Source organism: Paenibacillus sp. FSL R7-0210, assembly GCF_038009085.1.
In the GTDB taxonomy this organism is placed as follows: Bacteria; Bacillota; Bacilli; order Paenibacillales; family Paenibacillaceae; genus Paenibacillus_AQ; species Paenibacillus_AQ silagei.
On sequence record NZ_JBBPAR010000001.1, the window covers coordinates 2,537,305 to 2,594,975 of the forward strand.

Sequence of the window (57,671 nt, forward strand, 5' to 3'; positions counted from 1 at the left end):
TCAAGCGATATAATCATGTTCCAGTGCTCCCCCTTGCTTCGTAATAATCTTCTAATGAAACATTATAGCAGCTCAATGTATTCTGCGCTTGTTAGACCTGCCCGGACTTACATCCTGGAAATGATGCCCATTCCGGGCAAACTGCAAATGAAAGAACCCGGGCGAATGTCCGGGCCTTTCATTAAGTGGATAGTATAGTTGTGCGGTGATCAATTTGGCCAGCCTAGTTATTTCGCCCATAGTAAAGCTTCAGGTTCGTTACATCTACCAAGTACAAGATGTCAATGCCCTTCGGGCAGCGGTCTACCGCCAGCCTTTCCACCGGGATACCCGGTGCAAGCGAGCTCTCTGTCCAGCCTCCGCCGGTATTCACTGCCATGAATGCACGGTCAGTACCGCTGCTTTTGACATAATAGATTCTGGATGTTGTACCCGTCCAGGTCACATCAATGGCCGCGTTGGTGTGAGCAGCGTTATATACGGTCTGCAGGTTCCAGCCCCCTGCACCGTAAGTGGCCTGCTTCACAGCAAAGCTAGTGCTGCCCTCCTCACGGTAACGGTAAGCGATCACCGGACGTCCCGCTGCATCAAGCGTCATCTTGGCACTCTGTACGCCCGGACCGCCGGGATCACTGCCGCTCTGCACATAGGCTTCGCTTGGAGCCATAGGCTGCACGATATCCGCCGTAGTCAGGGAGACAGGCGCTGTGACCGGAGTTCCATCCGCTTTGCTGAATACGCCCGTGGACGGGCTGTACTTCAGATAGGACAACTGATGGCGCAGCGGGCTGGCGGCGAAATACGCCCACTCGAACAAGATATGCAAGTCGCCGTTTGCATCAAAAACCAGGTCATCCGGATAGACAGACCGGTTCAGGTGCGCTGCAATGATTTTGACCTGAGTCCATACGGAATCGGCATTGTTCCAGCGGAACAGAACAGCCTCTCTTTTGCCGGTCGGGTCTTTGTCAACGCGCACCAGCAAATAGAGGTCTCCATTCGGAGCGGTCGTGATTACGGGATAGGTTACTGTCATGCCTGCGGGCAGCTCGTCCGAGTGATTCTGCGGAATCCCGCCCACGGTATCTGAGCGGTAGTAGTGCCAGGGATTGCTGTGCATGGAAGCAAAAACGTGGAACCGTCCGCTTCCGTCTCTCGCCATAGAAGGCTGGTTGTGCCCGAGATCATCCAGATATTCCGCCGGGGTTGTCCCATCCATGAGCGGAAGCTTGCTCCATATCCCGTCGTTGTCTCTTCTTGCAATAGCTACCGTATGCTTGCCGGGGATCGATCCCGGGGCGTTATAAGCCATATAAGCATACTCATAACCAAGCCCGTAAGTGGCAAGAGGAGACCACCATCCCGCCTGATTGCTGGAATCCATCGGAAAAGGCACCTCCTCCAGCACAGCCGCCGCGCTCCCCGCCCCCGCTGGCACTACAGTCAGCAGCAACGTCATCACAAGAGTAAGCATCCATTGTTTGATCTGCTTCAACGATTACGCCTCCCTTAATTCTTGGTCTTACATACATAAATAGATACCGGGTAGCCATGTGAACGCATTACCCGTTCCAGCAACTATCCTGGTGTTCGTATGCCTGGTCCTAGTGTGTGACATGGCAAGTTGCTAGTGTTACTGATACTGTTGCTGGCCCAAGAATAGCATGCTGCTGAAAGGATTGTTACTGTACTATTGCAAGATTGCTGTAACTGGCGGTTTTTATTGTAATAGCTCCACCAAATTGCATGAATGCCCACTCTCTTTTACTCTTCGCCTACTTTTAGCGGCATCCAGTGTAGGGAGGTGCACTAGTGCTCCTTATTTGCTCGTTTTGCTCGTATCCGGTACATTCGGGGGCACTAGTGCACTATATTTGCCCCGTCCGGCCCGCATTCGCTGGATTCAGGTGCACTTTTGCTCTTCATTTACGATTGCCGCCTACCTTCGCTTAACTCAGGGGCACTAATGCTCCTCCTGCCTCTCCTCCATCCCCATTCAGACCAAGCCTTGAGATGTATCTCTCGAAGCACAAAAAAGCCCGGTTCCCCGGGCTTTCCCACTAAATTTCACACGATCAAGCGCATCATCCAATCTTCAGCCAGTTGCTCACTTCCCTACAGTCACTGTCATCTTCGCAGATCTGGTCTCGCCTGCTGCGTTGCGCAAGACGGCTTCGTATTCATAGGTTCCGGGGGTTTTGCCGGAGATTGCAGTGACTGCGGATTGGGCATCCGGGGTATGCACCTGTAGAGTCTGTGTATCAACCAATACTCCATTCTCGTACAGCCGGTATTCCGTTGCATTCGTCCCCCACCACAGATTCATCATCACCGCATAGCTGCCGTCCCCGTCCCAGTTATCGTTGGATAATACCGCTTGCCCAGGAGAGGCATTGGTGACCGTCACCGTCAAGGGTGCGCTCGTCACCGATCCATGCAGATTGCTGAGCTCCAGCGTATAGACGTATGTCCCGTTCGGTCTGCCGGCAATTTTGATCTGCACGGACTGGGCGGACGGTGACTGGTCTGTCAGAGCGCCTTCTTCAATCTTTTCGCCATTCTCATAGAGCTTGAAGCCGGTGCCATTATTGCCCCACCAGAGATTCATCGTAATCGCATAATCGCCGTCCCGCAGCCCCGTATCATGCCCGTTATTATCCGACAATACAGGCATACCTGGAGCACTTTCTGCTAGCGGTATGCCCTGACTGATCCATGCGGCCCATCTCGTCAGCACATTCCCTTGTTCCATCGTAAAAGCCGCAGCGGCCCCAGAGCTGACCTTCTGGCTGTATGCTGCAAGCAACGTTCTGGCCTTCGCCCCTTCACGCGCCCCCGCCGCTTGCTCCGCCAGCATTAACTTACTGGCGAGCTGTTCTGCAAGCGCCGCTGCACCCGGGTCTGCCGATTCACCCGCGAAGGCACGGGTCAATTCAGCCAGACTCGCAAACGTAGCGTAAATACTATAGCTGAAATCCACACTTGTCTCACGGCCAGCAAGGTCGCTGACGGTGGCCGTTATTTTATGCAGACCGGGTTCAAGTATATATGCAGGTGTATTCAGCAACTCGCCGCTTGGTTCTGCAACACCGGACACCGAATCGGAAGCCGTATAGCTAATCTCGACCTGCTGGTCAATCGTATACTGTGCCTCTCCCTGAATGACGACCGCCGGAGGCGAGAGGTCAACCGCTACATCCAGCGTCTGCTCAGCCTCTTTGTTTCCAGCTTTATCCACACTCCAATAGGTCAGGGTGTGCTTGCCCTCCTCACTTATCGTCAGCTTGCTGCCGGCCTGAAGCTCCCCGCCGTTCACCTTGAAATACGTCTGGTCAACCCCGGACTGCTCATCGCTCGCGGTGAACGTCACTTCTGCCGCCGATGTGTACCAGCCGTTCTGCTCTGCTCCCTTCACTGCCGCAGCCGTATGCGGCGGGGTCTGGTCCGCTTGTTCTCCTCCCAGAGTAACTAAGGCGGACAACGGAATATTCAGCTCCTTCACCAGCCCCGCTACCAGCTCCGAGACCTTAATCGCACCGTTCATCTGCAGATGGGTGTTGTCCTCCGTGGTTCCCGTCCACATGAAGATCGACTTGGTGCCCTCTGTGCCCAGCTCCTGAAAATACTCCCAGCTCGCTTGATTCAAATCAACCAGCAGCGTCCCCGTCTCCTGCGCCGTTTCCTTCATCGCCTGCACGTATGCCGGGAAGCTTTTGTTCAGCACTTCACCACTGAAATCCCTCCGGTTCACTGGTGTAACCAGGACTGGAATCGCACCTCTCTGCACAGCACCGTTAATGTAATCCTCCAGATACAACTTGAACTGTTCCGGGGTAAGATAACGTTCCGGCCGGGAAGGCGTGGAGTCGTTATGTGACCACTGCATGAACAGATAGTCTCCTTCATGTATACCGAGCAGAATATTATTGAGATATCCGCCGTTCAGGAAGGTTTTGCTGCTTAGTCCGCCGACTGCCCGGTTATCAATGCCGATCTTCTCTGTGTCAAAATAACGGCCCAGCGTCTCGCCCCAACCCGCCTGCGGACGGTAGCTCTCCGCATAATTGGCCACTGTAGAATCGCTCGCCAGATAGAGAGTTGGCTTATCGGCCGCCCCCTGCTCCGGCAGGCGCTCGATCTTCAGCGCGTTGATCTTCGGCGTACTGCCGGAGAAGCTGAAGTTAAATACGCCATCGATCAGGGCGACATCATATGTCACTTCCTTGAATTGGCCTGAGGGGATGGTGGTGGCCGGCAGTTTGTTCATTTGCTCCACCGTAACATCGGTCTGGGTCACTTCTTGCGCATCCCCAATGGTCATCGTCACACGGTAATTCGCCGGCTTCATCTCCACTACGAAAGAGGTCCCGTTCACACGGGTGAAGTCCTCTGTCAGCAGATTGCCGGTTCCCCGGTTCTCGTCCTGGACCAGCGCGGTGTCGGCGAACCCGTAGCCGTTCCCTTCCACGTAGGCCCGTTTGGCATCCACCTTCGTATAGCCGTCTGCTGCGCTGCCGGAGCCAAAATCAAAGGAATACGCGCTAATATCCCCAGCAGGCTCACGGGTCAGTGAGTCGAGTGCAACGGTCAGCATATTCACCGTATGATTGATCTGCGCCTGCGAGGCTGTTGTTCCGATCAGCGCCTCGGCAGCGCTCAAGGCTCTATGCACCACAGCTACAGAGGCTTCCGTGTAGGATGTGAGGTCGATAGCCTTCACTTCCTGATGCAGCGCAATCAACGCCGCCATATCGCCTGCTGCCACCGGCAGCTTGGTGCCCTCCATTTTCACGTTGTCGATCCGGGTGGTCCAGTTCAGCGTGCCTCCTCCTCCTTTGCGCGTACCCAGGAACCGCAAGCCCCTAACGTTATTCGCATAGACGCCAGGACTCAGCGGAATATCACGGATCGTCTGGGTGACACTTGGGTTAGCGAGACTTGTTAAGGTGAGATCAAGGGTTTTTCCGGCAAAATCAATCTTCAGCTTAACATTTACCCACTGATTCTTGGGAATAGTCGTAGCGGTCCCGCCCCCTGGAATGGCAGTGGTGCCGGTACCATAGTCTGGTGTGTACGGGCCAGTAAAATAATGAATGTTCGTATTCGGACTTGCCGCTCCAGTCTTGGTGAACAGGGTGAACATCAGATTCTCATTCGCATCCTGCAGACTCAGATGCCCCTCCGACGGGACAGCGCCCACATTGCCGGAATGCCAGTTGAAATCGACATTCACAATGTCACCGTTCACCGCATCGAACAGGCGGAATACCTTGGCGCGGTTGCCGGAGCCGGAACCCGTCACAGATAATACCTTGTTCCCGTTCTCTTCTGTAACCGTCCCCGCCATCGTTCCGGCAGTGCCCGTAGCATTCACCATCGAGTATTGTGCAGCGGCCGGATCGCCCTCGAAGTTCTCCTCGTAACGTTGTACCTCCGGCTCTGGCTCCGGTTCCGTGATCCCGGGATCGATCACAAAGGGGGATATACTAAGGTCCATCTCCTTCACTGCGCCCGCTACCAGACCGGATATGACCTGCGCGCCGTAGGTGCTGAAATGGGTATTATCGCCGACCCCGTTCGGGTACTTCGGATATTCTCCCGGATTGGCATAGAGGAAAATCTTCTCCGTAGCGGCCAGGCCGATCCGGTTATAATCTGCAATACTCAACTGGCTCAGATCGATCAGCGGCACGTTCAGTCCGGCTGCTGTTTCCTTCGCCGCCTTCACATATTCAGGGAAGCTTACGTTGAATTCCTGAGTGATCGTATTGAAGTCCCTGCGTCCTACTGGCGTTAACAGAACCGGAGTCGCTCCGCGCTGCTTGGCTCCGTTCACATAGCGGGTCAAGTACGCTGCATAATCTGCCGGAGAGGCATAACGGTCAGGAATGCCTGCGCTGGCATCGTTATGACCGAAGGAGATGAAGAAGTAATCACCCGGCCTGATCCGCTGCAGAATACTATCCAGACGGCCATCCACCATGAACGACTTGCTGCTTCTGCCGCCGATGGCATCATTCTGGATCGTTACTCCGCTGCTGAAGTATTTACTGAATTGCTGGCCCCAGCCTTCCTGCGGAGCCTGCATTCCGCTGTAGGACTGCATCGTCGAGTCACCAGCCATATAGATGGTTGTTCCGCTTCCCGGGACCTTCTGCGGGTATTTCTCGATCTTAATCTCCTGCACATCGGCAGCCGTGCCGGAGAAAATAAACTCTAACTGGCCATCCACCACTGCAATGTCATAGGAATAGAGCAGTGGTGTGCCGGCACGGACCTGGGTGAGCGCCAGCTTTTGCACAAATTCAGATTTGACCCCTACGTTCGAGTCTCTGTCTCCGCTGCCCAGCTTGAGCGTCACCTTGTAATTGGCATCCGGCAGGTCAACCGCAAACTTGGTGTTCTCCGGCAGGGAAGCGTGGCTTGCGCCTAAGGTGATTCCGCTTATGCTCTCGAAACCATATCCCGTTCCCTCCGTGTACGGCGTAGCCTGCACAGAAGTTGTTCCGGCTGGCGGCTGCGTACCGAACCCGAAGTGGTGGACCTGCTCCAGCGGTTGCGGTGCGCCGGTCAGTGTCAGATTTGCTTTGGGAAATGCCGTTGCCTCCGTCCCGAGATAGAAGCCGGTATGCGGCGGCTGGTTGTACGCTACATTCTGCCAGGCAATCCCCAGCCGGTACACCGGATCTTGCATTAGTGTTGGAATTCTGTAGGTTGTAGGAATCGTAGTGGTATAGAGTCTGTACTCCTTACTGTCTTCGCTGCGCAGCAGCAGCTCTTCGCGCCAATCGCCCAGGATGTCCGCCTGAAGTGCCGGATTGCCTTTGGTATGATTATTGGTTAGCGCACCCGCCGCCCGAAAAATCTCCTTCAGCTGCTTCTTCCGGTAATCCCACTTGTAAATGAGCGGAATGCCTTCCGCCGTCGTGTTATTCCAGTCGTGGTCGAACAGCTCCCGCTGAAGATCCCCATCCCACCAGATTGCAAAATTCGCGCTTCGCGGGACTTCGTTCTGCTCATAGATCACCTCACCGTCCGCTGCGTAGCCGCGGGATAACGGGTCCATCTGCCCGTTCACAATCGTGGATGCCCAGGACTCATAACCGGGATGCTCCGGATCGATATCCGCCGACATGCCCCGCCCGGTATCTTTTCCGGTAAATTGGCCCCAGAGGATCTCTCCTGTAGCGGCATCGCGCATCTCCAGTCCGTAAGCAGCATCCTTATGCTCATGCACACTGACGACCTGATACCCTTCCCGGTTCGGATCTAGCTTCCCGGCGTGCATCGCATCTCCATGTCCAAGTCCGGTGCTGTAGAGCAGCGTGCCGTCATCGTCTATCGCCAGCGCACCGTACATGATCTCATCCCGGCCGTCACCGTCTGCATCCAGCACACTCAGGTTGTGATTACCCTGTGCTTCATATTGTGCGCCAGCTTCATTCGTGTCGAAGTTCCAACGCTTCACCAACGCGCCATTCGTGTAGTCATATGCGGTAAGCGTTGTCCTTGTATAATAGCCACGGGCCATTACAACGCTTGGCTTCACACCGTCCAGGTAAGCAATCCCGGCCAGGAACCGGTCGACGCGGTTGCCATATCCGTCTCCCCAATCGCTTACATTGCCTCTTGGCGGATCATAGTCCACCGTAGATACAGCAGCACCCGTCTGGCCGTTGAACAGCGTCAGATATTCCGGCCCGCTGAGGATGTAGCCTCCGTCATTACGGTAATCCTTGGTGCCGTCACCGATGACCATACCTTGGCCGTCTTTGGTGCCGTCCGCTGTCTTGACCACGACCTCAGCTTTGCCGTTGCCGTCCAGGTCATACACCATCAGCTGCGAATAGTGCGCCCCGGCCCGGATGTTCACGCCAAGGTCAATGCGCCAAAGCTTGGTGCCGTCCATTTTGACCGCATCGATGTAGACGTTCCCGGTATAGCCGGCTTGTGAGTTATCCTTCGAATTGCTGGGACTCCACAAGAAAACGATCTCATATTCCCCGTCCCCGTCCAGATCTCCAACAGAGGCATCTCCGGCATAATAGGAATACGTCCCCCCGTCTTTGGTCCGGCCATCGGCAGGCTTATCCAGCGGAATCGGCAGATAGTCGTTATGCCACACCGCTGCCCGCCCGGGCTGCATTTCCTCCTTCCCCGCAACAATCGCAGAAATCTGGTATTGCGAGCTGTCCGCCCCCGTCGTATCCACATAGCTGGTAGAGTCTACGATCGGAGCCGGGTTCACCTTGATCCCGTTTTTATAAACATTGTAAGCGATTTCATCTGAATCCGTATTCAAGTACCTCCAGCTCAAAAAGACGCCGCCATCCGTTAGAACCGCCACCAATCCACGGTCCAGATATTCTGCCTGCCTGGCGGGAAGATTTCCGGTAGAAGCTGCATGTGCCGGAGCGGGCGGGAGAGCAAGCGGTAAGACCAGCAGACAGGATAATAAGAATGTGAGCAATGATTTCTGAACAGACCTCTTTTTTCTACCCATGGGCTTAACTCCTCCTATTATTCTAAAATCAATTTAGAAATCAGGGGAAACTTGTGCAGATGCTCTCCTAGTTGTCTTCCAGCTTGAGCTTGAGCGCTCCCGCCTCCTTTCCTGGTAACATTCATATGGAGCGTAACAAATAATAGGGATCCGTTCTGCTCAAAAAAAAGCACTTTCAGCCTAGAATCGACTTTTATGAGGGGCAAGCAAGATTCCAATATGTGCATGTGTAGTGCATTTCGTACAACTAAATCGTATAATTTACCGCCTAATATTCGCTTAACTGCATTCCGTACAATTAAATTTCCTATTTTCCCTGAGTTCCCTCTATTCGGGCAGTTTTAGTTGTATAGACTACAGTTAGAAGAGAAACTCCTTCCTTTTTACTGTTTTTAATTGCACCGAATACACTTATCACCCAATTTCTGCTCCTAACTATCTACTAACTCCTTTTGTGCGGATGCTCTTGTAGTATGATTACCTAATTCACAGGTTCTGTACAGTCACGAAAATGGTCAAAAAACAGCGCAGCGGCCCTCCTTACGAGAGAATCGCTGCGCTCTTTGATTACTTCATATACAACTCCACCAGCTTATAACAACGTTCCTTCGTCTCGGATGCCAAGGTCGCCGCGTACTCCAGCCCCTCCATCGTTCCGCCTTTATATTTGGCAGCCGCTTCCTCTGCGGCCTTATCGCGTTCCTTGATCCAGTTTAGTTGTTCCTCTTTCAGTTTCGCCATATCGGCTTCGGGAAGCTGCACTTTTAGCGCCTGGTAGATTTCATTCAACGCCTTGTCCCAGCGCTCATGCTCCTTGGAAGCGGCTTCCTTCATATCAGTCATGACCCCGCTGTCTGACATTGCCTTCAGATCGCTAAGGCCCTCTTCAATCTTATCCAGCTTGTCAAAATAAGTCTGCCGCTGCGAATCCCCCGCCGCCGCACTGGCCTTCGGCGTGGCTTCCGGTGCGGTTGTCTGCGCTGGTGCCTGTGCCGTAGCTTCCGGTGCAGGCTCTGCGGTAGCCTCAGCTGCCGGTTCCGGCGTGACCTCGGGTGTAACCTCCGGGCTTGCAGTTGCTGCCTGTCCTGTCTCTGGAGTAGCCGCTGTACCGCCATTTGCCGCCCCGTTATTGCCGCAGCCAGCCATTAACAGACTGGAGATGAGCATGGTAGTCAGAATTGCTTTTCGCATAAGTCCTCATCCTGTCATTGGTTTATAGTCGAGACTCTCTTGCATATCGGCTTTTAAAGCCGTCTTGAGAGTTATTACCTGATTTCACCCGACTGTAATCATTTTTATGAGACGCTCGGTGCTGCGGACGGCGGGGAATTGCTGCTTGACAGCACTTTAGGATCAGAGTAGTATTTTGAAATACTTCTACATACAACGAAGCATTACTTACTCTCACAGAAAGGCGGTTCACCCATGATTGAAGCATTACGCAAGCTCGGCTTATCCGATCTGGAAGCCCGCTGTTATCTGGCGCTGCACGGACAGCCGCCCTCCTCGGGCTACGAGGTCGCGAAGCAGGTGTCCGTGTCCCGGTCCAATGTATACGCCGCGCTCCGCAGTCTTGTAGATAAAGGAGTCTGCCGGACAGTCGAAGGCGAGCCGGTGACCTTCGCTGCAATTCCGGTCCGGCAGGTCGTTAAGCTGCTTCAGGCAGAATTTGAGCGCACCGCCCACCTACTGGAGAACGAATTGGGCCACCTGCCTGCTGTACCGCCCTTCTTCAGCAACTGGAAGGGAGATGCTCAGGTGGATCTGGCGGTAAAGCGGCTTGCTGCCAATGCCAGCGCAGAGATTCTGGCAGATATCTGGGCGGAGGATCTGCACCGGATAGAAGACACACTGCTTGCCGCCGAAGAACGGGGCATTGCCGTCCACCTGATGGTGATAGGTGACATACCTACAGCGCTGTCGCGTGTCATTGTGCATAGCGTACCGGCAGGCGGACCGAAGACCGCCCGGAACTTCTCGCTCCTGCTGGATAAGGAGACCTCGCTTCTGGGCAGCTTCACCCGCCATTCGCAGGCTTCGGCGCTGGAGAGCAACCATCCGGCTGTGCTGGATGTGCTTCAGACGTCTTATTATCACGATGTCGTGATGATGCGCATAGAGCAAGATTTCGCCGCGGAGCTGGAGGCGCGTTACGGCAAGAATTACGACTTAATATTCCAGGAACACCCTGAGATGCGCGGGCGGAAGCCGGCCCCCGAATCTGAACCCGATTCTAATCGCTTGGAGGATGACACCCATTGAATACACTGAATACATCGAATGCGAATACTCCACGCTCGTCTGTACTGCATAACCGCTCATTCCTGCGCCTATGGATCGCGCGGATCTTCTCCACCAGTGCCTTCCAGATGCTGTCGGTGGCGATTGGCTGGCAGATGTATGCGCTGACCGGCAGCGCCTACCAGCTTGGACTGGTCGGGCTGGCCCAATTCCTGCCCATGCTGCTGCTGACATTGCCTGCCGGACAGACGGCAGACCGCTATGACCGCCGAACCATTGTGTTCCTGTGCCAGCTTACAGAGTGCCTCATCGTGCTGCTGCTTGTCCTCGGCAGCATTGAAGGCTGGCTCAGCGCTGTCCACCTGCTGGCAGCCGCAGCAGTCCTTGGCGCGTGCCGTACCTTCGAGAGTCCGGCCTCGGCTGCGCTGGTGCCGGACATTGTGGATCGGGAGCAGCTCCCGAAAGCAGCGGCCTGGTCCGCGTCTGCTATGCAGACGGCGATGATCGTCGGCCCGTCCCTCGGGGGTGTCCTCGTGGTCTGGGGTACGGCTGCCGCCTATATCGCCTCGCTTGCCGCGCTGCTGGTATCTACGGTGCTGATCTTCTTCGTCAAGACTGTTCATTTCGTCAAGAAGCTGGACGCGGTCAGCATGGACACCTTCCTCAGCGGCCTGCGGTTTGTCTTCGCCCGCAAGATTATCCTGGGTACAATCTCGCTGGACTTGTTCGCTGTACTTCTTGGCGGGGCTACGGCACTGCTACCGATCTTCGCCGAGGATATTCTGAAGACCGGCTCGCTCGGTCTTGGCCTGCTGCGCTCCGCCCCGGCGGTAGGTGCGATCATCGTCTCACTCATCCTGACCCGCTATTCGGTGGAACGGGCCATCGGCCGGATGCTATTCGCCTCGCTGGTCGTCTTCGCCTTGGCCACGATGCTGTTCGGAATCTCCCACAGCTTCTGGCTGTCATTGTTCGCGCTCGTTCTGATCGGCGGCTCGGATGTCGTGAGTGTCGTTATCCGCTCGACACTGGTACAGGTCAACACGCCGCAGGAGATGCAGGGCCGGGTGAACGCAGTGAATTCGTTATTCATCGGCACCTCGAACCAGCTTGGCGAATTCGAGTCCGGCACGATGGCCGGGCTGGTCGGGGCCGTACCTGCAACCGTGATTGGCGGAGTTGGCACCCTGATCATTACCGTGCTCTGGATGTACCGGTTCTTCCCGGTCCTCCGCACCCAGAAGACGTATACAGCGGAGGAGATTTGAACGATACAAGGGGCTGCCAGATTGGCAGCCCCTCTTTAAGTACTTATATGTTTTGCGGCCCCCGCAAAGGATCTGAATAGACTCCGAAGCTTAACTTCACTTTGTGGGGATTTTTATTAATACTCTCCCTTAATCACAAAAAACGATCCCCGTATTATTCCGGCCAGCTTCGACTTCTGCCGCGCGAACTTGAACTTGTCCGCCAGCTCCTTCGGAATCTCCATCCCCTCCGAGAGTTTGAACCCAACCGCCCGCTTCTTGGGATCATCCACCGTGTACATTACGTTAAGCGCAAGACCATCCTCATAGAAAACGTAGGCGAACCGAATGTTCTCCACCTGAAATTGCGAGGTTTGGAGTGGCTTGGCAGCAAACTCAAGACCCCGCTCCTTGCTCAGAATCCCGTTCACGTAATCCAACGTCTCCTGGCTTTCACTGGCCGGAACGACTGTGAATTCATGCTTATACTTGTTCATGAAATAACGCGCCTCATTCGCACGTAATCCCGCCAGCGCCTCAGCAACCGGAGACGACTCCAGGCCTTGCAAAGACACCTCTTTGAAATCAACTGTGTATGCCATAGTTAGTTATCCTCCATTACGTTACTTAATTTCTTATGACAGGAATCCACATTTCGCCATACAGCGAGCCGTCCCGGCTGCCCATCTCCACAGCGGTATTCGGCCCGCCCACGTAGGCGTATCCTTCTGCTTGCGGCAAAGCTTGTCCGAAGGCCAAGCCCGTCAAAGTATTGCTTAATTCCTCCGTTGTCGCTCCTTCGCCTGCCACTACGAGGTATTCCCCCTTCGGGAATTGAATCACCCGGGCTTCCTGCGGAATCTGTGCGGCTGCACCTGCCATTACCCCGGCATAATGCATCATCTTGCCGTTCACCGCTTCGTTCACCACAAACACATAGTCATTCGCCGCAATCCCTTTTAACAAGTCGAGCCTGCCATCTTCACTGACCGCCTGCCAAAAATCCATCTTCTCCTTATAAATCCCGGCATAATCCGTGTAATCACTCTTAAGATCAACGCCCAGACCAATCACCGTAAAGCTGTCTTTCTCTGCAATAGTATACCCTGCCATTGTCATATCCCGCCTTTATTCATATTTGTGTTCCTCACCTGCTATGTATATGATAACCTTGAACCATGTCAAAAAATGAACCTGTTTAGGAGCCGCCATGAAAAAAGTGGAACGGATCAACATCATCATGCGGTACATTAACAATCGTGCCCATTTTACCCTGACGGAAATCATGCGGGAATTCAATATTTCGCGATCGACCGTCCAGCGGGATATCCGGGAGATCGAGGCGCTCGGGATGCCGCTGGTTGCAGAGGTGGGCCGGGATGGCGGGTATTCCGTTATGCGTAACTCTCTTCTTCCCGTGGTCCGGTTCACGGATAATGAGGTCAAAGCGCTGTTCATTGCCTTCATGGCGACAAGAAACGGCCAGCTTCCTTATCTCAAGAGCCGCCAGTCGCTGACGGAGAAATTGCTGGCGCTCATCTCGGAGAATCAGCAGGAGGAGCTTGTTCTTCTCAATCAGATCCTGCTGTTCGAGGGCACCCACCCGGGCAATCCTGATCTGCTGGACCTGTCCGATCTCCCCCACCCTATGCTGGACAAGCTGATCCGGCTCCTGTTGGCGGACCGTTATCTGTTCATCACCTGCCGGGAAAACCAGAAGGATATCTCTTATGCTGTGTATCTTTTACGTCTCTATCAGCAGAAAAGCCTGTGGCTCATCGAGGGCTTCGACCTGGACGCCTCCAGGAAACGGATCATCCCGGTTGATCAGCTAACTGATGTCATCCCCTACCCGGGCTCCAACAGGCCAAGCTCGAAAAAAATTAAAGAGAAGCTGAGCAAGCAGCAAGTGAAGAACAACCTTGTCCTGGAGCTCGGTCCCCGGGCCATTGCCCAATACCGGAAATATCACCCGTTCAGGGTGACGCTGTCCTATACTAACCCATACCAAACTACCGCAATCCTGAAAATGGAAGTCGAGGTGAACCGCACGGAGGAGCTGAAGGAAGTCACGAATTGGCTGTTATTCCTGGGCGATGACCTTAAGGTGAAGGAAATGCCGGATGAAGTAAGAGCGGAGCTGCAAACGAGGGTATACCTGTATCATCATTAGGAAACGCGCGCCAATGTAATCGGTTTTTCGACTACATTTCGCTCACTCGCCTTTCCGCAACCCAATGTGATCGGTTTTCCGACTACATTTGGCTCGTTCGCCGTCCTGCTGTCCAATGTGATCGGTTTTCCGACTACATTCGCCCGTTCGCCTTCCTGCTGTCCAATGTGATCGGTTTTTCGACTACATTTCGCCCCTTCGCCTTCCTGCCGTCCAATGTGATCGGTTTTTCGACTACATTTCGTCCGTTCGCCTTCCCGCGCTTCAATGTGTTCGGTTTTTCGCATACATTTGGCCCGTTCGCCGTCCCTCGCTTCAATGTGTTCGGTTTAATACGAAAATAAAAGTCGGGATGCGACTGATGCACCCGACTTATTTTCATTCTTGGGGGTGACAAGGCCTCTGTCTTGTCATGCCTGTTTTTCGCATACATTCCGCTCCCCCTTTCGCAACCGCATTTTCCTATACCGTAAAAAAGAGCAGCGCCCCCTTTACAGGAGAATCGCTGCTCTACTTCTACTTATTCTCTTGCTTACAGATTAAGCAGCAAACTCAATACCTTCGCACACTCTGCGCGCGTCGCATTGGCCTGGGGCTTGAAGAATCCGTCCGGAGTCCCCGTGATGAAGCCCAGTGAACCGGCGGCACTCACGGCGTCCTTAGCCCAGCTGTCAATCTTGGCGGCATCGGCAAAAGCAGGCAAGGAACCTGCCGGAGCCTTGCTTCCAGAGCGCAGCTCGTAGGCTCTCACAAGCAGCGTTGCCATCTCTTGCCGCGAAATACGCGACTCGGGGGCGAACTTGCCGGTAGAGTCCCCTTTGACGATTCCGGCTGCAAAAGCGGCGGCCACATCGCCCGAATACCACTTGCTGCTGTCTACGTCAGCGAACGAACGCAGGCCTTCCGCCTTCAGCCCAAGGGCACGGACAAGCATCGTAACGAATTCGGCCCGGGTCACTTCTCTCTTCGGAGCGAAGTGTCCTTCCCGGTCGCCCTCGATAATATGCTTGGCAGCCATCTCTTTTATCACTGAGTAGGCCCAATCCGCCGGAGTCACATCTGCAAAGCTCTTGTCATACTCCAGTACAGCATAATTGCCGGATTGCCGTACCTGTGAAGTCAATACGGACTGTTCTGTGGTTCCGCCTGCATATTCGAGCGTTCCATCATCTGCCGTGGCATACACACCTGCGAGCTTCGGATTGCCGTTCGCTTGAAGCTTCAGGCGAAGACTGACTGGTTCCGTGAACGAGACCAGCGGAGTCTTAACTCCCTGCTGATTCAGCACAGACAGCCTGAGATTGAACATTTCTCCGGCTGTTCTCAGTTCAGCTTCACTCTTCTTATTAGCCTGAAGTATCCAGGCTGTCTTCTGCTCTGTGGAGCTTGGCTCAAGCAGGATAGACATCATCGAGCCCTTCTGCTGCTGTCCTGCCAACGCTTGAAGCTGCTCAAGAACCTTGCCTGGAATCTCTACAGCCACTGTCTTGCCTTCCACCTTCAGAGCGGCTATTCCCTTAAGAGCCGCAGCGTCAGCGGGAATTCTTACTTCGCTCTGCCCTTCAGCCATTGGAATCACAATCTGGTTCTGGGCATTCACCTTCGGCTCAGTTACAGTCAGAATCTCCGGCTGTGGCGTAGCTTGTGGTGCAGCTGAAGCTTGTGCTGTTGCCAGCGTAGCTGTCCAGCCTGAACCGGAGCCCGTTCCTGGTGCCGTAGTCGGGCTTGGTACCGGGCTGGCTTCCGGACTTGTCACCGGCTCCGTTGCCGGAGGCGTTACTGGCTCTGTTACCGGAGGTGTCACCGGCTCTGTTACCGGAGGTGTTACAGGTTCACTTGGTTCATTGGGTTCGCTGGGTTCGCTTGGTTCACTTGGAACCTCAGGTGTAGTTGTGCTATTGCGCACGAAGGTCACCTCTTGCAGATAGCCGTAATGATTATCCGAGTCTGTGAGGACTTTGAAGCCTAGCGATGCGTTGCCGTCTTCCCCAATGTGCACATGCTTTAGCGTCAGAGTCCGGGGCTTCAGCCAGGCGCTGCCTGAATAGGTAACCGGCACCGAATACGTCTGCCCCTCGGAGATCACATACATTACCGAACCGGGAGAAGGTTCACCCTTGTCCCCAAAGATTTTGGCCTGGAGGGTATAGGTTCCGGGCTCCAGTCCGGTCATTTCATGAGTAAGGTTGAAGTTAATCGGCTTGTCATCCCCGTAATCGAAGCCGCCTGAAGCATTGCTGTCTCCGAAGGTAGCGGGCTTGGTGCCGCTCAGATACCAGTCGGACTTAGCGCCGTTCACCGTGAGATTATTGGTGCTGACGGCTCCGGCTTTTTTGACCAGCTTGAAATCATCAATATTCCCCCATTTGTCTCCAGCGTATTTCAGATTAACGCCTAGTGTCAGCGTTCCATCTGTAACTTCAATGGTATCGATGGTTGGATTACTCCATTGCTGCCAGCCTGTGTTGATGAACTGCTGCTTCTGATCGCCCGCAAAAATCTCAGCCGTCTCTTCCCCGCCCCCGCCCGAAACCCAAGCGGATAGCTGATAGGTACCATTTTCAAGTCCGGTGACCGTCTGGGAGATTTGGAATTCCGCAGCCCCTGAGCTCCAGTAGTGCAGTGCAGCCGAACCGGAATGGGCATCTGACTCCACATTGACCGCCGCGCTATCGCCGCTTACGGTCCAGCCGTTCAGCCCGTCCTCGAAGCCTGGATTCTGAATGAAGCTTGTGCTTGGCGAGACTGTGATCTCCGTTGAATCTGTAAATCCGCCGTCATACGTAACCGCAGTTACTGTAGAGGTCCCGGTAGCAAGCCCGGAGATGGTTCCTTTATACTTGTCTACCTTGACGATGGCTTCATCCGAGCTGGTGAAGGTTAGCCCCTTAAAGGTTGCATTCGCCGGGCTGATCGTTGCCTTAACGCTGCCGGTTCCGCCTACTTCCAGGATAGCGGTCTGCTTCTCTACTTTTACCGACTGAACGGGTACCCGGTTGATTGCCGAAGCACCGTCGATAAAAGCATCCATCGCGAAGGAAGGCTTCCCGTCCGGGTTCCAGGCAGACAGCCCATAGCCGAAATAGACGCCCTCGGGTGCCCAATAGAACACACCTGTTCCCTGGCCTCCAGGTACAGCCTTCACGCCATCCTGCACAGCAACTAGCATGTTGTATACATTATCCACATTCTTGCTCACATCGCCGCCAACCTCGACGACCATGACCTCCTTGCCATATTTTGCAGCCAGAAGATTCATGTTGGAGGATAGTTCATTAATAGAAGAAGTGTAGATAGAATCCGGGTAATAAGATAACCCGATAATGTCATAATCACTGTCCTTAAGACCCGCCTCGATCAGACCTGCATAGAACGGATCTACACCGGTGTTTGCCCCGTTGGCTCTATGAATAATGATTTTGGTCTCAGGAAAAACAGCCTTGGCCGCATGTGATCCCGCCTGGATCAATTCCACCAGATTCGCAGTATTGCTATAGCTGCCCAGCGGATGCATCATCCCGTTATTAATCTCATTACCAATCTGCACCCACTCGGGGGTTACCCCCGCAGTCTTCAGCGCTTGCATCACCTCTGTGGTATACTCCGAGACATGTGCTTTGAGCTGCTCCAGATTATCACTGGCCCAAGCGGCCGGAGTAACCTGCTTCCCGGGATCGGCCCAGGAATCACTGTAGTGCAGATCGACCATCACCCTGAAGCCGAGAGCGCTTACACGGGAGGCCAGCATAACCATCTCTTCAGTGCTGTTATGGCCGTTGATCGGATCATCGGATGGATTGACGAAAGCCCGGAGGCGTATCGAATCGATTCCGTGATCTTTTAGAATCTGGAGCAGGTCCTCCTCGTCTCCCTGATCGTTATAGAATTTGTAGCCCTCAGCTTCCATTTGCGGCAGCCAGCTGACATCTGCGCCCTTAGCGAAGGATTGCGGAATCGGAACCGCTCCAGCTTGTGCCGGTAATCCAAGTGCAGTCAGCGACATGATTAGCATTGTAAAAGTAAGAACCGCCGCAAGCCATCTTGTTCTCTTTTTCAAAATATTCCCTCCCTGTATTAGTCTCTCCGTTAGTATAGATGACCAGGAAGGTAACATTAAATTAAGCGAAGCAACGAAAAACTATACTTATTCAATTTTTTCACTGAAATGCGCTTACATTTCACTCTGAAAGACGTATAATATTCTCTATGTGAAATGCTATTCACCCTGGAATATAGATAACGGATCATACCAAAGGAGACCTAGAGATGCTGGATTCAAACACTACCCGTCTAATCACCAAAGCGCTGAGCGCAAGCATTGCCAATAAGGAAATCGCCGGTGCGAACTTCATGGTGATTCAGGACGGACAAGAAAGCTGGTATCACGAAGACGGCTATGCCGATATTGAAGCTGGACGCAAAATGTCCAGAGATTCGATCTTCCGCCTCTACTCGATGACGAAGCCGGTTACTGCCGCAGCCGTTATGCTGCTCCTGGAGCGCGGGGAGATCGACCTGTTCGATCCGGTCAGCCAGTACATACCTGGATTTAAAAATCAGAAGGTGGGAAAGAACGGCGAGCTTGTGCCCGTAACTCGTGAGGTTGATATTAACGACCTGCTGAACATGACCTCCGGTCTGGTCTACGGAGGAGCCGACGACCTGGCGGGTCAGTATGCGGAGGCGTTGTACCAGGAACTGAACAACCGCCTGCTTGGAACGAACCCGATGAGCACCCTGGAATTCGCTAACCGGCTGGGTGAAGGCCCGCTGGCCTTCGAGCCGGGAACCTCCTGGCAGTATGGAACCTCTGCGGATGTTCTCGGTGCATTAGTTGAAGTCGTCAGCGGCATGCGGTACGGCGAATTCCTGCAGCAGGAGATCTTCGGTCCGCTGCGAATGAACGATACCGGCTTTTGGCTGCCCGAAGACAAGAGAGAGCGGCTGGCCTCTGTCTACCAGGGTGATGGTGAAGGCGGATTGATACCCTTTTCGGAGAGTCCTCTGGGCGTTAATCATCATATGGACCGGAAGGCGGCTTACGAGGCAGGCGGAGCCGGGCTGGTCTCGACGATTGAGGATGCTGCCAAATTCACCACCATGCTGATGAATCAGGGCAGCTTGAACGGGGTGCAGTTGCTGAAGCCCCGCACCGTTCAGTTTATGACCTCGGCCAGCTTGACCAGCCCGCAGCAGCAAGGCTTCAATCCCTGGCATTCGCTGCAAGGCTACAGCTACGGCAATCAGATGCGCATCCTGACCGATCCGGGTCAAGCCGGAGGGCTCGGCAGCCTGGGAGAATACGGCTGGGACGGCTGGCTGGGAGCTTATTTTGCCAATTGTCCGCTGGAACGTCTGACCATCCTGTTCATGATCCAGAGAAAGGACTCCGGTACCCTGCCCATTACACGCAAGCTGCGGAACATCGTGTTGAGTGCATTTTAAGCACAACAAGTGGAAACGGCATTGCCGTCCTTTTAAAGGACGGTACCGTTTCAGCGAGAAATAGAAGGATAATTTATCGTGTGCAACCTATAAATTCTTATATTTCGTTAAGGGTCCAGTCTTTATCCGGTATCGGACAAGAACTGGACCCTTTTTCTGGCCTTTTATAGTAAATAAACGGGCTGTTCTCCCATCCTCCACTCCTACCATTTGGCATTTGCCCTGTTGGCGGCAATCACTTCAAGGAAGCGGTCTGGATAATTCGTATGCACTCCGTCTACTCCCCAGGAGTAGGCTTTATCCATGTTGAGCTGGTAGTTCACCGTATAAGGGATGATCTTGAGCCCCGCCCTCTTCACCTGAGCTACATAAGCCGCGCTAATTCCCTGGAAATTCGGGCTGATGCCTACGGCATAGGTCTTCACGGTATCCAGATAGGACTGAGTCACCCTCGTAGCCGCATAATCATTCCATACCAGCTGGTATAGCGGAATATCCGGGTTAATCGCATGAAGCTGCCGCAGACTGGCTGCGCTGAAGGAGTGAACGGACACCCTTTTGGCGAGATCATATTTCAATATCGTATCATTCAGGATCGCTTCGATCCCGAACTTCGATGCAGGCTCCTTGATTTCGATCATATAGTTGATGTCCTTGCCGAATGTCTCGAATACTTCTTCAAGCGTTGGGACGGTAAGCCCTGTGTATAGATCTCTGGCGAACATCGGGTAGTCCTGATTGAACCAAGAGCCTGCATCGAGCTGCCTGATCTGCTCCAGGGTCATATTTTTCACAAAACCTTTGCCGCTCGTGGTACGGTTAACCGTCTCGTCATGAATCACAACAGGAATCAGGTCCTTGGTCAAATGAATATCGAGCTCAATCGAGTCGGCACCCATCTCACGTGCCAGCTCAAAGGCCGGTATCGTGTTCTCGGGAGCATAACCGGATGCGCCGCGATGGGCAATCGTATAGACTTTGTCCGCCGGCTCGATCATCTCCTTCACCTTCACCCGGATGACCGGAGAATACGCGTACAGTGTGGAGAACAAGGAAATACACAATACAATGTGCAATCCGATAAAATAACCCTTATGTCTGAATATCTTCGTCATGCTGTTGTCCCCATTTGTGTGTAATAATAAGATACTCTATTCAAAATGGGCTAGCCGTGACTCCTCAGAGTGTTTGGGCTTCCATCATGAAGCTTATCTATCGTATCAGACATTTATCGCCTAAACAATCCACTGCCCCCATATCTCCATGTAACACAAAGAAACCAGCCCCCTTGAGGTCCGGTTTCTTTGTGTTGGGGGAACAGGCTCTGCCAGCTCCCGAGTCACTGCGCTGAGTTTCGCCTCATTAGATTTCCAGAGTTGCTGTAACAGGATAATGATCCGAAGGGTATTTCCGGTCGAAGCTGTCGGTTACCGTCCGGGTCTTCAGTACCTTCACCTGCTTGTCCGTAAAAATATAATCGATCTCCTCAAGCTCATCCCACGGAATATCGTAGCGGAAACCTGTGAATGTTCCCCAGGGGCCATAATGGGCATCATTCGCTCTGCGGGTATCGGTCAGCTGCGCTGTAATCTCCCGGTAGCATCGTTCGTCCGGTATAGCATTGAAATCCCCTGTCAACACAACCGGCAGATTCCCGCCCTGATTACGAATCCAGTCCAGAATCATCAGCGCACCGTGGTATCTGGCTTCCTCGCTGATATGGTCCAAATGGGTATTCACAAAGTGAATCCGGTTTCCGTTTCTTGTGTCCTGCAGCCTCACCCAGGTGCAGATCCGGTTGTAATCAGAGCCCCAGGACTTGGACGGAACCTCCGGCGTCTCCGACAGCCAGAAGGTGCCTCCGGCTTCCTTGGTGAATACCGACTTGTTATAAAAAACCGGGCAGTGCTCGCTCTCAGGATCATGATCACGGCTGATGCCTTCCACCTCATAGTCCTCAAGTGCCGCCAGATCCCTCAGCTGATTGCCCCGCGCCTCCTGCAGTCCGAACACGTCCCAGCGGTAATGCCTGATCAGTCGCAGCATATGCTCCTTGCGGAATGCCCAGCCGTTCTCTCCGTCTGACGGAATATCCAGGCGGATATTAAAGGAAGCCATTTCGTAAGTACTCATCGCTGTTCTCTCCTCCATAAAATGTAGTCGTTTTAATTTCTCACACTGTTACATATTGAAGTCTATAATTCTTCTGGACGATGCGCAACCGCGTATTCCGGGCAAAAGGCACCGCACCCTTAATAAGCCTTGGGGCTTACTCTACGGATGGCAAGTGCCTCCGCCGAGTAAGCCCCAAAGCTGGTTCGGATCATTGTAAGAGCTAAGCCAACATACTTGCCAGTTCAGCGGAAATCCGGTTTCTGGCCGTATCCACCACGCTAAAATCCATTGCTTCGATATAAATTTCCTTTAATTCATCCCGGTGCACCTTGGCCTCTGCCAGAGCGGCTATTGCCGTTTTCATTGTGGCCTTATATTGTGCGCTTATTTCCTCCAGCGGTCCGGCGAGGCGCTCATCCGTTCCCGGTGCAATAACAGCTTCATACGTATCGATGATTACGTCTCCTTCCCGCTCCGGATAATATTCATGCGGGCTGGTGCTGTCAAAGACCGCAAAATCAAGCTCACGCACAATAACCATATCCAGACTGTGGGGATCGAATCCGCAATGATAGATTTCCGTATCAAAGCCCCTCTTCTCCGCCTCGGCGGCGATTTTGCGGAGTATGGTTGATTTGCCTGTTCCGGCCCGGCCTTTGAGGAAGAAGCGTCTGGATAGCCCTTCGGTCAAATTAGGTACAAAGTCAACCGATCCTGCCGGCGTTGCTGCGCCCAGAAACCGGTGCTTCACATCAGCATGCCTCTGAAGCTGCGCTTCGCCAAACAACTGTTCCAGCATCCGGGCCGTTAATTGATTCGCCTGGCCGAAGTCCATATGCTCGAAGTACATCTTTTCCCATTTGTCATGAATGTTCAGAGCCACCGCAAATCTGCTGTACGCCGCCGCATAGGCACCAGCAACCTTCTGATTGATCTCCTCAATGCTCTCCCTTTGGCTGGTAAGTGCTGCCGAGTCCCACGCTTCCCCCAGGTTCACGTATTCCCGGGCCGCTCCGGGAGCCTTGGGCTCGATCACATGGGGCGCCGTCCCGTCAACAATGCCCACGCCAAGCGCCGGAATAATGACCCCGTCAATGGAATCCTTATCGGATGAACAATGAATCAGCTCAATAGGATATCCCCGCTCCGCCCATTCCGCGCCGATTGCTTTCATCAGCGAGGATTTGCCGGTACCGGGACCGCCTTTCAAGATGAATATCCTCCGGAGCCCTTGAAGATTCGATTCGAACAAACTGAAGTAGCCAAGAGCCGTATTCCCGTCTGCAAAATATCTTAATATCCCCGCAGCCATACACCCACTTCCTTTCCCTTTGTCGCTTGGTAGGCTTATAACCATACAATATGCGTCAGGTATTTGTAAGGTTCCAGCAGCGGGGGAATTAACATCCACTCAAAATGAAAACGGCATCCCCATCATATTATGACAGGAATGCCGCTCTTCTATATCGCCTAAATACCCATATATTTCTCCACACCAGCCAGGTCCATGACGACCATCTGCTTGTTGCCGATCAGCTTGATCAGGCCGGAGTCCTCGAATCGGGAGAACTTCCTGCTGATGGTCTCGCGGGTCACTCCGACATAACTGGCCAGCCCTTCGCGGGACAGCGGCAGGTCGATATGTACGCGTCCGCCGCGCGGCTTGCCGTATTTCTCACTCAGCTCCATGATCATATAAGCGATCCGGATTTCCGGGTCCTTGGTCGCCAGGCTCTGTGCCAGATTCTCGGTGTGGGCAAGGCGTTTGGTTAAGCTTTTGAGCAGACGCAGGGAGATGTCGGGGTTCTCGGTCATTAGCTGCTCCATATCGCTGCGGGTCAGCAGGCAGATATGGGTGTCTTTCAGCGCATACGCACTGAAGTTGCTAAGCTCATCGCTGTTGAAGATACTAAGTTCCCCGAAGAAATCCCCGTTCGTCAGGATGTGTAAAATCTGTTCCTTCCCTTCGGGCGTGAGCTTGGATAATTTCACATGTCCCTGCTGAATAATGTACAGCGTATCGGACGGCGCGCCTTCGAGAATGAGCGGCTGTCCCTTAGTGAATTTGCGGTGCTTAATCATCGCGCTGATCCGGGTAAGATCCTCATCGGTCAGCGCGGCAAAAATCGGTACCTTGCGTGTACAAGGTTCTGCGGCGTGCTGGCAGGAATGCTCTTTCATACCGATTCCCCCTGTAATGTGAAATGTGAAGCCTTAGCCTTAATCCTCTAATGAGCCATTGTATTCTTCTCTTCGACAGGTACGAAATGGCTGGTGTCCTCACCGCAGACCGGACAGACCCAATCCTCCGGCAGATCCTCGAACGCTGTTCCAGCCGCTACATCCTCATCAGGATCGCCTACCGCCGGGTTGTAGATGTAGCCACAAGGGGTACAGATATATTTTTTCATCGTAATCAGCTCCTGTTATTGTGGTTAGTGAATTAATTCAATACAGCCTGCGCTTCCGCTATAATGTCTTCGATGCTCTTGCCGTCAGCACTTCCGCTCAGCCGGACGCCTTGCTCAACAGCCGCCTTGTAAGCCAGCGAAGCCGCAGCACCCTGCCAGGACAACGCCCCTTCAATGACATGATCCTTCACAAAAATCCGTGTATACGCCCCATTCTCTTCACCGCATACCGACTCATCGCAATTCCGCTCATCGGTGTTGCCGATGGAGAACAAGGACACCCCGAACGCATTGAACAGGGTCACCGGAACCGCTCTGCGGTATACACTCCGGGCTTCAGCCATATTGCTCCCTGCGATCTTGCCCTGTTCCATCGCTCCGCCCCACAGGCCTTCCACCAGCCCACCGAACTCGGCAACGTCACCCGCTGCATAGATATTCGGAGCACTTGTCTGCAGATGTTCGTCCACAATAATGCCGCTGCGGACCTCAATCTCCGATCCGTCTACCAGAGCAGTATTCGGAACAATCCCAATGGAGTAGACCACGTGGTCACAAGGGAAGTTCGTGCCGTCACTAAGCGTAACCCCGGTGACATACTCTATCCCCTCTATGGAAGCCACACCCGCTTGAAGAATCACCTTCACCCCGGATTGTTCAAGGGTTTCTTGCAGATGCTTGGAAGAGTAGCTGTCGAGCTGTCTGCCCATCAGAGCAGGTGCGTATTCAACCACAGTCACCGTATACCCTGCATCGTGAAGCGCCCAGGCGGTCTCAATTCCCTGCACCCCTCCGCCGATGACGGTTACGCGGCTGTCTTCCTTAAGGCTGTCCTTCAGCCGGTCTGCGTCAGCCAGATCCCGGATGCTGTGTACGTTGGCCAGGGCCGCACCCTGGATGGTTAATGCGCGGTTCTTCGCCCCCATGCAGAGCAGCAGCTTATGGTATTCCACACACTGGCCGCTCTCTGTCTCTACCGTCTGGCGCTCCGGGTGGATGGACACGATGCGGGTGGATGACTGCACGGTGATGCGGTTATCGTGGTACCATTTCTCCTTCTTGATCAGAACCTTCTCGCTGTGCAGGTCGGTGAACAGGCCCTTGGTCAGCTTGATCCGGTTATACGGCAGGCCGCTCTCTTCCCCGATGATTGAGATTTCCGAATCCGCGTCCTGATCGCGGATGGCTTTGGCGGCATGAACGGCGGTTACACCGCCCCCAACGATTACGTAATGCTTCGTCATGTTCGCTTCCTCCTCCCTAGATTGAACTGAGCAGCAGATCCGAGACAAATTCGGTTGCATGCTTAATCTTCTGGACCTTCTCAGGCTCTCTTGGGGAGAATCTCACCCGGACGGGGAACTCCACATGGGTCATGCCGGTGGTTTTGATAACCTCAGAGGTGCTCTGTACAGCCATGTTCGTTCCGTTCAGGTAATCCTGAATGACTTCGATCGCTTCTCCGCTCCAGCCGTAGGAGCCGAACGCCGTAGCCAGCTTACCTTCCAGATTCATCTCCTGCATGCCCTTCAGTACTTCTTCCAGGTTGCCGATCATATCCGCATACTTCGTGGAGCTGCCGATGAAGACGGCGTCTGCTGATTCGATGCTGCGCAGGATGTCTGCGGTGCTGCTTTTATCTGCGTTCCAGACTTCTGTCTCAATATTGTTCTCCTTCAGGCAATTCTCAATGATCGCAGCCATCTTCTTTGTGCTGTTCTTGATGGTGGTATAGACAATGACAGCCTTCTTGCCCTGGGTGGTCTCCCGGCTCATTGTGGCATACAGCCCGATGAACTTAGGAATGTCCTCGCGGATCAGGAACCCGTGGGAGGGTGCAATCATACGGATCTCCAGATCCTTCACGGCTTCCAGCAGCGTTCTTACATATCTTCTGTGCGGGTGGATAATCGCTGCATAATAGCCTTTGTAATCTTCAGTGATATCGAAGCCAGCTTCATCGCTGAACAGATGCTCAGCTGCCACATGCGTACTGAAAATATCGCAGGGGAACAGGATCTTGTCTTCCACACAGTACGTAATCATCGTCTCTGCGGTGTGGAGGTACGGCGTTTCTTTGAACAGCAGGGTTTTGCCGCCGATATCCAGGGTGTCTCCGTCCTTCACCACCAGGAAGTTGCGGCTGTGCAGCTTATACATCTCCTGCAGCTCCGGTACAGCGATCTCGGTGCAGACAATCGTAGCATTCAGTGCCTGTGCGGCCAGTGCCGCCAGTCCGCCGGAGTGGTCAGGCTCGGTATGGTTAATGACGATGTAGTGAATATCCATAAGATCAATCATTCCGGCGAGACACTCGGCATATTCGCGGCCGAATTCCATATCCACCGTATCGATTACGGTCGGCTTGCCGGTTTTGAGGAGATAAGAATTATAGGTGGTGCCTTTGGCGAGAATCAGGCGGTGGAACGGGACTTCACGGTTGTCTATTTTGCCTACCCAGTGGATGCCTTCGGCGATTTGTCTGGTTTGTGTACTCATTTGTATTAGCCTCCAATATTTGATTGATAATCCTTATCAGCAACCTCATTCTATTACGCCAGCTGCTTAAAAAGGAGGATTCAAATCAAATTTCGGAAGTTTGTGAAAGCTTTCGTTTGGCCTACTCTAAATGTAGCCGATTCCACAGAAGAAGGGGTGCGTGTGGTCACAGGCGGGGAGGAAAAATCTAATTTAAGTGGATTTGAGCAACTGCTTGCTTCAAATTAAAACTCAAAGCTTGGTCGTCGCTGCGGTGAACATTTGGCCCTCCGGCCGCTGTTGTATTAGGATTTCCTGATTGAAACCGCTCCTCGCGGTAGAAATCCAAATACAAAGGCGGACGCTACCGCTCCTCCAGTTCCAAATTTCCCCTCCGCTTCTTTTTGCTTTTTGCTATCATAACTTATCAAAAAAAGCCGATCTCTATAAGATCAGCTTTTCTTGGCAACAAAGGTTATGCAATCAGAGGTCAGCTTGACGGGCTGCCCGTCTCTGTTAATCTCAAATGCTAAGGGTTTTACGATCAGCTGCTCTATCTTCCATCCGGCAAACTGCTGTTTCAAAAGGTCAATCATTCTTTCAGTAGACAGATTTACTTCAAACATGGGGTCCAGCTCTTGCTTATTCTCTAGAAGCATTTCCCGAATATTGGACGCGATAATAATGCAATTCGCCCCGCCCGCTCTTGTCCCGGCATTCATTTCACTCAGTTTCTGCTCCAGTACCTGTGCCGAGCTCACATGTTCTAATGAAGATACTGCTACGATAATATCATACTCATCTGGCTCAATAGAAAAGTGTTCAATATCAGATAGAATGGGTACAATGTAAGACTCGACACCGAACTGCTGACTGTAACTCATCAGCTTCGCTGTGGCTGATTCCAGCAGGTCTACACATACCACTTTTCCATTCCTAGGCTTAATCGATTCAGCAATCGGAATGCTGTTCCGGCCAACCCCAGCTCCCAGATCCAGTATGCTTATGTATTCTTGATCCTTATACTGATTAATAAGATTAATAACTGTAGTAACGGGTTTGTGCAGCCAGGAGCCTGGCTCGAATAGCTTGCTGCTCTCGTAACATTGATCATGATATTTCTTCTCTTCCACTCTTATATTGGTTATTCTATCCATTCCCTCACCTCGTAATCTTTGATTCCGTCCACAAAGTAATTCTCCAGTGAAGAGTATTTCCCCTCCGCCAGTTTTAATATTTTTGGATATTCAAACTATAGAGGAGGTATATTTCGGATTCGTTTCATTCCTATGTAACACAACTTCAGGTGGTATAATTGAAGTATCGATGGTACTGAAGTTATTCCACTTAAGGAGCGATTGTAATGACAGTTGAACGTTATCAAATTCATGTTGCCGATGAAGTCCTGGAGGATCTGAAATACAGACTTGGGCATGTCCGCTGGCCCGGCTTGTTCGAGGAATCTGAATGGGACCGGGGTACAGATCAGACATATTTGAAGTCTCTTATTGCCTATTGGCGGGATCAGTTCGATTGGCGGGCCCGGGAAGCGGAGCTGAACAAGCTGGCGCATTACCGCTGCAAGGTGGAAGGGCTAGATATTCATTTTGTGCATGAACGCGGCAAAGGTCCTAATCCCCACCCGCTGATCCTCACCCATGGCTGGCCGGACAGCTTCTTGCGTTACGAGAAGATTATTCCCATGCTTACAGATCCGGCGAGCTACGGCGGGAATCCCGAAGATTCCTTCGATGTCATTATCCCTTCTGTCCCCGGGTTCGGCTTCTCAAATGGACTGCAGCGTAAAGGAATTAACAATTCCAACATAGCCGGGCTATGGGCCACATTAATGACCGAGCATCTCGGCTACAGCAAGTTTGCTGCGGCAGGCGGTGATGTCGGCTCCGGTGTAACCCGGTATCTGGCTTTTAATCGCCCGGAGCTGCTAAGCGGAATTCACCTTACCGACATCGGTCTGATCAAGAATCTGCTGGCGGTGCAGGATAAGTCGGGGCTGACGGAAGAGGAACAATTGTATATCCGAAACACCTCACAATGGATCTCCGAGGAAGGCGGATATATGCAGATTCAGTCGACGAAGCCGCAAACGATTGCTTACGGGCTTACCGACTCCCCTGTGGGTCTGGCGGCTTGGATCATCGAGAAATTCCGGGCATGGAGTGATTGCAAGGGCGATCTGCGGCAGAGCTTCAGCGAGGATGAGTTACTTACGAATATTATGATTTATTGGATTACAAATACGGCAGGCTCGTCCGCGAATTTGTATTATGAGAATACACATACTTTGCCGCCTTTGGGGGCGATTAAGGTGCCTACAGCGGTAGCGCTATACCCTGGGGATGTCTGTCTGCCGCCCAGAGCCTGGGCTGAACGCAATCTGAATATTACACGGTGGACCACGATGCCCCGCGGCGGACATTTCACAGCTATGGAAGATCCGGGACCGCTGGCGAATGACATCCGTGAATTCTTTAGACCTTTAAGGGATTAGAACGTGTTTGTGAAAAAAACAGGGGCAGCCTCCGCTTGGGAAGATGCCCCTGGCTGTGAAGATATACCGGCAGGTTGAATGCAGGATGTTTACTTTGCCGGTGCTGGAACGCTCTCTGCAGGAGCCGGCACCAGCTCGGGAAGTGCCTCTACAATGGCCTCTTCTTGGTCAGGGACTGGTGCAGGGACAAGCCCGGAACCAGATTTGGCAGTGCTTGCTTTCGGCATCGTTACGGGAGCACTTTCATCTGGGGCTGCTACAAGCTCAGGCAGCGGCTGGGCAATTATCTCTGCTTGAGCAGATCCTGGAGACTGCTCAGCGGGAACTGTTGCAGAATCAGCAGATTCAGCTGGCCCGGCAACAAGTTGTCCTACTTTATATTCTTGGGCGGGGATGGTGCTGCTCTCGGCAGGCTGGGTACCAGATACTTTGGCAGGTTCGGTTATTTTACCTTCGGGCACTGTAGAAGCCGCAATCTCGGAAGCGGCATTATCAGAAGAAGTATACTCCGAGTCGGCGACTACTTGCGGTGTCATCTTGGAGGCCAATGCCGCCGTAGAGGTGCCGATCCCTGCAATTAACAGGGCTGCGGTAACCGATAGGAAGAGGGTCTGTCTGTTTAGTTTTTTGACGTTAAGCATATGGGTTAATCTCCTTTGTAATTGTTTGCCGTCACCGGATAATGAGGCGTAGAAAGCTCCGGGTTGACTGGTGGGCCCTGCCATGACATTCAGAATCGTCCCGCCGTAACGTTTGCGGTCGGCATGAGACATCTCTTGCACCACTTCCTGATCACAGGTCAGCTCGCTCCAGGTATGAAGCTCATGACGGACCGTATGAACCAGCGGATTGTACCAGTGCAAGGTACGGACGAATAGCAATGCAGCCTTGATCCACAGATCCTTCCGCTTCAGATGAACCAATTCATGGCGCAGGACCATCTCCATATCCAGATTGGCATGACTCTGTATAGGCAAATAGATCGACGGTCTCCATAGACCGGCCAGAAAAGGACTGCGTGCGACAGAACTGTACGCGAGCTTCACGCTACATGTGAGGCCAAGCTCCTCCTTGATGCTCCTTAGCATCTTGGCTGGCTCACTATTCTCCGGTACCATGGTACGGTTACGCTTAAGTACTCTCGTAAACCTGCGGTACGCATACCCTTGCCAGGCGGCAAAAATGATGGCACCTGCTGCCCAGATCCCTAACAGGATATATGCGGTACTTGCGGTAAGGGCTAGAGCAGGCTGCAGAGATTCCGCTACATCCCCAGTTAGCCCCCCACTCTGGAGATTCTGTACACTTGTGGCTACACGCGGCGCGCTTAGGTGTTGGGATAACCACGGCAGGATCAGAGCTATAGGGAATAAATAAAAGACTAAGGCCAGCTTAATGAGTCCGTAACGCCATGGGGCCGGGAAATGTCCGGTCGATAACCTCCCCAGTGCGTAGATGCTGATGGTTACTACACTTCCGGCAACGGTTAGTGAAATCAGAAGATTCAGCAGAGTGTTCATCGTCATCACCTACTTTTCCGAGAACCATTGCTTCAGCTCGTCAATATCCTGGTCCGACAGCTTGTCGCCGTCATACATGGCGGAGATCAGGTTCTTGACCGAACCCTGATACAGCCCGTCCAGGACATGCTGAGTCTCCACCAGCTTATAGTCCTCAGGCGAAATGCCGGGCACATATTTGTTCAGCCGCCCATGCCGGGTAGCCGTCAGAAACCCCTTATCCACTAACCGTGACAAAAAGGTAGATATCGTCTGCGCCTTCCAGTCCCTTCCCTTATGCGCGAACAGGTTCAGCAGCTCCGTTGAAGTAACTGGCGGCGTACTCGCCCAAATGGCTTCCATTAACTCTAACTCTGTATCCGATAGCTTCTGAATCTTGTTCACCGTGAACACCTCATATGTCTGTTATGCGTCCATAACATTATTACTACACTACGTAGTAGTTATAATCTACTACATAATGTAGTGGTTAGTCAAATGTATAGCTGCAATCCGTCTAGAGATTATCAAATTGAACTGAAGCAGTAAAAGACCGCCGGGAAATCCCGGCAGCCTCCACTAGAATGAAATCACAATCCCATGATTCTGTAAATTACCGCTGCAGCCTCTTCACGCGTGGTCAAACCCTGCGGTTTGTAAGTACCGTCACCATAGCCCTTGATGATACCGGTCTGCCGCAGATAGTTAACTGCTTCCAGAGCGTACGCTCCGATTTGCTTGTGATCCGTAAAGGCCGCGGCAGTGCTGGAAGCCTCCGGCTGCGGTCCGTTCAGACGCATAGCGCGGAACAGCATAACAGCGATCTCCTGGCGGGTAACCGGCTCCATTGCACCGAAGAAGTCCTCGCTCCGCCCGTTAACAACACCTAAAGCCTGAGCCGTAGTAACGGCTTGGTAGTACCAGGCACCTGGAGTGACATCCTTGAACTTCCCTTGGTTATTCCCTCCTTGAAGCTCCAGTGCGGATACCAGCAGTTGAATGAATTCTGCCCTGGTGATCTGCCGGTCAGGTTCATATTTGCCCTCCCCTGTACCGCGAACCAGGCCACGGGCAGCCAATGCCTCCAGGATGATGGAGTTACTAGAGTCCGTATCGGAGAAGTGAACCCCTGCATTGGCAGTGCCATAGAGGCCAAAATTCGGTGTTGTAAGTGTAATGCCGCCTGCCCCTGCTACATATTTAGAATTCTTAATTACTTCGGTTTGCCCTCCACCAGTGACGGAATAGGCGATAGCTTGATGCGACGCTTCTCCCGGCTTCAAGTTGTGTGCAACGGATACCTTCATGGATGCAGACCCGCGTATTCTTTCTATTTGCTGTCCGTCCACGGTCAGAGAGACCCGGTGTAAGGAATACGTTGTCCATTGCTTATTCATGTCCGCTGGCTGCTGTGAAGCATCTGCAACATGAACGGAAAGCTCCAGCTTTTGGGAACCCTCAGGAATACTATCTACCAGAGAAGCCACGGGAATCGTTAAGGTCACTCCGCCAGCTTGTATGGTCAGCGAGGTTACATGATCCTTCAGCTCTTTAACCGGTAGTTGAAAAGCACTTCCTTTGGTCATAGCATTCTCTGCTGCCAGCTTAAGCACCAGTGCTCCGCTCTGCACACCATCCATGGCTTGCCGGATCTCTCCGTCCCGAAGCTGCGCGTGAATGATTCCATCGGCTCCCGGTTCAGCTTGTACCTGAAGGAGTCCCGGTGAATGAGTAATGATCTCACCACCTACTGTGCCGGGAGTACCTTCACTGCTTCCACCGCTGTTATTATTATTGTTGCCGTTATTGCTGCCGGGCGTAGGTTCAGGCGTATCCGTCCCCGCGTTGTCCCCGCTCCGAACCGCATTTACGGTGTAAGTCTTGGAAGTAGTTCCGTCGGCAGCAGTCACTTTGACATCAATCCTGTTGTCTCCTACCTGAAGCCCGCTCCCGCCTGTTACTGTCACTGTGGCCCCGGCATGAGCAGGAGTCCCCGTTACATTCACCTCAGTCTTGGAAAAGGGAAGGTTGATGGTGTAATTCAGCTTATCCTGCCCGAACCCTGAGATATCTGTACCGTCAATACTCAACCGGCTCAAATCGGCATTGCTGCTCAGCTCTGGCTCTTCTTCCCCGCCGGTATTCATCAACTGAAAGGTGCGGAAGAGAGTCGGGTCCTTCACACCGCCAATGCCTGAGCCCCATTCGATATAACCCTTGCGGCCTGCTCCGTCATTATCATTGACCAGCATCGAGAAGCTCAACACTTCACCCGCCGCTGGCCGGACCGGGCTGACTTCGCTCCAGGGCAGTGCCAGGGCATAGGAGGTTACCTTATTCTGCTCATCTCTGGTCACCTTGAGCGTTCCGGTGGTCAATATTCCCGTTGCTGCCCCTTTCATGGACAACCAGCGGTAAATCTGCGGACCCTCCGGCGTCTGAGAGATCCCGTATTCATACCAGGACTGGCTGTCTCCCGGTACACCGGGAGCAAGGCTGAACTGGATGCTGTCATTCTGCCAGATATTAATCCCGGAAGCCTTATGAGTGAATACATCATCACGGATATCGGCTGTCAAATACAACTGATCTTTATCCCAGCGCAGCTGCGTGGTTCCACTGAGATCATCAACACCGTTGTAATCCGTCATTAGGGGCGTTCCGTCCGCAAGATCAATCAGCGCCGGTCTGCCTGTGTCCGACTGATTCGGCATCCGGTTAATATCTATATTCCGCTTCACGTGGACATCCTCGTAACCCTCCAGATCAACGGTCAACTCCAAAGGATACTTCACGCCTTCAGAGAATCCCGGCAGTGGAATGGAATAAGGGGATTTGCTGCCCGGTGCGATCTCAGGCAACTTCGATTCGCTGCCGGTAATCTGCTCTTTGCCTTCACCGATAGACCAGGTAATCTTCTTAATGACCAGAGGGTCTGCGGCCGAGCTGTTCGTGAATTGAAGCTGAAGCGATATCCCGCCGCCGCTTCCGTCCTTAATATGCGGGACAATCTTCAGGCCTTCATAATACAGCCGCAGATCATCTATGGGTGCTTCAGGCAGCGTTGCCGGATCAAGTCCGGGACCGTTATACGCTCCGATATTCGGCGGAGCATCCGCTGACACGGCATTGCCCCAGTAATCCAGTCCACCATTGTCGGCAATAACAGCTCCGGCCCCGAGTGCAGGCGAGTTGTCTCTCAGCTTATAGCCGTCCACCGTGTTCCAGCCGGTACCGCCGCTGCCTTGGGCGACAAGCAGAGGATTCGCTGTGATGGAATTAGCATTCTCCGGCTCACTTGCAGGATGGTTGCCATACAGCAGATTATGATCGAAGGTGCCGTTCACTCCCGGCAGATTATATCCTCCCTGTCCAAGGTTGTAGACCAGATTATTCTTGAAGGAATAGGGAGCGTTGATATTGCCGCCGTCATCCCATTCATGGTCGATAATTCTGGTGTTCTGCCCTGCTCCGATATAGATTGTATTATTATAGATTTGTGTATCCGGCGTAACCCCGCCCGCGAAGTTGAAGGTGTGCGTCAGATCATTTTGGCTGATATTGTAGCGCACCACATTGTTAGAGGAGCCTGTCAGCACCCCCGGAGTCAAACGCGCATCGACGAAAAGCATAAATCCGCCTTTGTTGCCATGGCTGTAATTATATTGAACCACACTGTCTATGGTATCAATATCCAGATTGAAGCCCTGGCCGTCGCCTTCCGGCTTGTTCGTGTTGAAGGACTCATTGAACTGTACAACGTTATTCCTGCCCCGGGTCGGCCAGATCGCGGCGGAGCCGTTAAATTCACCTTCCTCGGAATAGTTCCCCCCTTCCTCTGCAATGTTATGTTCAATCAATCCCCCATTCACACCAAAGGTGAGAATACCGTCACTGTCCGCCTGCTTGACATAGTTCCCGCGGATGGTTACATTGACCGTAGCATAATCCGTTCCGTTGAACCGCTGATCCCATACCACAATCCCGGTACGCCCGATCCGTTCCACCGTGTTGCCTTCGATCCATACCCCGTCGAACTTGTCTGTACCCGTTGTTCCTCCGACATATACAGAGATGCCGCCGAACGCATGTGGACCTCCTTCAGCCCCGGATACGGTAGGATAGCGGAAGCTGCTGGATACATCATGCACATAGTTATCCTTAATGTGTATATTTCTTAAGATTCCTCCATTGGCGTTCTCTACCATAATACCTTCGCGGTAGACCGTCCCTCTCTCGGAGGCGTAGTTGGTAACCTCCAGATCCTGGATCATCCAATTCGAGGCATTGCGTAAATATACGGCCCCGCCGGCCATACCACCGCCATTAATAACCGGCTTGCTTCCGGTGCCGTATGCACCGATAGTGATCAGTTTCTCGTCCGTTCCACTGCCTTTGGGATATAATTGTTCATTCCAGATGCCGCCCTTCTTCAGCAAAATCCGGTCCCCAGCCTCAAAGGTAGTCTGATTGACTACAGTAAAGGTCTTCCACGCCGTCTCCGGTGTTCGCCCGTCATTACTGTCGCTGCCAGTCAGTGCATCGACATAATAATCTCCGTCTCCGCCACTGCTTCCGCCGCCTCCCTGCACTCTATTGGATAAGGAGACAGAGCCTAGCTGCATCTGCCAGGGAGCGGAATCGCCTGTTAGTTCGATTTTCAGATAATGAATCCCTGGTGGAATAACCGCTGCAGGCGTATAATTGCTTCCTGTCCAAGCTCCGTCACCCGTGGACTGGGGAGCATCTTGAACAGCGGGCAGCTCCGCCCAGGCTGAGGCATCCGCCGAACCGTAGAACTTGATGCTCCCGCTGGAGCCGGCAAAGGAATGCAGGCGGGCTTTGAAGGACTGCAGGTTATGCAGATGGTATACGATAAATTCAGCAGATTCGGCCGTTCTTACCGCCCGGGAAGCATCTCCGCCAAAATAATCGGGATTGCTTGTATCCATGGTCCAGTTATCGCTGTATGCGGAGAGCTGTGAGACATCGTCCAGCTCATCGTTCAACGTTAGCGGAGCTAAGGATACATTGGAGAGATTAAGGCTTCCGAGTTGCGTCATCCAGGTATCGAGATCGCCGCTGACTTCAATTTTGAGGTAATTTACATTATCCGGAAGTGCTCCTGACGGTGTATACAGGGTTCCGTACCAGCCCGAACCGGTCGCCGCCGGGCTGTCATTGACGGCCGGAAGCTCCGTCCAGTCTGCCGCATCCGCTGAACCGTAGAACTTCACTAAGGCGGTTGAGCCGGAGAAATAATACGTTTGAAGCGAGAACGACTGGATCCCTGTCATTGGATAGACTGCATATCCGGCATCCATTGAGGTCCTGACCATTCTTTCAGCATCTCCGCTGAAGAACTGAGGGTTGCTGCTGTCAATCACCCAATTCTCCGAGCGTAACTCCGCTGCCGGAAGGGCCGTGAATTCATTGGTCACCGTCTCTTCAGTATGGGCTGAGACGCCCATTGCGGGGAGCAGCGCTGTGCAGATCATCACCAGCGCAAGTATGGTTATTGTCAGTTTTTTCAACATTATTGCGTAATTCCTCCTTAGATTGTTATTGAATCGCCTGCCGTGCCAGATCCTCAGCCATCTGGTTATTCCATTCCACGACGACTTCGGACCGCTTATGATCCACAAGAGCTCTGAACTTCTGCTGTGCCAGATCCTGTGCAATCTTATCCTTTACCTGATCGAACGGCAGAGCTTCCGGCTCAGCTTCGGACAGGCAGTACAGGAGGTGGACAGCCCCGTTCTCCGCAAACAAGCTACTCATCTGTCCCTGTGCAAGCTGCTCCGCAGCAAGTAACACCATTGGACTCTCCAGCGCTGCTGTCCGCCGTGAGGTGCTGGTAACGGTTAGCTCGCGGGCATAGACTCCAAGCTTGTCCGCCTGTTCACGGAGCGTTGTTCCGGTAAGTTCGGTTCCGGTCGATTCTGTTCCGGCTAGTACTGCTGCCTGGAGGTCTTTCATTCTGTCCATGGCCCGGCTCTGATCTTTGTATTCGGATTCCGGTCCGTAGGGCAGCGTAACCCATTCCAGACGGATAGTTCCCTTCCTGGAATATTTCGCAGCCAGATTGGCTTCATATTCCAGTCTCTCCTGTTCAGCAGTGATGACGATAGAGCCATTACGGCGCATCGCATCAATCGTTGCATCCTCAAGATTGCTCATGTAATAGCTGTAGTAAGCCTGTCCATCCAGATGCTTAGGACCATACACCACCTCCTTGTTCACTGCCGCCTGACTCCGCCGTATATTTTCGCGCTCCATTCCAATCAGGAATGCCTCAAAGCTGATGTCTGATATCACTCCAGCTTCCTCTGCAAGCTGCAGCTCTGCTTGCTTGGTCAATAGCTGAGTCTGAGCGTCCCTGATCCATCGTTGCAGCGGAATCTCGCCGGAATAATCGGTCAACCAGAAGTCCTCCGAATAACCGGCATTATAAGTCTGCATGAAGTAATCGGCAGTAAGCGCCCGGTTCAGCTGAAGATGCCAGTTGAACTCAGCGGTGGTGGCCTCCTGACCATTGACGATCAGAAGCGGAGCTGCTTTATCGGGCGTTGCCGTGCTCATTGCTCCAATCATTATCAGGCTTCCGGCGATCAATGCAGCCAGAACAGTGGCGAGCACTTTCCTTTTGGAATGAAACCTTTGAGCCATGGGTTGATCTCTCCTCCCCGCTTTTCTGTTAAGCGCTTTCAACACCTTCGATATTAGACAGATTGCTCATGAAAAGACAGGTGTGAAACCTGCGAAATGGTTTGCCATTTCACGATTTGACAGCAGTGTCTGGTTCTTCCTTCCTTAGCTGGAAGGGTCTATAAGGTAGAACAAAGGCAGCCTGGAAGATCCGGACTGCCTTGACTGGTTCTTATAGCGGGGCAGGCCCCGGAACCATATTGAAGCTTAAGACTCCGCCTCTCATAATCTCGTCATGCGGCAAGGAGTGATGCTCCCATGGCTTACCGTTCCAGTGAACCGATGCACTATAAACATTGGCGGGACTATTGTTCTCCGCTTCAATGACCCATTGCCGCCCGTTGTCAAGCTGGATGGTAACCTTGTCAAACAGGGGGCTGCCGAGTACGTACTCAGGAATTCCGGGACTGAGCGGATACAGGCCGAGGGCACTCCAAATATACCAAGCCCCCATGCTGCCGTTATCCTCATCGCCGGGCAACCCGTCCATCCTGCTGCTGAACTGTCCGGCCATCGTTTTGCGGACCCAGTACTGTGTTGTGGGCAACGACCCGAGTCTGGAGAATAGATAAGGGATGTGGAAGCTGGGCTGATTGCTGATGGCAAATTGCCCGAGTCCGGCCGAAGCCATCTCCGACATTTCATGAATTTCCTGTCCATAGGAGCCTACTTTGAATACCGGTTCTTCAGCCATTAGCTGGTCCAGCTTGCGGACGAATGCCTGCTCTCCGCCCATCAGTCCGGCCAGCCCCGGGAAGTCATGGGGGACCGCCCAGCTCCCCTGCCAGGCACCGCCCTCACAGAAGGGATCGCCCCATTGCAGAGGATCAAAGGCCTCTTGCCAGGTCCCGTCCTCGTTACGGCCTCTCATGAATCCGACTTCCGGATCAAATAACCGCTTGTAATTCTGCGCACGGCTCATGAAGCGCTCATAGTCATCCATCTTGCCAAGTGTTCTGGCAATCTGGGCAATACAGAAATCCCCGTACACATAATCGAGTGTATTGCTTACACTTTCTTGGAACCGGTCATGAGGCAGATAGCCGTACTGTAAATATAATTCAATTCCGCGTCTGCCCAGTCTCTCATCCGCAGCCGGATGGTCTGCGTGCTTCAGCAGGCCTTCATACAGCAGCTCCGCATCGAAGCCCCCGATTCCCTTGACAATGACATCCGCAGCCGCCGCATCAATCAGTGTCCCGGGCATCGCACTGCGTTCACCCGGAGACAGCCACTTCGGCAGCCAGCCGTTCTCTTCATAAGCCAGCGTCCACGCCTGCATAATCTCGCCCAACAAAGCTGGGAACAGAACGCTGTACAGCGGGAGGCTCGTACGGTATACATCCCACAGACCGATATCTGAATACATTGGACCTTGGCAAATGCTGCCGTTAAATGGACTGTAATGAATCTGTTCGCTATGCTCGTTATATTCATGCCATGTTCTGGGGAACAGGCAGACCCTGTACATGCAGCTGTAAAAGGTGCGGAGATTCTCTTCATCTGCGCTTTCTACCGTAATCCGGCTGAGCCGTTCCTCCCAGCTTGCCTCTGCTGTACTTAAGATCTCCCCGAAGCTGCATTCACCAATCTCCCGTTCCAGATTCAACAGAGCCTGCTCCCCGCTGATGAAGGAGGTGCCGCACTTGACCCCTGCTACGCCGGATTCCGGCAGGGCTAATCCTGCATAGGCACCCAGCCGTTCTCCGGTTCCCTCATACGTCCCTAACGGCTGATACTCTCCATCGAAGATTCCCGACTCCTCCATGATCAGGTCTGTATCGAACTGGAAGACGAAATACATGGCGAAGTTATCGGGTACCCCGGCGGTATGGCCTCTGGTATAGCCGGTAATTCTGCGCATCTCCGGCTGAAAGACAAAATGTGACTCCCCCTTCAGCGGCGCTATAATCAGCCTGTTCTGGTGCGGCTCATCATAAGTTATTCTCAGCGCTGCACAGCGTTCGGTGGGCGTCAGCTCCAGCCGGGTCCGGTAACGCTGCAAGTGTACACTGAAATAGTGGGGGGAGACCTGCATCTCCCCCGGTTTGAAGGAGGAGGAGCGTGCGCTAGGGCTGAGCAGCAGCGGCCCGCTCTGCGGCAATAGCGTCAGATGTCCATAGTCCCCAATCCAGGGACTGGGCTGATGGGTCAGGCGGATGCCCTCCAGGTGGCGGTGACGGGGATGGAAGAACCAGGTGCCGCCCGCTTCATGAGTTTGCGGGCACCAGGCTGCCATACCGAACGGCATCGCTGTAAGCGGCAATGTGTTGCCGTTGGAATACCGGAAATCCGATTCTGTTCCCTGCAGGGGATTCACATAATCTAATAACTTCATACCAATACACTCCTTAAGCCGGATCGCACCGGCCGGCTCTATAATATCTGGCAGTACCTCTGCCGCCCTAAGTTAAGCGGAATACCTGAATATCCCCGGCTTGCATCTGTACAGTCAGGCGGGTTGTTGCAGGCTCCTTCCTGTCCGTCGGCCGAATTTCCGCGTGGCCGACGGTGAACCAGGGTTCGGCTGAGGTATACACAGCACGCAGCTTAATTTCAGTCGTGGTCTCTTCTTGCCCTTCATTGTGCACATATAGAAATGCGCCCCGGTCCGGTCCTTCGCCCCATTCGGACAGATCCGCACGGACTTTACCGCTTGCCTGCACATAAGTCTCCAGCTTCAGCTCCTGCTGCAGCAGATCCCGTACCAGCTGAAGCGTACCGGGATGCTCATCCTTCCAATAGGCAGCCGCAAGCAAAGTGCCTAACCATACAGCGCGTCCTGTGCCGTAATCGGCGCAGGTTAAGGCAGGCATGATGTCTTCGGTAAATTGGGCCAGCACCTTCACATGTTCTTCCAGCCCGATATCCGATTTGTAATAGGAGCCATGAGCCAGATCGCTAGCGGTAGGCTCTTCTTCCCCGCTATGCCCCATCACATTCTGCAGCGGAATCGCCGTCCGGGATTCGAAGGCAACCTGATGATAGCTGTGATCCAGATTCTCGGCAGAGTGAATCCAGGTCTCGCGGACGCCGAACACTTGATCGAATCCGTATCCCGGAACGTTATAGCTGTGACAGCCATTCTCTGCCTGAAGAGCACCGAAGGAGCATTCCGAGATCAGAATTCCGCCGTTCTCCACCCACACACGCAGGATGGCGCACAATTTGCGGCTCAGGTAGAGCGGATAAGGCATCCACAGGCAGCGGTATGGCTTCAGTGACTCCTCTGTAACATCAGACTCATGCAGGAACTCTACTTTATAATTAAGCTCATGCAGCAGCTTATGGGCGCCTTGTATGGAGTCGTTGTAGGTATCCAGATGATCATGCGCTGCGAAGTTGGCAATCTGATTCTCCGGGCTGAACAGAATGGCAATCCCGTCCCCGCGGCGTTTGGCCAGCATCAGCTCCCGCTTGTTGTCCTGTACCAGCTTGTTAAGCTGTGCCATGTCCTTGTACCAGGGCGTAGTGCTGCCGTCCAGATAGACACTGCCCCAGGCCGGAGCTTCCTGACCCAATATCTCTGGCCTGTATTGCCAGAACAGATATCCGGTGATGCCGCGGGCAAGCGGGGTCAGAATATGCCGTTTCATCTCCAGAAGATCCGGCTGGCGCGGCTTCATCGCTGTATTGCCCGGCAGCGCGTGAATTTCCGAGTTAATAATCGGTTTGCCCTTGGCAGCCGAGATCAGCAGATCAGCCGACCACGCCGAAGACCCCAGGCTGTTGCCTGTCAGATCACAGGGCTCTGCCAGCTTGAAGTCATCCGAACCGGCCGTAATCATATTGAAGATTGGCGCAGGTACCGTATGAGCCATAACCGGATGCTGCACATCCAGCGACTTCACCACTTGTACCCGGCTCCGCAGCTCCTCCGTCAGGGTGTCCGACATGAACAGCCGCCAATCTATCAGATCGTTGAAGACGCCTTGGCCCCGCGGTGCCTCCACTTCCTCCCAGTTCCCGTAAGTCCGCTGCCACGATTCGTTGAGTGCTTCCAGAGAACCATATTTATGGATCAGCCAGTCATGAAATGCCGGAATCGAATGCTTGCAATAACAGACCTGGTTGTCAAAAGACAGCTCACGCTTAATCCCCGTGGTCAGCTCCGGCTCATTCCACAAATCCCATACCCAGAGCGCCGGATGATCTTTGAAGGCCTTGACGGTCTCCTCCAGAAAGCGTGCTTTCTCCGCAGCGGCTGGCGCATGATGATAGCAAGGTCCGGGTGCTCCGCCAATCTGGCGGCAGTTAATCGCTCTTGGCTCCAGAATGGAACCGTCAGCTGTGACCATTTTGGAATCAGGATATTTTCTATAAAACCAGGCCGGAGCCACATCGAAAATCACATTCAAAATGACCTTCAATCCATTCCGGTGAGCTATATCCATCAACTCCTGAATATCATCGAACACGAATGTCCCTTCCCTGGAGACGCTGGACCGCCACTGCACCCAATACTTCACACAATTGAACCCCTGCCCGGCTATATTGCCGAGGTCTTGTTCCCATTGGTCCTTGAAGGGGGTTGGGGAACGGTAATATTGAAACCCGAATGGAATAAATGGATCTTGCATGAAGTAACTCCTCCTACAGCGTTCAATTTCGATAGTCTTTCATCTATAAAAGCGCTTACTGCTTATTCACGCTTAAAGTCTATCACAGTGTATTTTACGAAAGTTAGGATAGAATCCTATGAAACGGTTTGCGATCCTGACCACCTGATTATTTACGGCTACTCTAAAAGACAATTCATGTTTATACTGACTGTAAGACACAGAAAACTACTACGGGGTGAAAGCTAATGTTGAAAGCGCTTGTAGTCGATGACGAATACCTGGTACGTATGGGCATCACACAAACTATAGATTGGGCAGAATACGGCGTTGAGATCATTGGAGAAGCCAGCAATGGCGAAGAAGGCCTGGAGCTCGCCCTCCAGCACCGCCCGGATGTGATTATTACGGATATCCGCATGCCGTTCATGAATGGTCTGGAGCTTATAGAGCAAATCCGCGAACAGGACATGCTGGTGGGAATTGTCGTCCTTAGCGGTTATGATGAATTTCAATATGCGCAAGCAGCTCTCCGTTATGGAGCTTCCACTTATTTGCTGAAGCCCATTAATATAGAAGAACTCGCAGATACGGTACGCTGTGTCGGCACAGAAATTCTGGAGAAGAAGCTGCATTCCAAGCGGTATTCCCAGCTGAACGGGGAAATCGCTTCGATCTCCAAGCAATTCTGGCAGGATCTGCTGCACGGCCAATTGCAGGATGAGGCATTTGTTGCCGGTAAGCTGAAGCTGTTGAACCTGGAGCTCGCACCTGGAGAGGCTGTCATGCCTCTATCTCTCGCCTTCCCTCCCGACAATGGCATGGAGCGGACGGCCGAGGCAACGGGAGCACTGGAGGATGCCGCAGCGGACTTCGTGGAAGCGCATTCTCTGGAGCAGCTCTGCCTCTTCAGGGACAGCCATCTGGAGTGGGTTATGGTACTCAGAACCAGAGATATCCTGACTGCCGGTGATGCTGCCCGCAGCTTGGGCAAACAGCTGTCCGAATGGAGCCAGCAGCACTTCGGGCAGCCGCTAAGTATTGGTATTGGCAAGCCTGAAGGAGATTGGCACAGAATCGCAGACTCGTACCGGCAGGCTGTACTTGCCGCACAGCGTGCCTTAACTGGTGTTGAACGCGTGCTCTATGCCGAGGAAGAGGCCGGGATGCGCTGCCGGCGTGAAATCAGGGAAGCGCTCGCTTTTATCCGGGAGCATTATGCCGGGAATATTACCGTTGAGCGGGTCGCTTCGGCGGTATTCGTGAGTCCGACCCATCTGATGCATCTGTTCCGCAAGGATCTGAATAAGACCTTCTACGAGTGTCTGACGGAATACCGCATCGAGGAAGCCAAGCGTATGCTGCGTAATCCGATGTACCGGGTCTATGAGGTGGGCAATCAGGTCGGCTTTACCGATTCCAAGTATTTCAGCCAGATCTTCAAAAAAATGACCGGTATCCCGCCAAGTGAATATGCGAAAACCTATGGTTAAGCCGAATTTGGAGAAATGGATGAACTCCCGGCTGCGGCGGTTCAAGATCAAGGGCCGGATTGTGATTGTTCTGTTAGCGGGCTTGTCTCTGCATCTGGTGCTGATGCTGGTTATTTTCAATTTCTACTCCTATACCTATCTGCAAAAAGACTTGTACCGCCATGTCGTTCAGACGCAGCGCCAGATTGGACTGAGCGTGGAGCTGATGGCCGATGACATCCAGATGCTGTTCCTGCGGTTTCTGGTGAACAGTGATATCTATCAGATCATCAATAATGACCACCTCCCGGCGGCAGACAAGGAATTGCGGATTGGAACCATTATTGACGATATGCTGGCCGATAATGACCTGGCGGGCAATGTTATCATCCATACCAATGACAATGTGCTCTATTCTTACCAGACCAAGCAGCAGATGCTGGAGGTACCCGAGGCCCTGTTCATCAAGCGTATTCAGGAGAGCAGTATGCCTGTGGTCGGTGAGATCAAACGCGATGGCGAAGGCAATGCCTACATTCCCTTCGGACAGCAGTTCCGCAACTTCAATACGGGGCAGAATATCGGTGTCGTGATTATTTATGTCAGAGAGTCGGCCTTGGCGGCGCTGTATTCCTCCAGCTTCACAGGCATCGGCTACTCCTTCCTGACGTCCGGCAACCGGATTGTTTCCCATCCGGACAAACGGCTGCTGGGCAATTATCTGGAGGAGAGCGCCCCGCTTCGTCCGGGTAAGGAAGAAGGCTACCGCACCTGGTCGGAGAATGGCAACACTTATATCATTGCGACCTATCCGCTGAATCCCCGGCTGGCGAGCCTTGGGGTCAGCTGGGAATTCACCAGCGTGATCTCCAGCCACAAGCTGTTTGCGGGAATCGTCAAGGGCAACCGCAATGCGCTCCTGTTCGCCAGTGTAACCTTCATTGTACTGCTACTGCTGTCCTTCTATCTGGCAGCACAGATTACCCGCCCGCTGCTGAATTTGAAGAAGAAGCTGGGGCTCTTTGGCAAAAAAGATCTGGCTGCTGTCTATGACCCGCGGGGACAAGTCGATGAGATTAGCCAACTGGAGAACAGCTATTACCAAATGGTGGAGCGGATCAGCCAATTGATGCTGGAGAAGGATGAGGAGAAGGAAAAGCAGCGCAAGGCCGAACTAACTGCGCTTCAATCGCAGATTAATCCTCATTTTCTATACAACACCTTGGATGCGATTGCCTGGATTGCCCGGCTGAAGAAGCAGCCGGACATTGAACGGCTGATTTCCTCCCTGGCTACCTTTTTTCGGATCAGCCTGCATAAAGGGGACAAGTTCGTCACGGTCGAAGAGGAAATCCGTCTGGTGCAGAGCTTCGTGACGGTCGAACAAATGCGGTTCCCGGATAAGTTCGGAGTTGAATATGAGATGGATGAATCTCTGCAAGGCGTCCGCATATTGAAGCTGATTCTCCAGCCTATTGCCGAGAATGCGATCAAACATGGCATCAGCGAGAAGCGCGGCGCAGGCCGGATCTGGATTAAGGGCGAGCTCCTGGGGGAAGAGATCCGGTTCACGGTGACCGATGACGGCGTCGGATTCGCAAATGGGGCCACACTCAGCCAGGCCAAAGAGGATGTGCTGTTCCAGAGCGGATACGGTCTGCGTAATGTGGACGAACGGATTAAGCTGGAATATGGTCCCCAATACGGACTCAGCATCTCCAGCACTCCCGGGCAAGGCACCACCGTGACCATCCGCTTGAAGAAGGAGTTGTCTAAATGATATCAGGGCAGTGCGGCAATTTCCTGGCATTGCCGTACCTTGACGGGAAATTTGATTTTATTGTTTCGAGTTTTGCCCTGCATCATCTGACGAGTGACCAAATGCTGCTCGCTATTCAGGAGAATTATATCCAATTCCCCAAGCTCATTGATTTATTAGAGGATAGCGGCTGCATCACGAAACACCTTAAAGTGAATCAATTGTTGCATGTTGTTTTAGCAGTACCTATTCGGTAGGGGGGAACCTTGCCCAGCGTTAAGGTTCACCACGATAGCTGAAGGGGCAAGGTTTAAGAGCCATCCCGCAAAGGATGGCTCTTTTTTTAAAGATATTTTCCAACTATCTTTGTAGATCGTCATGATTCTCAAAATTTAAATGCCTCTGGTTTTAGGTGAATATAGCTTCTTGAAACTTAATTTCTAGCTCTGCTAAATGACTTAAAGCTTCACCTATCATAAGCCAATCACTGTTTACCGCCAGCGAGTGGCACCTGCCATACACTTCTGACTGCAACAGCTTAATTTCGGCTAAACCACCATACTCACCTCGGAAGAATTCGCTAAAGTTCAATGCACGTCTTGCCCCTACCTGAAACGCAAAATGTGTCAAATGACCCAGCAAACTAGGGTTAATATCGCCACCCAGAATATATCTCTTTAACTCTGCTATGGCATCACTTCCTATTAACCAGTTACGTTCCGAGTATTGTTTTTCTATATCGTTATAAACTTGTCTGAAATACCGGATAGCCTCAACGCATATTTCCTGATGACTCGGGTGCTTAACTCGTTTGGGGGCACACCAGTAATGATAGGTCATATCATGTGGATACAATCGGTATTGAAGATGACTTGTTTTACTTGCTTTTATCAAGTCTTCCATTGGAAGCATTGCATAAGGATATCCTGCAGGGTCATGGAGTCTAACCACTCCATTCTCTATCCCAAAAGCCAGCACATAATGATCGCAGCCATGTAGATAACTATGATTAGGCATATATCTTAAATAACCCATATCCAACGGTCCTAGCAATACTGGATGTTGTTTGATTGCAGTTGTAAGTATTCCTTCAATATTTGAACTATCTATGCTTGAATGTTCGGTAATGGTGAATCCCAGTATATCCAGTGCCTTGCTTACTCCGATATGTGGAACTCCGTTCGAAAAGAATACCATGTTGTCCTCTTTGAACCAGAGCGCTCCAAGTCCAACGCCAGACAAGACTTCAATAGATTCCGCGGGTATTCTTTCCCCGACAGTGTCAAGAAGCATGGAAGTGGAATTGGAATAACAATACGCACCATTTCCTATATAGGTAAACATGAATTTATCCTCCTTCCTCAAATGGCAGACAATAATTACATTTCATTTACCGCGTGAAAACATGGAGGAAGATGGAAAAACGCAATAAGCTTATTCGCCAGAGCAAGTAAGCAAATTCACGTTTCGAAAAATGGAAGTTTTGATATCACTATCATCAAATGAAATAGCGTCCACTAGATTTGTTTCGATATATTCCATGGCACTATTCATCCTAGTCCAACCAATCCATCGTATTCCCTCCCTTCAAGGTTATTTTATCGGAAATGAAAAATGAATACCTTGCAATTTCTGCACGAAAAAGTCAGCAAAAAACTCACCCCTACTTGCGATACGGTTCGCCGTACTGCATGTGCTTGGATCGAAGCTAGATTTCTTTTGTGTCGCCTACTCCTTCATCGTTGAATTGATCTTCAGGTACAGCTGGTTCAACGGATTCACAATACTGTTGCTCAGCATAGAGATCAGCAGCCAGAACAATATGAATACTGCGATGTTCAATGCCAGCATTATATATTTGAACGCCTGGAGCTCTGCCTTCATGCCGTCCGCAGAGATATAGGTGACAATCTGATCAGCCGAATCGGGCAGCGGGTAGAGCAGAATTAGGCCACCGGCTGTTTCGCGCACCATGAAGTCCGTTTCGTTCAGGCTGCTCTTTCCCGGTGTAGCCAGCGCTGCTCCGATTTCCTGAAGGCGCACCGGAGGCATGTCCGCTGCCATCAGCAGCTTCCCGTCCTCCTTCAGCAGGTAGACCTCATTTTCCCCGTAGATCGAATTCTTGTCTGACAGGTAGAAGCTGTACAGCTTGCCAATCTCCACTTCAAGGGAGAGCAGACCGAGGACCCGTCCTCCCGCTTCCTGAATTTTCACTTCAAGCAGCAGACGGTCACGTAGATCCGTAGGCGCATTCATCAGTTGTTCCCGGTTCAGGACTGTCCAGCGTAAGGTCTGCTCATGAGCTCCCAGGAATTGCTGCATTCCCGGGTCCTTCTTAATCTCGGTGAACGGGAGCAGTCCCGACACATTGCTGGAAGAATAAGCCACGCCTGCTTCACCCCAAATGTAAATGCCGAGTATATCACTGCTGGAAGAACGTATACCTTCCAGTATCGGGGAAATGGCCCCGTCATACGCTGGTTTCTTCAGCGCTTGCTGCACCACCTGATTATTGGAAATCAGCTTGGAGGTCTCTTCCAGCCAGTTCATGAACAGCAGTGTATTCTTATGCTGCTGGCCGGTGTACTGGACAGACAGCTGCCTGAGCATATCCATGCTCCTGTGCTCCATATTGCGGTACAGAATGAAGCTTGAAGCAGAGATATAGACCGTAATGAACAACACCAGGACCAGGCGGATGTTGCGGCCGAACGATCTGAACATAGGGCTTCCCATCCCCTTCCGGTGTTAGAGTAAATCAAGCTGAAATAAGACCCAATTCAACGATAGCTGTAGAATGTACAATTAAAACCAGCCATAAGGCATAAGAGCAGCGTATACCTGTAGTCTGTGCAACTAAATCAGCCCGAAGGTGTGAGAATCAAGGTACAGTGATAATTTAAATGTACGAAATACATCTAAACGAATAATTGGTTTGAAATCAGGCGTTCTAGTTGTACGAAGTACAATTAAGCCTGCCACTAGTTTAAATCTGACCATATACTAATGCAGAGTCAGATTTAAAAAGGTAGAGTGGGCGCGATGAGGCCTGAAGGACTATAAGAGTGAAGTCATTGAGCCAGATGTATGCGAAAAATCGTGCTCATTATGCTGGAGCGAAGAAAAACCGATCACAATTGGACTGGGTGCACCGCGTAAGCCGAATGTAATCGAAAAACCGATCACAATTGGACTGGGTGCACCGCGTAAGCCGAATGTAATCGAAAAACCGATCACAATTGGACTGGGAGCGCTGCGTAGGCCAAATGTAATCGAAAAACCGATCACAATTGGACTGGGAGCGCTGCGTAAGCCGAATGTAATCGAAAAACCGATCACAATTGGACTGGGAGCGCCGCGTAGGCCAAATGTAATCGAAAAACCGAACATAATAGTAGGTGGTTCGAGCTTACTGATTCAATTTACCGTATAAAGTCTGATGCTATACTAGCAGTTAAAGCCCCTAATGTCGATCTCTATCCGGCCGATGTCACTCTTCTGAACCTCTCCATTGGGCAGAATAACAGTAATGGCTGAGCCGGGTGTCCAGACGGCTTCCATGTGGAACACTTCGATTCCTTCCTCGGTAGTAATCTCCCAGCTCACGGTTATAAGCCCCTGTTCTGTGCTTACGGCTCCGCTGGCGTACTGTAGATCGCCGCAATGAGGCTGCAAAATGATGCCATCTATGTCCTGACGGACCCCCAATATCCCTCTGGTGAATTCAGTAATCGGCAGTGCGCTCCAGGCATGGCAGTCGCTTCTGGTATCCGCAGAGTCGATCTCGGGAAGTGTGGTCAGCCCCAGCTCCAGCTGCTTCATCCAGCGTGTCCATAGCCCGTAAGACCGGTCATACATTCCGCTAAGCTCCAGCGCGCGGAACAGATAATAACTCATCGGCAGCGAGAGCTTAGCCATTGACGTATCGGTCAATACCGTTTGCAGCAGAGCCTCTCCCTCCGCAGCAGACACAGTACCGGTAAGCACTGCCCAGACCTGCGTGTGCTGGCTGAGCTGTACCTCTGGTCCTGCCTCCGGGCTGTCGCGGAAGAGCGGACCGTCCGCTTGGCGGCAGTTATCCAATACCGCAGCGTTGACTGCGGCCTTGCGCTGGCGCAGTTCTGCGGCAATCTGTGTCCAGCCGCTCGCTTCCAGCAGCTCGGCCGCTTGTCCCAGTGCAAAAGCATACATTAGACTCATCAGAGTGGCAGGTGCCTCATTCGTGCAATCCGGAGCGCCAAGCGGCCATTCTTCTACCCAGTCGTAATAATTCCAGTACTGGCGCGGAGTCCGGTCAACCAGTCCTTCCGGCGTCAAGCGCTGATCGAACCAGTCCAGCACGGACAGCATGGCCGTCCGGTAATGCTTCACCAGCGTCAGATCCCTGAAGACCCTGTAGTGGTCATGAATCATTCCGATCCAGTACAGGGAGAAGGACGGAATGACCTGCGGCAGCACTGAGGGATAGCGGCTTTGCAGCATCCCGTTTGGCAGCTGCGAAGCTCTGTAGTCCTCCATGGCCCTGCGGGCCAGCCTGTCGTCTCCTGACAGCAGGTACGTAAATTCCATCATCAGCCTGGTATCCATTGTGTATTGCAGCTGTTCATAATAGGGAGTGTCCTCATAGGTCTCGTGCATACAGCGGCTGAGCGTCCGTACACTCAGCTCCCAGAGACGGTTATACCGTTCATCCGAGCAGTGAAAGCTCCCTTGCAGCTGGAGCGGATATCCGGTCTCCCTGTAGTTGATTCCGGTTATCCTCAGCGGTTCATGTCCGGCATGAACCTCCAGCCGCACGTAACGGAAGGTACGGAACCAGAACGGCTCATAAACTTCGGGCTGGTCTTCTGTGCCGTAACCGGCTGGCCGGTAGCTGTCGTAACCGCCCCGTAATACCTGCTCCCTCATCTCATCGCGGACGGCTTTGCGGCGGACTTCCTCATCCCCTGTCTCTTCTTCATAGCATTCTGCGTATTGGAGTGTAATGAGACTGCCTCCTCCGCCCTGGAGCTTAAGCTGCAGATAACCTGTGGTCAGCTCGCCTACATCCAGCTCCAGCCAGAGCTGCTGTCCCGCCTGGACAAGTACACCTTCAGCAGCAGGCCCTGCAATAGAAGGGACAGTGCTGCTGGCTCCATCGCGCAGCTCCAGACGATGCCCGGCCGTGAAAAGGGCCTCTCCCTCCCCGCAGCTGCTGCGCATCAGCTTCCAGAAGAATTGTTCCTGCTCATACAGCAGCGGAACCGGACGCCGGGCCAGCTGCCAGGGGGTCAGTTGACCGTAGTCATCCCTTACCGGCTGTACTATCCGGGCAGCACTCCAGGCACTGTCATCATATTCCGGCAGCGTCCAGTCCCGGAGTGCCGTGTCCCCGGCGGCCTCTTCCAATCCGCCCATCCAGCGCATCATCGGGAACGGGCGGAGCCGGTAGCTGAGATCCCGTATGCCTTTCCAGGAAGTATCCGTAGGCAGTTCCTGCACAAGCTGCCCGTCCGCTGTAATCTCCGCTTCTACAAGCAGACCGCCTTGCTCTGAACGCCATACAGATATAGGACCATCTTCCCCCATTTCAAAGGGAGCGGTCCCGGCATAATGAACCACTGTAACAGCAATTACATTGATCCCCGGCTGCAGGATGCCCTCCAGGCTGAATTCCTCATAATATTGTACATGTTCATGCCCCTTGCAAGGCCCCGCCCATTGGCGCTGGCCATTGACGAACAGCCTGTAGCGGCTGTCTCCGGTAATCGCCATATTCAAACTGTACGCCTTGCCTGTACCGGCTGGCAGCTCAAACACTCTGCGGAAATATACCCGCTCATGCCGCGCATCCTTGTCCGCATTGCCTTGCTCTTCCTGCAACCAGATCCAGCGGGCGCTCCAGTCTCCCCATTCTTTTGCCGCCATGTTATCCGCATCTCCCTTCACCTTCATATAAACGGCATCGCCGCCCTTCAGAAGGACGGCGGTGTTTGACTGCATTTTATTTGACTTTATCGAGATAATCCCGCTGGAATTCTTCCGCCGCCTTATCCAGGATCTTCTGCGGATCTGCATTCTTGTCGGTTAGCACGGATTGCAGCACGACATCCAGCTTCTGATACAATTCCTGGGCATTGATGGGCTCCTCCGCCCGCATCCCCTTACTGCCGTTGTCCATATAATCACGGAACATGTCCAGATTCACGTTGTTGTATTTGTCGAGAATTTTCTGTTCCTCCCCAATACGCTTCTCATCGGTCCAGATCCGCAGCCCGTAAGGGCCGATGATCAGCCCCTGATCGCTGAGTGTCTTCTTCTCGATATCCCAGCCGGTCAGAGCCTCCTCTGAGGATTCGGGTGTGAACCCATAGGTCTTCAGCCATTTGAAGCCGGCATCAATCTGCTCCGGGGTTACATTCGGCGAGAACATATACAGGCCGCCCCCCAGCAGGGTAACAGGTTCTCCGATCGGACCTACAGGAAGTGCTGACATGGCAATATTGTCCTTGGACATCTTGGTCTGCTGCTGGATGACCGGAGGCCAGTCGTTGGTGCCGAAGCTCATGGCAACCTGATCAGTTCCCAGCATACGGAACATGTCATTGGTGACATCCACCAGATTGTTATCTGGCAGCACATTGTATTTCCACTTCAGATCCTTCACATATTGCAGCGCCGCGGCAGCCTCAGGAGAATTGAATACCGCCTGCCATTTGCCGTCAACCTGCTTCTCGAATTCCGCACCGTAGGCCCAGGCAATGTTCATGAACATCCAGCCGCCCTGGCCGCTCTTCGTCGGCAGGAACATTCCGGCTTTGCCGGTCTTTTGCTTGATGATCTGCGCCGTTTCCGCCAGCTCCTCATACGTCTTAGGGAACTTCGGAATCCCCTTGTCATCCAGAAGGCCCGCTTCCTTGAAGAGATTCACATTATAGAGCATGCCGATGACATAACCGTCCTTCGGAATCCCGTAATACTTGCCGTCCTTGGTCACCATTTTTAGAAGATCCGGGTTAATGGCCTTGTCATATCCATACTTCTTCATCGTGTCCGTGATATCCGCTGCGTAATTAGCTTTAATGATTTTGCTGGTTTCGGTGAAAAAGGTCTCATATACCGTTGGGAGCTGGCCGCTCGCCGCTTTGGGCAGGAATGAGCTGACGTCATAGCCCCATTCATCCTTGTCCACCGTAATGTTCGGATAATTGGTTTTCATCTTCGCCATGAGCTGTTCATACTGGGCGATCTTGGCTTCCTCATTCGGCTTCGGCCAGTTGCTGACCTTAATCGTTACCTGTTTGCCGGCTGCTGCATTTCCGCTTCCGCCTGTTTTTCCTTCATTGGAGCCGCCGCAGCCAGCCAGTCCGGCCGAAAGCAGCAGGGTGAGCGTCAGGGTTGCGGTTAGTTTCTTCTGGTGTGCCATTCTCAATGTAATTCCCCCTATAATTATTCTTATAGCAATTCCGCATTTTGTAAAGCGCTTTCTTTAATGCTGAGATCATCTTACCATGCGTCCTTTAGAGCGCCCTACGGGGCAAAACTGTGAAATGGTTTGTGATCGGGTGACATTACCCTTTAATGCTCCCGCCGAAGGCTTGCCCGTTCATGATGTACTTTTGGAAAAAAATAAACAGCACAATCGGCGGCAGGATGGCGAACGTCAGGGCAATAAACTGAATGTCCTGCGGTAATGTTGCTTTCAAATTATAGATAGCCACAATGACCGACCAGGTCGATTTATCCTTCAATACCATGAAAGGCCAGAAGAAATCCTGCCATACACTATTCATCGTAAGAATCGTAATCGTGGCCATAACCGGGCCGCTGAGCGGAAGAATCACCCGGATGAAGATGCCGATAGTGCTCGCCCCGTCGATCTTGGCCGCTTCCAGCAGTGCCTGGGGAATGGAGTCGAAGAAGTTCTTGAAGATCAGTATCACCACCGGATTCACGGCCGCCATGAACCACATCGGCCAGAAGGTATTGGTCAGATTCACATGCAGCAGCGGGAAATCAATCAAGTTCTTGAACAGCGGCACCATGCCCACCGTATTCGGAACCATCATCGTCCATACAATCAGAACGAACAAGAGCGCGCTCCCGCGCGGCTTCAGCTTGGAGAAGAAATACCCGGCCAGCCCGTTAAAGGTAAGACAGAACAGTACAGAACCGGCAGCCAGGTAAGCGGTATTCAGATAGTAACTGAGAAAATTGAACTCCTGCCAGGTCTCCCACAGCTTGCTGAGATCAAAGGTGCGGGGAATCAAGGTAGGCGGAATCGCATAGAACTCCTTAATGTCCTTCAGGCTTGAGACCATAATCCAGACGGGAGGCAGGATACAGACGGCGGCGAGCGCAATCATCAGAAGGAACAGGCTCCAGTACAGCAGGCGCACCCAGGGTGATCTGTATTCAATATTGCCGATAATGCCGTAAGCTTCATTGGTTTTCATGGCTTCTACTCCCTGTTCAATTTCTTATCCAGCCTGAAATAAATAACGGTAAGCACCATCAGGACAAGAAAAGTAATAACCCCCAGCGCCATGGAATGGCCTGCCTCGAAACTGCGGAATGCATAATAATAGCTTTGCAGCATCAGCGTCATGGAAGCATTATTCGGTCCGCCCTCGGTCATGACCAGCGGTTCGTTGAAGATCTGAAATACCCCGCTGATCTGCAGAATCATCATCAGTCCGATCATGCTGGAAATTTGCGGAAGGGTAATGCTTCTGAAGCGCCGCCATACATTGGCACCGTCGATCGAAGCTGCTTCATACAGATCATGATTGATACTCTGAAGGCTTGCCAGATAGAGCAGCACCGTCCCTCCGAAATTCCGCCAGGTGATCGTGAATATGATCAGCATTATGGTCATCTTCGGGTCCTGAAGCCATTGCTGTACCGGGAAGCCCAAGGCACTCAGCATACTGTTCAGCAAACCGCCCTGCCCGGGCTCAAACAGGAACATCCATAACATGGAAGCCGCAATACCGGGAACCATACTGGGAAAAAAGACGGAGAAGCGGAAAAAGGACTTCCCGTGTCGGAGTTCATTAATCACAACAGCGACTACAATCGGTACGGCAAAGCCGATCAGCAGCGACCAGATCACATACATAAATGAATTGACCAGTGTCTGCTGAAATGCCGAATTCTGAATGACATCCTTGTAGTTCTGCAGTCCGGCAAAGCTTACAGCATTATAACCCTCGGTGTTGAAGAAAGAGAGCACAATCCCCTTGACGAGCGGTTGCCAGGAAAAAAAGAAAAAGACTAACACCGTTGGCACTATTAATATCCAGGAGGACCAATCTCTGAGCAGTCGCCGCAGAGGATTCCCGTTCTTTTTCTTTGCGATAAAAGGCTTTGCTTCATTGATTCTTCCAATCATGCTCCTGTCCTTCCTTCCTCCCGGAACCGTAATTCACTCCGGTCAGGCGTTGTATAGTTGGTATACCTTCTGTACCGGTTAAGCTGCCTGCTCAGGCTTCAGACAGCCCGGAGCTGATGCACAGCACAGCCGCTTCCGCGCGGAAGGCCTCGCTTGCCGGATTGGGCTGCTCCTCCAGAATGCGGAGAACTGACTGCGGCTCTACACCCGGCTGTGGCACCCGGGAAGGCGAGACCTCGGTCCAGTTCAGTTCGCCCCTCAGCCTGTAGGACAGCCCGTACAGATAATAACCTGCACTTAACGCGTCAGTGGATGGGCTTATCCCCTCCTGCCATGAGCAGACTTCAAGGGGATGTCGCTTGTCCGGCAATCTCCCGGTCGCAAGAGTGATGCGCTTGTTACGGATCACCTGCTTGTTCTGTTCCCATGCCTGCTGGTCCAGGCTCTCCAGCTCCAGCCGGTATTCCATGCCTTGCTCTCCATACAGTGTCCAAGCTACCGGTCTGCCTGCGGGTACTAACTTAGGCGCCTCCAGAAAAACCGGCTGATGGGCCGGGCTAAACCGTTCAGCCTGTTCCCATTCTCCTGCAGCCGGACTGCGTCTGCGGTAATGCACCGTTCCTGTGAAGTCAAGCTCCTGATCTTCAAGCAAAGCCTTCAGGCATAGGGCCGCCTGCTCGTAGAGATCCGTACAGTTGTTATGGCCGAAGCGGTAGCCGATCTCATGACGCAGCGGAATGCCATAGCTTCGGACCAATGCGGCAAAAGCAAAGCTGAACCGGCTGAGAGTGAAGGCATCATGTGTACCGTGATTGATCAGCAGCTTCGTACCGCTCGCCTTCAGCCCTTGCAGGAAGAACCCGGATTCGAGTCCGGCAGTTTCCTTCAGAAGGCCGGGGTCACTTTCACCTGTAAGGGTCCACAGAAGAGTCTCAATTGCTGTGCTTCCTGTCACCGGATGCCGCCAGTTTTGCTTCCAAATATCACGGTAACCGGTGTCCACCTCTGCTACATGCCAGATCAGCGGACAGGCACCTTCCGCATACTCACGGATAAGTCCGTTAAGGATGAGCGGCGGTGCATAGCACAGTGTGTAACGTACCCGGTAAGGCAGCCGGTGCGGGTTGCCTCCGGCCAGCAGTGCAGTCAATCCGCCGCGCGAACCTCCCACAGCCACTACCTGGTCTGCATCACCGCCATAGCGGTCCTGGGCGCTGGCAATTGCCGCCCCGATCCCACCATAGATTGAGCCTTGCAGGGAGCGGCTTCCGATGTAGCCTCCGCCGTTCCAGAGAATGCCAACCACGCCTTGGCCCGTACCGGCCAGCGTCTTGCCTATGATCTCCAGAAATGAAGGTCCCACAGTACTGAAGGTGTTCTCATTGGCGTCATAATAACCATTGAACAACAGCGGATACCTCTTGGCGTTCGCCGGATTCCAATAAGGCGGGAGAATATAGGAAGCCAGGCTATGCCGGTTCTCCGAATTCAGCAGCCTGTTGCTGATTAACTGAAATACAGGTGCATCACCTATTAGCCCCCCTTCCTCCCTGGATTCATTAACGAAGACCACAGGATATCCGAAGGTCTTGAGCATACGGTCACTCAAGGATACGGCGACCAGATCATCGACGGCATATAGACTGTAACGGTCCCCGATGTAGTGCTCGAATTGCGGAGTTCTCAGTGTTCGCTCCAATTCACCCTCACCAAACAGCTCATAATCTTCCGTGTTATATACATAAGGGCTGTCGGTGTCGCTGTTATAGAGCCTTACATGCTCGGAAATAACCTGCGCCCCTGCTTCGTCCATGCGCAGCGTTCCAATGCCGTCTGTTCCTCCATAGCGGAACCTGCCTCCCCCCTCTGCTGAATCGTTGTCCCAGTGCGATACTACCGGGAACATATTGGTAAGCAGCGGGCTGACAAGTACGAACACGCCTTCCGCTGTATTGCTGTTCCAGGCTGCTGCTTCAGCTTCAACGGTATCTTCATAAAGTGTGGACCACCGTGCATTAAGGTAGGTCACCTCGCCGCTGCGCTGACAGGCCAGCTTTAGAATGGAGCGATGCCGTCTTAGATAGTCCGCCACTGCCCGGCTTACCGGAACGGTAACGGGCTCATGCCCGCCCGCTTGAACATACCGGCTTAGCGGTACGAATGGTCCTGGAACATAACATAATGGTCTATTCACGATTCTCCTGCCCCCCGTCCGGTTTGCTTGTGCCCTGGACAGCCAGGAACGATTTGAACTGAATAACCGGCAGGTCACCGGAGATGCTGTGATTCTCCCCGGCCAGGAATCCTCCCGCCTGTCTCGGCGTGCAGGTCACCGTCACCATTCTTGCCTCACCAGGGAACAAGGTCAGGAACTGCTCGTCTGCTTCCATCCAGTAGCGGTTTCCCTTCTCTTCCGCATGTACATGCAGCAACGCTTCACTGCCTGTATTAGCTACCATGAAGCAGGCTTGCAGACTCAGCTCTCCGGTAACAGCGGGCAGCCATCTATTCTCCTGGCGCACCTGAAGATTGCCGCCTGTAAGCGCTAACGCTGGTGCGTACAGATGCTCCCTGGCGGTAGAGAATACATATACATTCTGCTGCGGTTCTTCTTCACGGTTCATAAAGGACAATCTGACGAAATATAACTGGTCCTCCAGCTCAGGTACTGTGAACTTCAGGGTCCCGGCGCAGACTGCCCGGTCTCTGTCTCCTTGGGTTATGAAATGCTGCCGGTGCAGGCTCCGGCCCGCCGAATCCAGGACCTCCGCATCAGCTTCACACGATTCCCCTTCCCAGCCATGTACGTATACATCTCCCTGGAAACCGGTACCCGGTGTGAGCAGCAGACTCCGGTAGTCCAGTGATACATGCAGTGGACGGAAGGCCTGTTTCATCCAGTGGTAAGCCATCTTCGGTTCACCATAATAATCAACCACATTGGTACAGGACACGTTCGGCCAGGGTTCGTTGAGCTGCCAGACAATACTTCCGCTGTTCCGGAACTTGCGCCGCCGGTTGGCCTCCAGCACGAAGCGGATTCCTTCCGCCTGAATCCACTGGCTGCAGACGGAGAATTGTGCCAGGTCTGTCAGACTGCCGAATATTTCTTCATCCCGGCTCAGCGTATCCCACCACTCCCCGTGATGTCTCCAGACTGCACTGTTCTCCATGGA

General features: G+C 52.8%; 37 protein-coding genes (2 of these 37 only partly in view). 8 read left to right on the forward strand and 29 right to left on the reverse strand.

Annotation, left to right across the window (positions count from 1 at the left end; all coding sequences use genetic code 11):
• From MKY64_RS11050 to MKY64_RS11065, 4 genes are all read right to left on the reverse strand, one after another.
• A protein-coding gene (locus MKY64_RS11050; protein WP_339256776.1) for an ABC transporter ATP-binding protein crosses the window boundary here: on the reverse strand, positions 1-17 show its 5' end (the start). The gene continues 757 nt to the left of window position 1, outside the view; the window shows 17 of its 774 coding nt (coding positions 1-17); the start codon lies at positions 15-17; its stop codon lies off the left edge, out of view.
• A 206-nt stretch (positions 18-223) separates the two neighbouring features.
• Positions 224-1,495: a BNR-4 repeat-containing protein gene (locus MKY64_RS11055; RefSeq protein ID WP_340952940.1), complete on the reverse strand. Its 1,272-nt coding sequence runs from the start codon at positions 1,493-1,495 to the stop codon at positions 224-226.
• Positions 1,496-2,107: 612 nt separating this feature from the next.
• On the reverse strand, positions 2,108-8,503 hold the full coding sequence (locus tag MKY64_RS11060) for a rhamnogalacturonan lyase family protein (RefSeq protein ID WP_340952941.1): 6,396 nt from the start codon (positions 8,501-8,503) through the stop codon (positions 2,108-2,110).
• Positions 8,504-9,070: 567 nt separating this feature from the next.
• Positions 9,071-9,694, reverse strand: coding sequence for a lysozyme inhibitor LprI family protein (locus MKY64_RS11065; protein WP_340952943.1), 624 nt, complete (start codon positions 9,692-9,694; stop codon positions 9,071-9,073).
• Positions 9,695-9,928: 234 nt separating this feature from the next.
• On the opposite strand from MKY64_RS11065, the gene MKY64_RS11070 reads away from it, so the two are divergent.
• Together MKY64_RS11070 and MKY64_RS11075 are read left to right on the forward strand one after the other, a co-directional pair.
• Positions 9,929-10,765: a TrmB family transcriptional regulator gene (locus MKY64_RS11070; RefSeq protein ID WP_340952946.1), complete on the forward strand. Its 837-nt coding sequence runs from the start codon at positions 9,929-9,931 to the stop codon at positions 10,763-10,765.
• The gene (locus MKY64_RS11075) at positions 10,762-12,012 is read left to right on the forward strand and encodes an MFS transporter (protein WP_143803563.1); all 1,251 of its coding nucleotides are present in this window, start codon (positions 10,762-10,764) and stop codon (positions 12,010-12,012) included. Before MKY64_RS11070 ends, MKY64_RS11075 begins: the two co-directional genes overlap by 4 nt.
• 116 nt (positions 12,013-12,128) lie before the next feature.
• Here the strand turns inward: MKY64_RS11075 and MKY64_RS11080 are convergent, their stop codons facing one another.
• On the reverse strand, positions 12,129-12,593 hold the full coding sequence (locus MKY64_RS11080) for a phage tail protein (protein WP_340952949.1): 465 nt from the start codon (positions 12,591-12,593) through the stop codon (positions 12,129-12,131).
• Between the two features lie 25 nt (positions 12,594-12,618).
• Positions 12,619-13,104 carry a GyrI-like domain-containing protein gene (locus tag MKY64_RS11085; protein ID WP_340952950.1) on the reverse strand — a complete coding sequence of 162 codons (486 nt, stop codon included), beginning with the start codon at positions 13,102-13,104 and terminating at the stop codon, positions 12,619-12,621.
• Between the two features lie 97 nt (positions 13,105-13,201).
• Between MKY64_RS11085 and MKY64_RS11090 the strand changes: the two genes are divergently transcribed.
• Positions 13,202-14,164: a helix-turn-helix transcriptional regulator gene (locus tag MKY64_RS11090; RefSeq protein WP_340952953.1), complete on the forward strand. Its 963-nt coding sequence runs from the start codon at positions 13,202-13,204 to the stop codon at positions 14,162-14,164.
• Positions 14,165-14,696: 532 nt separating this feature from the next.
• On the opposite strand, the gene MKY64_RS11095 is transcribed toward MKY64_RS11090, so the two are convergent.
• Positions 14,697-18,221: a glycosyl hydrolase 53 family protein gene (locus MKY64_RS11095; protein WP_340952955.1), complete on the reverse strand. Its 3,525-nt coding sequence runs from the start codon at positions 18,219-18,221 to the stop codon at positions 14,697-14,699.
• A gap of 209 nt (positions 18,222-18,430) precedes the next feature.
• Here MKY64_RS11095 and MKY64_RS11100 point away from each other — a divergent pair, with 209 nt between their 5' ends.
• A complete protein-coding gene (locus MKY64_RS11100) occupies positions 18,431-19,609 on the forward strand; it encodes a serine hydrolase domain-containing protein (protein WP_340952958.1) in 1,179 nt (392 codons plus the stop codon).
• Between the two features lie 203 nt (positions 19,610-19,812).
• Here MKY64_RS11100 and MKY64_RS11105 read toward each other — a convergent pair whose 3' ends face one another.
• The 8 genes from MKY64_RS11105 to MKY64_RS11140 form a co-directional block, all read right to left on the reverse strand.
• Positions 19,813-20,724 carry a glycerophosphodiester phosphodiesterase gene (locus MKY64_RS11105; RefSeq protein WP_340952960.1) on the reverse strand — a complete coding sequence of 304 codons (912 nt, stop codon included), beginning with the start codon at positions 20,722-20,724 and terminating at the stop codon, positions 19,813-19,815.
• A 247-nt stretch (positions 20,725-20,971) separates the two neighbouring features.
• A complete protein-coding gene (locus MKY64_RS11110) occupies positions 20,972-21,742 on the reverse strand; it encodes an endonuclease/exonuclease/phosphatase family protein (protein WP_340952963.1) in 771 nt (256 codons plus the stop codon).
• Positions 21,743-21,944: 202 nt separating this feature from the next.
• Complete coding sequence (locus MKY64_RS11115; protein WP_340952966.1) at positions 21,945-23,036, reverse strand: PRK06851 family protein; 1,092 nt, start codon at positions 23,034-23,036, stop codon at positions 21,945-21,947.
• A 158-nt stretch (positions 23,037-23,194) separates the two neighbouring features.
• Entirely contained in the window at positions 23,195-23,905 is a 711-nt protein-coding gene (locus tag MKY64_RS11120) for a Crp/Fnr family transcriptional regulator (RefSeq protein ID WP_340952967.1), read from the reverse strand.
• Positions 23,906-23,952: 47 nt separating this feature from the next.
• Positions 23,953-24,135, reverse strand: coding sequence for a rubredoxin (gene rd / locus MKY64_RS11125; protein WP_340952968.1), 183 nt, complete (start codon positions 24,133-24,135; stop codon positions 23,953-23,955).
• 32 nt (positions 24,136-24,167) lie between these two features.
• Positions 24,168-25,379 (reverse strand): NAD(P)/FAD-dependent oxidoreductase, encoded by a 1,212-nt coding sequence (locus tag MKY64_RS11130; RefSeq protein ID WP_340952969.1) that lies wholly within the window; start codon positions 25,377-25,379, stop codon positions 24,168-24,170.
• Between the two features lie 16 nt (positions 25,380-25,395).
• On the reverse strand, positions 25,396-26,634 hold the full coding sequence (locus tag MKY64_RS11135; protein ID WP_340952972.1) for an FprA family A-type flavoprotein: 1,239 nt from the start codon (positions 26,632-26,634) through the stop codon (positions 25,396-25,398).
• Between the two features lie 431 nt (positions 26,635-27,065).
• Positions 27,066-27,770 (reverse strand): class I SAM-dependent methyltransferase, encoded by a 705-nt coding sequence (locus MKY64_RS11140; RefSeq protein WP_340952975.1) that lies wholly within the window; start codon positions 27,768-27,770, stop codon positions 27,066-27,068.
• 206 nt (positions 27,771-27,976) lie between these two features.
• On the opposite strand from MKY64_RS11140, the gene MKY64_RS11145 reads away from it, so the two are divergent.
• The gene (locus tag MKY64_RS11145) at positions 27,977-29,125 is read left to right on the forward strand and encodes an epoxide hydrolase family protein (RefSeq protein ID WP_340952977.1); all 1,149 of its coding nucleotides are present in this window, start codon (positions 27,977-27,979) and stop codon (positions 29,123-29,125) included.
• 89 nt (positions 29,126-29,214) lie between these two features.
• On the opposite strand, the gene MKY64_RS11150 is transcribed toward MKY64_RS11145, so the two are convergent.
• The 6 genes from MKY64_RS11150 to MKY64_RS11175 all read right to left on the reverse strand — a co-directional run bounded on the left by MKY64_RS11150 (position 29,215) and on the right by MKY64_RS11175 (position 41,912).
• Positions 29,215-30,651, reverse strand: coding sequence for a M56 family metallopeptidase (locus MKY64_RS11150; protein WP_340952979.1), 1,437 nt, complete (start codon positions 30,649-30,651; stop codon positions 29,215-29,217).
• Positions 30,652-30,654: 3 nt separating this feature from the next.
• The gene (locus MKY64_RS11155; protein ID WP_209870719.1) at positions 30,655-31,029 is read right to left on the reverse strand and encodes a BlaI/MecI/CopY family transcriptional regulator; all 375 of its coding nucleotides are present in this window, start codon (positions 31,027-31,029) and stop codon (positions 30,655-30,657) included.
• A 185-nt stretch (positions 31,030-31,214) separates the two neighbouring features.
• Positions 31,215-36,161, reverse strand: a complete 4,947-nt coding sequence (locus MKY64_RS11160; protein ID WP_340952982.1) for an S-layer homology domain-containing protein — start codon at positions 36,159-36,161, stop codon at positions 31,215-31,217.
• A 25-nt stretch (positions 36,162-36,186) separates the two neighbouring features.
• Positions 36,187-37,293 carry a peptidylprolyl isomerase gene (locus tag MKY64_RS11165; RefSeq protein ID WP_340952984.1) on the reverse strand — a complete coding sequence of 369 codons (1,107 nt, stop codon included), beginning with the start codon at positions 37,291-37,293 and terminating at the stop codon, positions 36,187-36,189.
• 211 nt (positions 37,294-37,504) lie between these two features.
• Positions 37,505-39,670, reverse strand: a complete 2,166-nt coding sequence (locus tag MKY64_RS11170; protein ID WP_340952986.1) for a GH92 family glycosyl hydrolase — start codon at positions 39,668-39,670, stop codon at positions 37,505-37,507.
• Between the two features lie 67 nt (positions 39,671-39,737).
• Positions 39,738-41,912 (reverse strand): beta-galactosidase, encoded by a 2,175-nt coding sequence (locus tag MKY64_RS11175; RefSeq protein ID WP_340952989.1) that lies wholly within the window; start codon positions 41,910-41,912, stop codon positions 39,738-39,740.
• Between the two features lie 227 nt (positions 41,913-42,139).
• Here MKY64_RS11175 and MKY64_RS11180 point away from each other — a divergent pair, with 227 nt between their 5' ends.
• From MKY64_RS11180 to MKY64_RS11190, 3 genes are read left to right on the forward strand one after another with little or no spacing between them, the layout of a single operon-like run.
• Entirely contained in the window at positions 42,140-43,384 is a 1,245-nt protein-coding gene (locus MKY64_RS11180; RefSeq protein WP_340952991.1) for a response regulator, read from the forward strand.
• Between the two features lie 19 nt (positions 43,385-43,403).
• Positions 43,404-45,143, forward strand: a complete 1,740-nt coding sequence (locus MKY64_RS11185) for a cache domain-containing sensor histidine kinase (RefSeq protein WP_076075565.1) — start codon at positions 43,404-43,406, stop codon at positions 45,141-45,143.
• Entirely contained in the window at positions 45,140-45,379 is a 240-nt protein-coding gene (locus tag MKY64_RS11190) for a class I SAM-dependent methyltransferase (RefSeq protein ID WP_036726115.1), read from the forward strand. Before MKY64_RS11185 ends, MKY64_RS11190 begins: the two co-directional genes overlap by 4 nt.
• 151 nt (positions 45,380-45,530) lie before the next feature.
• Here the strand turns inward: MKY64_RS11190 and MKY64_RS11195 are convergent, their stop codons facing one another.
• The 8 genes from MKY64_RS11195 to MKY64_RS11230 form a co-directional block, all read right to left on the reverse strand.
• Positions 45,531-46,466: a hypothetical protein gene (locus tag MKY64_RS11195; protein ID WP_209870697.1), complete on the reverse strand. Its 936-nt coding sequence runs from the start codon at positions 46,464-46,466 to the stop codon at positions 45,531-45,533.
• Between the two features lie 384 nt (positions 46,467-46,850).
• Complete coding sequence (locus MKY64_RS11200; protein ID WP_036726111.1) at positions 46,851-47,846, reverse strand: hypothetical protein; 996 nt, start codon at positions 47,844-47,846, stop codon at positions 46,851-46,853.
• Positions 47,847-48,569: 723 nt separating this feature from the next.
• Complete coding sequence (locus tag MKY64_RS11205) at positions 48,570-51,029, reverse strand: family 78 glycoside hydrolase catalytic domain (RefSeq protein WP_340952994.1); 2,460 nt, start codon at positions 51,027-51,029, stop codon at positions 48,570-48,572.
• Between the two features lie 76 nt (positions 51,030-51,105).
• Positions 51,106-52,533, reverse strand: coding sequence for an ABC transporter substrate-binding protein (locus MKY64_RS11210; RefSeq protein WP_340952996.1), 1,428 nt, complete (start codon positions 52,531-52,533; stop codon positions 51,106-51,108).
• 139 nt (positions 52,534-52,672) lie between these two features.
• Entirely contained in the window at positions 52,673-53,557 is an 885-nt protein-coding gene (locus MKY64_RS11215; protein ID WP_340952997.1) for a carbohydrate ABC transporter permease, read from the reverse strand.
• Positions 53,558-53,562: 5 nt separating this feature from the next.
• Positions 53,563-54,495 carry a carbohydrate ABC transporter permease gene (locus MKY64_RS11220; RefSeq protein ID WP_081751282.1) on the reverse strand — a complete coding sequence of 311 codons (933 nt, stop codon included), beginning with the start codon at positions 54,493-54,495 and terminating at the stop codon, positions 53,563-53,565.
• A gap of 91 nt (positions 54,496-54,586) precedes the next feature.
• On the reverse strand, positions 54,587-56,689 hold the full coding sequence (locus MKY64_RS11225) for an alpha/beta hydrolase family protein (RefSeq protein WP_340952998.1): 2,103 nt from the start codon (positions 56,687-56,689) through the stop codon (positions 54,587-54,589).
• Positions 56,682-57,671 carry the 3' end of a glycoside hydrolase family 2 protein gene (locus MKY64_RS11230; protein ID WP_340953000.1) on the reverse strand. 1,656 nt of this gene lie beyond the right edge of the window, so only the last 990 of its 2,646 coding nucleotides appear in the window; its start codon lies off the right edge, out of view; the stop codon is at positions 56,682-56,684. The genes MKY64_RS11225 and MKY64_RS11230 overlap by 8 nt, the downstream gene beginning before the upstream one ends.

Excerpts from the sequence above, each read along its gene's own strand:
- MKY64_RS11060 (WP_340952941.1), bottom strand. The coding sequence starts at position 8,503 with ATGGGTAGAAAAAAGAGGTCTGTTCAGAAATCATTGCTCACATTCTTA.
- MKY64_RS11065 (WP_340952943.1), bottom strand. The coding sequence starts at position 9,694 with ATGCGAAAAGCAATTCTGACTACCATGCTCATCTCCAGTCTGTTAATG.
- MKY64_RS11070 (WP_340952946.1), top strand. The coding sequence starts at position 9,929 with ATGATTGAAGCATTACGCAAGCTCGGCTTATCCGATCTGGAAGCCCGC.
- MKY64_RS11080 (WP_340952949.1), bottom strand. The coding sequence starts at position 12,593 with ATGGCATACACAGTTGATTTCAAAGAGGTGTCTTTGCAAGGCCTGGAG.
- MKY64_RS11085 (WP_340952950.1), bottom strand. The coding sequence starts at position 13,104 with ATGGCAGGGTATACTATTGCAGAGAAAGACAGCTTTACGGTGATTGGT.
- MKY64_RS11090 (WP_340952953.1), top strand. The coding sequence starts at position 13,202 with ATGAAAAAAGTGGAACGGATCAACATCATCATGCGGTACATTAACAAT.
- MKY64_RS11100 (WP_340952958.1), top strand. The coding sequence starts at position 18,431 with ATGCTGGATTCAAACACTACCCGTCTAATCACCAAAGCGCTGAGCGCA.
- MKY64_RS11105 (WP_340952960.1), bottom strand. The coding sequence starts at position 20,724 with ATGACGAAGATATTCAGACATAAGGGTTATTTTATCGGATTGCACATT.
- MKY64_RS11110 (WP_340952963.1), bottom strand. The coding sequence starts at position 21,742 with ATGAGTACTTACGAAATGGCTTCCTTTAATATCCGCCTGGATATTCCG.
- MKY64_RS11115 (WP_340952966.1), bottom strand. The coding sequence starts at position 23,036 with ATGGCTGCGGGGATATTAAGATATTTTGCAGACGGGAATACGGCTCTT.
- MKY64_RS11120 (WP_340952967.1), bottom strand. The coding sequence starts at position 23,905 with ATGAAAGAGCATTCCTGCCAGCACGCCGCAGAACCTTGTACACGCAAG.
- rd (WP_340952968.1), bottom strand. The coding sequence starts at position 24,135 with ATGAAAAAATATATCTGTACCCCTTGTGGCTACATCTACAACCCGGCG.
- MKY64_RS11130 (WP_340952969.1), bottom strand. The coding sequence starts at position 25,379 with ATGACGAAGCATTACGTAATCGTTGGGGGCGGTGTAACCGCCGTTCAT.
- MKY64_RS11135 (WP_340952972.1), bottom strand. The coding sequence starts at position 26,634 with ATGAGTACACAAACCAGACAAATCGCCGAAGGCATCCACTGGGTAGGC.
- MKY64_RS11140 (WP_340952975.1), bottom strand. The coding sequence starts at position 27,770 with ATGGATAGAATAACCAATATAAGAGTGGAAGAGAAGAAATATCATGAT.
- MKY64_RS11145 (WP_340952977.1), top strand. The coding sequence starts at position 27,977 with ATGACAGTTGAACGTTATCAAATTCATGTTGCCGATGAAGTCCTGGAG.
- MKY64_RS11150 (WP_340952979.1), bottom strand. The coding sequence starts at position 30,651 with ATGACGATGAACACTCTGCTGAATCTTCTGATTTCACTAACCGTTGCC.
- MKY64_RS11160 (WP_340952982.1), bottom strand. The coding sequence starts at position 36,161 with ATGTTGAAAAAACTGACAATAACCATACTTGCGCTGGTGATGATCTGC.
- MKY64_RS11165 (WP_340952984.1), bottom strand. The coding sequence starts at position 37,293 with ATGGCTCAAAGGTTTCATTCCAAAAGGAAAGTGCTCGCCACTGTTCTG.
- MKY64_RS11170 (WP_340952986.1), bottom strand. The coding sequence starts at position 39,670 with ATGAAGTTATTAGATTATGTGAATCCCCTGCAGGGAACAGAATCGGAT.
- MKY64_RS11175 (WP_340952989.1), bottom strand. The coding sequence starts at position 41,912 with ATGCAAGATCCATTTATTCCATTCGGGTTTCAATATTACCGTTCCCCA.
- MKY64_RS11180 (WP_340952991.1), top strand. The coding sequence starts at position 42,140 with ATGTTGAAAGCGCTTGTAGTCGATGACGAATACCTGGTACGTATGGGC.
- MKY64_RS11185 (WP_076075565.1), top strand. The coding sequence starts at position 43,404 with ATGAACTCCCGGCTGCGGCGGTTCAAGATCAAGGGCCGGATTGTGATT.
- MKY64_RS11190 (WP_036726115.1), top strand. The coding sequence starts at position 45,140 with ATGATATCAGGGCAGTGCGGCAATTTCCTGGCATTGCCGTACCTTGAC.
- MKY64_RS11195 (WP_209870697.1), bottom strand. The coding sequence starts at position 46,466 with ATGTTTACCTATATAGGAAATGGTGCGTATTGTTATTCCAATTCCACT.
- MKY64_RS11200 (WP_036726111.1), bottom strand. The coding sequence starts at position 47,846 with ATGTTCAGATCGTTCGGCCGCAACATCCGCCTGGTCCTGGTGTTGTTC.
- MKY64_RS11205 (WP_340952994.1), bottom strand. The coding sequence starts at position 51,029 with ATGGCGGCAAAAGAATGGGGAGACTGGAGCGCCCGCTGGATCTGGTTG.
- MKY64_RS11215 (WP_340952997.1), bottom strand. The coding sequence starts at position 53,557 with ATGAAAACCAATGAAGCTTACGGCATTATCGGCAATATTGAATACAGA.
- MKY64_RS11220 (WP_081751282.1), bottom strand. The coding sequence starts at position 54,495 with ATGATTGGAAGAATCAATGAAGCAAAGCCTTTTATCGCAAAGAAAAAG.